Origin of the sequence: Candidatus Competibacter phosphatis, from assembly GCF_012939995.1 — a bacterium.
Lineage (GTDB): Bacteria > Pseudomonadota > Gammaproteobacteria > Competibacterales > Competibacteraceae > Competibacter > Competibacter phosphatis.
The window spans coordinates 1-57,671 of the sequence record NZ_SPMZ01000031.1; the positions used below are offsets into that span (position 1 = coordinate 1).

Sequence of the window (57,671 nt, forward strand, 5' to 3'; positions counted from 1 at the left end):
TGTCCTGGATGCACAACACCACCGGTTGGCCATGCATCCGTTCGACGCTGCAGTCCCAATGAGGGGTCAGTACGCGCTCCCAAGTGACCGCCTCATGGGCTAACAAACGATAGGCGGCCTGGGTTTCCGCCCAGCCATTGCAGGCGACCGGAATGCTGGCATTCGGTTGCGCCCCTAACCGTTCCGCCATCCGCACCAGTCGTCGATTCAACCGGGCATCACCCAAATCCGCTCCCCCCCAGTTCCGCCGCCGCCCAACCCACCTCCACCGTCTCCATGATTCTTCACCTTGTGCCGCTTGTTCGCTCCCTCAAAATGGAGGCCGCTACCCTCGCTATCAAGATCTGTGTAATGGATAGGTTGGTGGACACCCACTTTACCAAGTTAGCTATCACGGTGATCGATATGCAGCTATAACTACAAATATTCTTCGCAACACCTATAGACGGGCTCAAACCTCAATGCGGAGCTATCACACAATTAAGTGCGGTGATACTTATCAAATCGAGCGGCATTGCTACCATGAAAGTGTAGTCTCTCAGCAACTCGCTACGTCCACAATAGTCTGCATGCATGAACGCTCACCAGGCGCGATAATGGTGGTCGGTTTAGATGGATATCCTGAAACGATCACCTTCACGAGGACCGAGCGATGCGCGCGCACCCTAGCAGAGCAGCTCTCTCTGTAACTGGTTCATGCGTTTGCGATACGACCCAGGCAGGAATTTTCATCGGCTTCAAATCTCCCCCTCACCAATCAATGCCGGCGACAGCGGGTCGGTATGGCCGCGATACCAATCACCCGAGCGAGCACGTTCAGGCAACGGCTGCGAGGGTCCGGCCCAAGGCACGAAGCCGCGTGCCGGGCCGAAAATCGAAAATTCCCCGCTATCGGGGTCCTTGGCGATCACATGCACCCAGTCGCCGCCAATCAGTTCGCGCAGGCTGGGCTGACGCTGGTAGATGGCGGTCAGCACTTCGGTACTCGCCTCGACCACGATCTGCAAGCGCAGCGGTTCGTGAATCTCGATCATCTGCCGGGGCAGGCCGGTGCGCAGATCGCTGCTAACCCCCTCCATCACCGCGAACAGGCCAGTGTAGTAACTCCAGGTTGATGCCCGCGCCCACTGGACCCACCGCCAGCAGGATGCCTTCCAACACGGTCCCGCTGGGGTCCTGAATCTCTCCCTGCTTCGCTTTCAGGATCTCGCGCAGCGCGTCATAGACCCCGGCGCGGCGCTCCTTGAATTCGTAGTCGCGTACCGTGTCGAGCAGCCTCAACACCTTGTCGGCGCTCACGCCGTGTTGCTGGCTGAAGTTCCTCCAGCAGCCGCTTGTCCCCACTTGTCAGATGCATGGTCCCTCCTCATCGGACTTGCCGCCGGCGGCAGTTATTCGAAGATACCGAATAACTGTATCCTCCTGCGTTCGGGGAGGCTTCGTTGGTCGATGAACGCTCATGCCGGGATATCCTTCAATTCATTTTCGATCTGCTCGATACTCGGCAGGCTGGTCTGCAAGGGCTCGGGCAGCGATTCCATCAGCTTGTATTCGGCAATGCCCATTGGCTGGCTCTTGTCGCCCAGCGCATATTCCGCCACCACCTGGTTCTTGCTCTTGCACAGCAGCAGGCCAATGGTGGGGTTGTCTTGTTCGCTCTTGACCTGCCGGTCCACGGCGGTGAGGTAGAAACCCAACTGGCCCAGGTGCTCTGGTTTGAATTTGCCTGCCTTGAGTTCGATCACCACATAGCAGCGCAGCTTGAGATGGTAGAAGAGCAGGTCGATGAAAAACTCCTCGCCGCCGACATCAAGCAGCACCTGCCGCCCCACAAAGGCGAAGCCCGCGCCCAGTTCCAGCAGGAACCGCGTGACATGTTGCACCAGGGCGGACTCGATCTCGCGCTCCTGTGCCTCATCGGTCAGGCCGAGGAAATCGAAGCGATAGGGGTCTTTGATGGATTCACGGGCCAGGTCGGATTGGGGCTTGGGCAATCGCTGCTCGAAATTGGCGACCGCCTTGCCCTGCCGCTCCCGCAAGCGGGTTTCGATCTGCATCACCAGCACATTGCGGGACCAGTTGTGCTCAACCGCCTTGGCGAGATACCAGTCGCGCTCCTCGCGGGTCGCCAGTTTGTCGATCAGGGTGCAGAGATGAAACCACGGCAATTGTGCAGCAGCCTGCTGCACAAATTCCGGCTCCGGCCAAGCCTCGGCCACGGCGCGCATGTATTTGAGATTGCGTGGCGAAAAACCCTTCATCTTGGGGAAGGCGTTGCGTAGGTCGTGAGCCAGCCGGTCGATCACCTTCGCCCCCCAACCTTGGTCGGCCTGCCGAACCAGAATGTCGCGGCCGATCTGCCAGTAGAGCAGCACCAGTTCGCGATTGACCGCCAGCGTCGCCCGTTGCTGGGCACTGTGGATGCGGCTTTTCAGCTCCGCCAGCCAATCAGCGTAGCCCTCCGGCGAGGTGGACAGTGAGATAGGCTTGTCGCTCATGTGTTCGGAATAGATCGGTTGCTTGCCGCGCTAGCAGAAGTTCAGGAACGAGCCGAGCGGCACCCACTGCATGTGCTTTGGCAATTTGGCTTTCAGATTGTCTTTACACCCTTGAAGGTCAGCAATTCCCTAGCGAAGTTCAAGCGAACAGCAACCAGGCATTTTCATCGGCTTCAAATCCCTCTCTCACCGATCAACGCCGGCGACAACGGATCGGTATGGCCGCGATACCAATCACCCGAGCGAGCACGTTCAGGCAACGGCTGCGAGGGTCCGGCCCAAGGCACGAAGCCGCGTGCCGGGCCGAAAATCGAAAATTCCCCGCTATCGGGGTCCTTGGCGATCACATGCACCCAGTCGCCGCCAATCAGTTCGCGCAGGCTGGGCTGACGCTGGTAGATGGCGGTCAGCACTTCGGTACTCGCCTCGACCACGATCTGCAAGCGCAGCGGTTCGTGAATCTCGATCATCTGCCGGGGCAGGCCGGTGCGCAGATCGCTGCTGGCCCCTTCCATCACCGCGAACAATCCGGTGACGTTATGCGGCGTCTTGGTCCCACAACCCAGTCGCTCGTTGTTGACGGTGGAAAAGTAGTACTCCAGGTTGATGCCCGCGCCCACCGGTCCCACCGCCAGAAGGATACCTTCCAACACCGTCCCACTGGGGTCCTGAGTCGGGTCGTAGGAAATCAAGAACGCCCGCCGGTCCAGGAACAGTCCCTGACTCATCGAGCGGCGACCGACCAGGGCGGCGGCGTTGGTGGCGTGCCCCAGTTCGGGCCGCGCCTGGCTGAAATCCCTGGAACGCTCCACCACATGCCGTAGCGCCTGGGTCGGCGTGGGATCACGCGGCGCGGAAGCGAAGCGGCGACAGCGTTCGTGGGCCGACCGTTCGCAAGCCTGGTCCAGAACTCGCCGCAATTCAGCTAGTGCCGGCGCCAGCGCGGCCGGCAGATCACCGGGATCGTACAGAGTGATCAGTTCATCACAGGTGTTGTGCTCGGCGCCGATGAACCAGGTGTCCTCCGGCACCTCGATGCCGCGCTCGACCAGCAGCGCCCGCACCGCCGGGCGATTGGCCATGGCGGCGAAGGCGCGGGCGTTCGGCCCGCCGTGGCGTCCGCTGCACGCCCCGCAGTCGTAGGCGGCGAGATGCGGATTGTTCTGGCTGATCGAACCGTGGCCCATCAGCACCGTCAGCGGCGCGAACCGGGTGGTCAGCCCGATATTGCGCAACAGAGCGGCCACCCGGTCGGCCTGCTCGCTGTCGGTGAACCCCAAGCGCGGCCGTTCCGGCGTGGCCGGCGTATCGTCGTCCGCCGCCGTGACCGCGACTTGCGTGGGCACCGCCGGCACCCACAGCGCGTCGATCGCCGTCACGAGGGTCGCCTGCCGGCTGGGGGCAAACAGCTTGCCGACCAGCGTCAGCAGCGCGCCCGGCGCCAAGGCGGCGATCAGCGGCGCCGAGGACAGCAGGTTGCGCCGGATCTCGTGATACAGGTCGCGCAGCCGGTCGCGCCGGTCGCGTCGCTGGTCGTGCAGCGCATGGCGTGCTTCGGCACCCGGCCGTGCGACTTCGCGCACCTCATGGGCGGGCGTGGCCACCACCGGACAGAGCGGCGTGACCTCGCGGTCGTCCAGGCCGCGCCAATTCATCACCACCCCGAAAAAGCCGGCGGCGCCCAAAGTCTCGATCCGGGGATTCAGCTCTTCCAGATGGCGACGGATACCCTCCTCCCGGTCGTCGATGCAAAACACGATCTGGGCTTGCGGTCGTTGCGCGTGCGCGGCCCAGCGACCGTGATTGTTGGCCAAGGCGTTGATCAGCTCATCGCGATAGTGGTGCTCGTAGGCGCACTGCCACAGCGCGCCGCGCAGGGTGGTCGGCAACTCGTCCAGCGGCGCCAGCAACGTCTCCAGATCCGGCAGACTCAGCGCGCGCAACTCGCCACCGGACAACCCGAGATGCTGGGCCAGCCGAAACAACCGCCAAGCGCTGCCGTGGACCGTGTGCGTGCCGGGCCGCGTCGCCACCGGGCTATGCCGCCAAGTCCAGATCATGTCGGCGAGGGTATCCCAGGGCGCGCGCCTTGCCCCCTCCTCGCTTTGCGCTCCCTGCTCTCCGCGCGGGAGAGCGGTCAGCGGCGAGAGGGCCATTCCTCCCTCCACCAGCGCCCTCGCCCGGCTGGCCAGATATTCGGGCAAACGTCCTTCGTACAGAGCCTGCCGAACCAGCGCCTCGGCCGGGCGCGCGGTGAAGTAATCGCGTAGCGCCGGCAACGAGCCTTCCAGTCCCCAATGCTCGCGGCATAGCTGTTCGATCCACAGACCGTCCAGACACAAACGCAGCGCGAGATAATCCGCCAGTGTGACCGGCGTTTCCCGATTGGCCGGGTAAGCGCCATGCTGCTGCCGCCAGTTCATCATGCCGGACCAGCCGGGCAATTCCAGGGCGAGACGGGTCAGATAAGCTTCCCAGCGCGACTCGGGAAGACCCAAACGTCGCAGCTCGGCGACGATCGCGTCCAGCGGCTGCTCCGGCCAGCGGGCCAGCGCCGCACGCCAGCCGCTCAAACCGGCGAGGCTCCAGGCCAGATCGCTTTCGGCCAGACGACGCCACGCCGCATACAGCCCCTCGCTCCGGTCGGGCAGCGACCAGGCCGCCAGTCCTTCGTCCAAATGGGCGGCGCACAGGCGAATCAGCACCGGACGGACCTGGTCGAGCAGATCCTGACCGGTCAACACCCGCAGCAACCCCCGCAAGGTGCTCTTCTCGCCCACCTCGGCGCACGACTGCTCGATCAGCGCCAAGGCGTCGGCTTGCATCCGCTTGTGAACGACGGGTCCCTGATCCTCAGTCGCGCCATCGGCCCTGAACCGCGCCAGCAGCGACTTCGCCAGGTTGATTTGCAAATCTTCCAGTTCTTCCGGGTGCAGGTCGAAATCGGGCAATTGCAAGCCTTGCAGGCAGGCGTGCCACAGACTTTCCAACGCACGGGCTTCCCCGACGATGCCCTCGCGTTCGGCCGCCGCCAGCAGTCGCTGACGCACGGTCGCCGACACATCGGACTGAAAGCATCGGGTAACGTCGAATTCCTCGATCCGCCAAATCAGTTGGCTCAGGGGCAGGGCTTCCACCCCGTGAACCAGCGCCACACGCAGCACCTCGCCCCGACGGATGCCCCGATCGCCGGCACGGACTAGCACGGCTTCGGTCTCAAGTGCTTCCCGCCGGGCGAATGCCGCGTCCAGATCCGCGTCGCCAATTCGGTCGGCCCGATACAGCGCGCGAAAGTTCTCCTCGGGCAGATAGGCGCGAATGCCGGTGAGTTGTTCGGCCGCCGCCAGCGCCTGTTCGAACGGCAGGTGCTGATAACCGTGCAGGGTGTTGTGATGGACGAAATTCAGGATCGGCGCCTGGCCGGGCAGCACATGGTCGAGATGGGCGATGGCCTGCTCGACGATCTGGCGTGGCCCAAGTGCGGGCCGATCGGGCGCGACGGTCGCGGACATGGCCGGCTCCTTCGTTAGTTCGGGGGTAAAGATCGCGCTCAGCTGCGCGATCGTGACGTTCATGAGGGCGATGACGGAGGCCGGCTGTAACCCCAGGATCAGCAGGCCCGTCGCCAGCGGGGCCGCCGCCAGCCACTCGCTCGGCCGTAAATCCTGGAGGTCCGCCAATTCCGGGCGCGGCGGGCCGGCGAACAACTGGCCGAGGGTTCGAATCGCGTAGGCCGCGCTCACCAGCACACCGAGACTGGCCAGCAGCATCAGCCAACCCCAGCGTTCGAAACCACCGATCAGCACATGCAGCTCGGCCACGAAACCGATCAGGCCCGGCATGCCCATGCCCGCCAGCAACGCCAAAGTGATGAATAGGGTGAAGCCGGGCGTCACTCGCACCAGCGCGCCATAGTCGGCGATCCGGCGGGTGTGGGTGCGCTCGTACAACAGGCCGATCAGCAGGAACAGCGCACCGGCGATCAGACCGTGAGCGACCATCTGCAAGCCCGCTCCCAACAAACCGGTTTCGTTCAGGGCCGAAATGCCGAGCACCACCACGCCCATGTGGCTCACCGAGGAATAGGCGATCATCGCCTTCAAATCGGTCTGCCGCCACGCCAACAGGCCGCCATAGAGAATGCTGGCCAGAGCAATACCGGCCAACAGCGGTTGCAGCGCCATCGCCCCTTCCGGCAGCATCGGCGCCACCCGCAGCAGGCCGTAGGCGCCCATCTTGAGCAAGACACCAGACAACAGGATGCTGACCGGACTCGGCGCTTCCACATGAGCGAGCGGCAGCCAGCCGTGCAGCGGAAAAATGGGAATTTTCACCCCAAACCCGACTAGAAACGCCAGCAGCAACCACATCTGATTCTCGCGAGGCAGCGTCGTCGCCGCTTGGGCGATGGCCGCCATCGCGAACGACTGGGTCGGGGTAAGCCGATAGACTACGATGATACCGATCAGAATGAAGATCGCCCCACCCATGGTGTACAGCACGAAGTTGAGGCTGGCGGCGTGACGCTTCTCGCCGCCCCACAGATCGATCAGGAAAAACAGCGGGATCAGCGTGAGTTCCCAGAACATGAAGAACAGCGTCCAGTCCTGAGCCAGGAACACGCCGAGCATGGCGAACTCCAGCACCAGCATCCAGGAGTAATAACCCTTCACGCCGGTCTTGATCCGGTCCGAGGCCAGCAGTGCCACGGCGACCAGCAGGGTGGTCAGCAGCACCATCGGCAGCGACAGCCCGTCGACGCCCAGCGCGTAGGACACGCCGATGGTGGAACTCCAGACCACCTGCTCCACCAACTGGATGGCCGCCGTGCTCCGATCGAACTGGGCCAGCAGGCTCCACGACAGGGCCAGCGCCAGACCGGCATGGAACAGCGCTAGGCCGCGGATGAATTTCCCCTGGGCCGCCGGCAACAGGGCGACCAGCACCGCCCCGAAAAAGGGCACCCACAGAATCAGGCTCAACATGCGCATGAGCGTCAGTCCCTTGCAGAGCGGCGGCGGCGTTCGACGGCACTCCGATACATGGCGACATCCTCCCCGGTAATACGGCTCTATTGTTTGTATTTTGTCGGCATTATACCTTGTTGTCCTCAACTCTGATTTTCGGAACCCCCCCGATGCAATGCACGATCTACAAAAGCCGTAAGAAACAGGACACCTATCTGTATCTCGCCGTCAAGGACGACTTTTCCAGCATTCCCGACGCCCTGTTGAAACTGCTCGGCGAACCGATCCACGTCATGGACCTGGAACTCGACCCGGCGCGCAAGCTGGCTCAGGAAGACGTAGCGGAAGTGCTACGCAACCTCCAGGAACGCGGCTGGCATTTGCAGGTGCCGCGTCAGGACGAATGGCTGACGACAACCCGGCATTGATCTTCCAGGAACTTCACTCATGTTCTCCGAACGCGTCGACCGTCTGACCAGTTCCCTGATCCGGGAACTGCTCGCCCTCACCCAGAAACCCGACATCATTTCCTTCGCCGGTGGTCTGCCGGCACGCGAGGCCATGCCGCCGCTCGATCTGAGCGATCCGCCGCCCGACCTGAGTCAGTACGGCACCACCGACGGCGAACCGGAACTGCGCGCCGCCATCGCCGGGCAGTTGGCCGATCTCGGCTTGCGTTGCCGGCCGGAACAGATCCTGATCACCACCGGCTCGCAGCAGGGCATCGATCTGGTTTCCAAGCTCTATATCGATCCCGGCACTTCGGTGGCGGTGGAAGCACCGAGCTATCTGGCGGCGCTGCAATCGTTCCGATTGTTCGGCGCCCGCTTCGAGGAACTGGCGCTGACGGCCAGCGGCATTGACCCGGAACAGTTGCGACAGGCGATCCAGCGCCAGCGGCCGGCGTTCGTTTACCTGATTCCCACCTTCCAGAACCCGGCCGGAGTCTGTTACGACGAAGCCACTCGCGCGGCGGTCGCGGCGGTGCTGCGTGAGACCGGCACGCCGCTGCTGGAGGACGAACCGTATCGGGAACTGGTCTACGAGCCGGTGGATCGTGGCCCACTGTGCGCCCGGCTGGATGAAGGCAATACCTGGATGTACATGGGCACGTTCTCCAAGACCGGCATCCCCGGCCTGCGGGTCGGCTACTTGGCGGCCTCCGTGGATGTCCATCCTTATCTGGTGCGGCTCAAGCAATCCACCGACCTGCACACCAATCGGATTGGCCAATGGTGGTGCGCCCGTTTCCTGAACTCGCGTGACTATCCGGCGCACCTGGAACGGTTGCGGACCTTCTACCGCGAACGGCGCGATGCCATGCAGACGGCGCTGACCCGGCATCTTGGCGATCTGGCCGAGTGGACGACACCCAACGGCGGGCTGTTCTTCTGGGTGCGGCTGAAGGCGGGCGGCGACACCCGCGCCCTGCTGGTGCGGGCGCTGGAGCGCAAGGTGGCATTCATGCCGGGCGAGGCGTTCTTCACCAGCCCCAGCGCGGCGCACGGCGCGTTCATGCGCCTGAATTTCAGCCACGCCACGCCCGAGCAACTGGAGCGCGGCCTAGCGGTGCTGGCGGAGGTGATTCGGGAGCAGCGAGGAATGACGAAGACGGAAGCGACGGCTGGAGTAGTGGAGATTTAAATAACGTCATGGGATATGGGATGGCCCGCCGAACGGCCCGCCGGACCTAGCCGCCGTCATGCTATTCTCAACAGAGTTTTTGTGCCTTTCGGAGACTGGCCGCCGTCATGAGCGAACGCCCTATTCCCCCCGAACTCATCGATCGTCTGCGCCGTGCCCATCGAGTGGCCGTGTTGACCGGCGCCGGCATTTCCGCCGAGAGCGGCGTACCAACCTTTCGCGAAGCGCAAACCGGGCTGTGGGCGCGCTACAACCCGGAAGAGCTGGCTACCCCCGACGCCTTCCAGCGCAACCCCAAGCTGGTCTGGGAATGGTATACCTGGCGACAACAACGGGTACGCCAAGCCGAACCGAATGCCGGGCATCGCGCCTTGGTCGAAATGGAGCAGCGGATCGCCGAATTCACCCTGATTACCCAGAACGTGGACGGCCTGCACCGCCGCGCCGGCAGCCACCAAATTTTGGAACTGCACGGCAACCTGTTTCGCGCCAAATGCTTCAGCGAGGATCGGCCGGTGGAAAGCTGGCCGGACAGCGAGGAAATCCCGCCGCGCTGCCCACGTTGCGGCGGATTGCTGCGACCGGACGTGGTCTGGTTCGGAGAGATGCTGCCGGCGGCGACGCTGCGAGCCGCCGAACACGCCGCCGCGACCGCCGAACTCTTCTTCAGCATCGGCACCTCGGCGCTGGTCTATCCGGCCGCCGATCTGCCGTTCGCCGCCCTCAACGCCGGGGCGACCGTGGTGGAGATCAACCCCCAACCGACCCCGCTTAGTCCGCATGTCACCTTCAGTCTGAACGGGGCCGCCGGCCAGATTCTGCCCGCCCTGATCGCGGCGGCTTGGGAACCGACCACATGAGCCTGTTTGCCGCCAAACCCGAGCGTTTGCCCTTGGCCGACGGCGGCTTCCTGGCCTATCACCGCAGTCCGGGCAGCGGACCTGGCGTGGTTTTCCTGGGCGGTTTCACCTCCGACATGAGCGGCGTCAAGGCGACTACCCTGGAGCGCTGGTGCCGGGGGCGCGGCCAGAGTTTCGTGCGCTTCGACTATTCCGGGCACGGCGCCTCCAGCGGCCGGTTCGCGGACGGCACCATCGGTGCTTGGGCGGCGGAAGCACTTGAGGTGCTGGACCGACTGACTGAAGGTCCGCAGATTCTGGTGGGATCGTCGATGGGCGCGTGGCTGATGCTGCTGACGGCGCTGGCGCGGCCGGAGCGGATCGCCGGCCTGCTCGGACTCGCCTGCGCGGCGGATTTCACCGAGTATCTCTTGTGGGAACGACTCGACCCGCCGCTGCGGGAGCGTCTGCGCCGTGAACGGGTGATCAGCCTGCCATCGCCCTACGGCGAACCGTACATCATCGCGCTGAACCTGATCGAGGAAGCGACCCGGCACCGCTTGCTGGACCGGCCGGAACTACCCATCCATTGCCCGGTGCGACTGATCCACGGCATGCGCGACACCGATGTCCCGTGGCGTATCAGTGTGCAGGTGGCGGAACGGCTGGCCAGCTCCGACGTACGGGTGATGCTGCTCAAGGACGGGGAACATACCTTGTCGCGGGAACAGGATTTGATCCTGCTCACCCGGACCCTAGGCGATATGCTGGAGGGGCGGTAAGAGTCCTATATGTCGCCCATGCGATCCGCCACGATATCGCCAACCAAGGAAGATATAGACAACAATCTGTTAGGCGACTCAGCGCAAAGAGCAGTTCTCAGAATTTCATATCCTCGAAGAACTTCTTGACGCCATCCAGCCAACTCCCCTGCTGCGGCGTGTGGCGCTCGCCGCTGGCTTCCATGGTAGCCGCGAATTTCTCCAGCAGTTCCTTCTGTTCCCGGGTCAGGTTGACCGGAGTTTCGACCACGATCCGGCACAGCAGATCGCCAGTCGGCCCGCCGCGCACCGGCTTGACGCCCTTGCCGCGCAAGCGGAATACCTTGCTGGTCTGGGTCTCCGGCGGAATCTTCAGGCTCAGTCGCCCGTCCAGGGTCGGCACCTCCAACTCGCCACCGAGCGCGGCGGTATGAAAACCGATCGGCACCTCGCAGTACAGATTGTTATCCTCGCGGGTAAAGATCGGGTGTGGTTTCACCTGGATTTGCACATACAGATCGCCCGGCGAGCCGCCGTGCTCGCCCACCTCGCCCTCGCCCGTCAGCCGGATACGGTCGCCGTTGTCCACTCCGGCCGGTACCTTGACCGACAGCGTCTTCTGCTCCTCGATCCGACCGCTGCCACGGCAGGCCTCGCAGGGGTCGGGAATGATCGTCCCTCGTCCCTGGCAGCGCGGGCAGGCCTGCTGGATCGAGAAAAAACCCTGCTGCATCCGCACCTGACCGGCCCCACGGCAAGTGGGACAAGTAGTGGGCTTGGTGCCCGGCTTGGCGCCGCTGCCAGCGCAGGTCGCGCAGGAGACCAGCGTCGGCACGCGAATCTTGGCGGTGGTGCCGAATACCGCTTCTTCCAGCGTCAAATCCAGGGTGTAGCGCAGGTCGGCCCCACGATAGTTCTGGCCACCGCCACCGCCACCCCGCATCCCGCCGAAAATGTCGCGAAACACGCCACCGAAAATGTCGCCCAGGTCGGCGGCCTCGCCGAAGCCGCCGAAGCCACCGCCCGCCGTGCCGTCCACCCCCGCGTGGCCGAACTGGTCGTAAGCCGTCCGCTTACGTGAGTCGCTCAGCACCTCGTAAGCCTCCTTGGCTTCCTTGAACCGCTCCTCGGCCACCTGATCGCCGGGGTTTCGGTCGGGGTGCAACTTCATCGCCAGCCGCCGGTAGGCTTGCTTGACTTCGGCTTCGCTGGCGTTGCGAGCCACGTTGAGAACTTCGTAATAATCGCGCTTGGACATGGGGTTGCGTTGCGAGTGCCTGCCAGGTTATGTCATCCAGAACCGAAAATCCGGGAACGCTCACGCGTTCCCGGATTCGCAGTTTACCGCAAGTACGGCGCTTACTTCTTCACTTCCTCGAACTCGGCGTCCACCACACCGTCATCGGCCGGCTTGTGACCACTACCCGCGCCGCCGTGCGGCCCGTCCGAACCGCCGCCGTGCGGCCCGTCACCCGACTGGCCGTAGACCCGCTCGGCCATCTTGCCGGACAGTTCGGCCAGCATCCGGGTCTTGGCCTCGATGGCGCTCATGTTGTCGGTCTTGACGGTGGTGCGCAGATCGCTGATCGCCGACTCGATCGCCGCGCGCTCGCCGCCTTCGATCTTATCGCCCAGATCCCGCAGAGTCTTCTCGGTGGCGTGGATCAGATTCTCGGCCTGATTGCGCGCGTTGACCAGTTCGTGGAACTTCTTGTCCTCTTCCGCGTGCGCCTCGGCATCGCCGACCATCCGCTTGATCTCATCCTCGGACAGACCGGAGGATGCCTTGATCACGATCCGGTTCTCCTTGCCGGTCGCCTTGTCCTTGGCGGACACATGCAGAATGCCATTGGCATCGATGTCGAAGATCACCTCGATCTGCGGCACGCCGCGCGGGGCCGGCGGAATGTCCTGCAAATCGAACTTGCCCAGCGACTTGTTGGCCGAGGCCATCTCGCGCTCGCCCTGCAACACATGCACGGTCACCGCGGTCTGGTTGTCGTCGGCGGTCGAGAATACCTGCTGCGCCTTGGTCGGGATGGTGGTGTTCTTCTCGATCAGCTTGGTCATCACGCCGCCCAGGGTTTCGATACCCAGGCTCAGCGGGGTCACGTCGAGCAGCAGCACGTCCTTGACCGAACCGCCCAGCACGCCGCCCTGAATCGCGGCGCCGACCGCAACGGCTTCATCGGGGTTCACGTCCTTGCGCGGTTCCTTGCCGAAAAACTCGCGCACCTTGTCCTGCACCTTGGGCATCCGGGTCTGACCGCCGACCAGCAGCACGTCGTCGATCTGGCCGACGCCCAGTCCGGCGTCCTTCAACGCCGTCCGGCAGGGACCGATGGTTTTCTCGACCAGATCTTCCACCAGCGACTCCAGTTTGGCGCGGGTCAGTTTCAGATTCAGATGCTTGGGTCCGCTGGCATCGGCGGTGATATACGGCAGATTGATCTCGCTCTGCTGGCTGGAAGACAGCTCGATCTTGGCCTTCTCGGCCGCTTCCTTCAGCCGCTGCAGCGCCAGCGGATCGTTGGCCAGGTTGATGCCGGACTCTTTCTGGAACTGTTCGATCAGGTAATCGATGATGCGCTTGTCGAAATCCTCGCCACCCAGGAAGGTGTCGCCGTTGGTCGAAAGCACCTCGAACTGCTTTTCGCCGTCCACCTCAGCGATCTCAATGATTGAAACGTCGAAGGTGCCGCCACCCAGATCGTAGACCGCGATCTTGCGATCCTTGGAGCTGGACTTGTCCATGCCGAAAGCCAGCGCCGCCGCCGTCGGCTCGTTGATGATGCGCTTGACTTCCAGACCGGCGATGCGGCCGGCGTCCTTGGTGGCCTGACGCTGACTGTCGTTGAAGTAGGCCGGTACCGTGATCACCGCTTCGGTAACCGGATGGCCAAGATAATCCTCGGCGGTCTTCTTCATCTTCATCAGCACCCGCGCCGAAATCTCCGGCGGCGCCATTTTCTTGTCGCGCGCCTCGACCCAGGCATCGCCATTGTCGTTCTTGACGATTTTGTAGGGCACGAGGTTAATGTCTTTTTGCACTTCCGGTTCGTTGAATCGACGGCCGATCAATCGCTTGACTGCGAACAGGGTATTGTGCGGGTTAGTGACCGCCTGGCGCTTGGCCGGCTGGCCGACGGTGATTTCACCGTCTTCCATGAAGGCGACGACGGACGGCGTGGTCCGGTCACCCTCGCTGTTTTCGATCACCCGGGGCTTACCGCCTTCCATGATCGCCACGCAGGAATTGGTGGTGCCCAGGTCGATGCCGATAATATTGCTCATGATTGTGCTCTCTTAATTCAGGGAATTCGGTTGGTTGAGCCTTGCTTGCCGTTGAATGTGGGGCCATCCGGTCGGATTTTCAATGGCACGACGCAGAGGAAGAGGACAAAGGCGCTTAACCCGCCGGCCGGGGCACGGCCTGGGCAACGATCACCTTGGCGGGGCGGATCAGCCGCTCGTTGAGCAGATATCCTTTTTGCACGACCTGCACCACGGTGTTGGGCTCGGCCTGATCGGTCGGCAGCATGGCCATGGCTTCCTGCTGGCCCGGATCGAACTTGGCGCCAAGCGGATTCACCTCGCGAGCGCCGAATTTCTCCATCGCCGTCGTCAATTGCCGCAGCGTCAGTTCGACCCCCTCCCGCAGCTTGGCGATATCCACGGCGTCGCTGGCCGCCGCCAACCCCAGCTCCAGGCTGTCGCGCACCGGCAGCAACTCGCCGAAAAACCGCTCCAGGGCGAACTTATGGGCGTTCTGCACCTCGCGCTCGGCACGCTTGCGCAGGTTCTCCATTTCGGCGTGCGCGCCCAGATACAGCTTCCAATGCTCGTCGGCCTTGGCCAGTGCCTGGTCCAACTCGCGCTGCAACCCTTCGAATTCCTCGTGGCTGATCGACAGTTCAGCCCCTTCCTCCTCGACGGCCAGCGTGGTTTCCACGGGCGGCTGGGCATCGGCTCCGGCGACATCCGGGCGAGTGGGGGGGGGATTGCTTGGGTTCAGTTGAGCTCATCGAACGGGTTCTCCATCACTAGGTGGCAAGCGGTCGGGCGTGGCAGTCGCCCCTGATGGCGGAGAATCTGGGGTTGGATGCGGAAAATTCAAGAGCACCAATCACTGAAACAACCGTTTTCCCGCGTTCAGTCGCGTTGTCCGTCCAGCACCTCGGCCAGCAAACGAGCGGTGACGTCCACCACCGGAATGACCCGATCGTAGGCCATGCGAGTCGGACCGATGATGCCGAGCACGCCCAACACCTGGTCGCCCGAACCGTAGGGCGCCGTCACCACGCTGCATCCTTCCAGCACGCCGCAGCCGGATTCCTCGCCGACGAATATCTGCACGCCACCGGCATGCAGGCATTGATCGAACAGATGCAGCAGATCGCTTTTCTGATTGAAGGCTTCGAACAATTGCCGCAGCTTGTCGAGATCCGACAGGTCAGCGTACTGCATCAGGTGGGTTTGACCGGCCACCACATAATCGTCACTTTCGGGCGCGGTCTCGAAAGTCTGCTCCGCCATCTCCATCACGGTCTGCATCAGCCGATCGAGATGGTCGCGGGTCTCGCGCAGTTCGTCGAGCAGGGTTTTCCGTACCTGCTGGATGTCCCGGCCGCCAAACTGCGCGTTGAGATAATTGGCGGCCCGCTGCAATTCCGCGGCATCGTAGGGGCGCCGAGTCTGGATGATGCGGTTCTGCACTTCCTGACCGTTCAACACCAGGATCGCCAGCACCCGGTGCTCGGACAGTGGCAGGAACTCCACTTGGCGCAGGGTCATGGTTTGACGGCGCGGCAGCATGACGATACCGGCCAGCCGGGTGACGCCGGACAGCAAGTCCGACACCGAGCGCGCCAGTTCGGTGCCGCTTTGCGTCGGCTGGTCGATCCGCCGGCGCAGCACCTCGATTTCCCGCGAGTCCAGCGGCTTGACCCGCAACAGGGTGTCGATGAAGAAGCGATAACCGCGCGCGGTCGGCACCCGACCGGCCGAGGTGTGCGGCGCGCGCAGATAGCCCAGCTCTTCCAGGTCGGCCATAACGTTGCGCACGGTGGCGGAACTCAGATCCAAGCCGGCGTCGCGCGACAGCGTGCGCGAACCGACCGGCTGGCCGTCGCGGATGTAGCGCTCGACCAGAAACTTCAGCAGGTGCTGGGTGCGCTCGTTTAGGGCGGGATGGCCCGCTGGCGTGGGGTCCGAAATCTGCATGCCGACACCTGGTTGTTTTTATTAGCACTCCTCACCTCAGAGTGCCAACGGAACCTAGCAATTCCCTGTCGAGGTGTCAAGCTGTCATGCTTGGCGTGCATTCTTCTACAATGATAATTTGCTCTCTTTAGATCACTCAGTACGGAACGATGCCCATCCCTGTCTTCCACACCATTGGTCTCATCGGCAAGTTCGGCGACCCCAACGTCGCGGGTGCACTGAATCAGATTGCCGCCCACCTGCTTCAACGTCAATTACGGGTGCTGCTCGACGAAAGCTCGGCCCAATTGATCCCGGATAGCGGCCTGGAAGTCGCCAGCCGCGCCGCTATCGGCGAGCAATGCGATCTGGTGGTGGTCATGGGCGGCGATGGCACCATGCTCAACGCCGCCCGTTCGCTGGTGGACTACGATATGCCGATCCTAGGGGTCAACCTGGGACGACTGGGGTTTCTGGCCGATGTTTCCCCCAGTGAAATCCCACACCGGCTGGACGGCGTGCTGAACGGCCAGTTCCGCGAAGCCCGCCGCCTGCTGTTGTACGCCCAGGTCATGCGCGACGGCTGCATGGTCGGCGAGGCGGACGCCTTGAACGACGTAGTGATCCATAAGCGCGATGTCGCGCGAATGATCGATGTGGAGACCTTTCTGGATGGACGGTTTCTGAACACCTATCGCGCCGACGGCCTGATCATCTCAACCCCGACCGGCTCCACCGCCTACGCGCTGGCTGGCGGCGGACCGATCATCTATCCGGGCCTGGAAGCCGTGGTGCTGGTGCCGATCTGCCCGCATACCCTCACCCACCGACCGATCGTGGTCGGCGCCGACAATGTCATCGAAGTGGTGCTGAACGCGGCCAACACCATCAACACGCAGGTGACCTGCGATGGCCAGGTCAGCTTGCCGCTGGAGCGGGGCGATCAGATCGTGATCCGCAAGAAGGAACGCAAGGTGCGGCTGATCCACCCCATCAACCACGATTATTTCAAGCTGCTGCGCGCCAAGCTGCGCTGGGGCCTGAGCCCGGAAGCCTCGCCTTTCGTCTGAGGGTCCTTCCACCATGCTGATCCAGTTGTGCATCCGCGACTTCGCCATCGTCGAGCAATTGGAACTGGAACTGGCGGGAGGCATGACCGCGGTCACCGGTGAGACCGGCGCCGGCAAATCCATCCTGGTGGACGCCATCGGCCTGCTGCTGGGTGATCGGGCCGATAGCGGCGTCATCCGCCACGGCGCCGGGCGGGCCGACCTCAGCGCGGTGTTCGACCTGAGCCAACTACCGGCGGCGAGCGCCTGGCTGAACGAACACGATCTAGCCGGCGAGGGCGACTGCCATCTGCGACGGGTGATCGCCGGCAGCGGCCGTTCGCGCAACTACATCAACGGCGTGCCGCAACCGACCCAGGCGCTACGGGAGCTAGGCGAGCTGCTGGTGGACATCCACGGCCAGCATGAGCACCAATCACTGCTGCGGCGCGAGGCCCAACGGCAATTGCTGGACGACTACGCCGGCAATCAAAGCTTCGTGGCGGAACTGACGGAACGTTACCGCAATTGGAGCCAGTTGCGGCAGGACTTGCGCGCGCTGCGGCAAGCCAGCGGCGAGCGCGACGCCCGGCTGGACATCCTGCGCTATCACCTGCGGGAACTGGTGGCGCTGGATCTGGCGGAGGGCGAAGTAGCGGAACTGGAACGCGAACAGCGACGGCTGGCCAACGCCAGCCAGTTGCTGGAAACCGGCCAACGCTTGCTGGGCTGGTTGACCGAGGGTGACGGCGATGCCATGGCCGACCGGCTCGGCCAGAGCCTGCGCGAGTTGGACACCCTGAGCCGACTGGACCCCCGGCTCGCCCCGGTGAGCGAACTACTCAACGCCGCGCTGATTCAGGTTCAGGAAGCCGGCGGCGAACTGCGCGGCTATGTGAGCGATCTCGATCTCGACCCCGACAATCTGGCTCGGATCGAACAGCGGTTGGCCGCCGCCCTGCAACTGGCGCGCAAGCATCGAACCGCGCCCGAGGAACTGCCGGCGCTGCGGGCGCGGTTCGAGACCGAGCTGGATCGCCTCGAACACAGCGAAACCCGGCTGGATGAGCTCCAGCAGGCCGTGACAGCGGCTCGGGCCGTCTATCAGGAGCAAGCCGACCGCTTGAGCGAGCGGCGCACGGCGGCGGCGCGGGAGCTGGGCGAACGGGTCTCCGGGGCGCTGGCTGAACTGGGCATGCCGGGTGGACGCTTTCACATCGCTCTGGAACGGCAGGATCAACCCGCGCCCGGCGGACTGGAAACGGTGGAGTTCCAGGTCAGCGCCAATCCTGGCCAACCATTGCGACCGTTGGCCAAGGTCGCTTCAGGCGGCGAGCTATCGCGCATCAGCCTGGCAATCCAGGTCATCACCGCCCGCGCCGCCCGCATCCCGACCCTGATTTTCGACGAGGTCGACAGCGGCATCGGCGGCGGGGTAGCGGAAGTGGTCGGCCGGCAATTGCGGGCGCTGGGCGGCAACCGGCAGGTACTGTGCGTGACCCATCTGCCGCAGGTGGCGGCACAGGCACATCAGCACTTCAAGGTGGACAAGCAGACCGACGGCGCCAGTACCCACACTCAGGTGCTGCCGTTGGATGCCAGCGCGCGGGTTACGGAAATCGCCCGGATGCTGGGCGGGCTGGAGCTGACCGCCAGTACGCTGGCGCACGCGCGGGAGATGGTGGAGAACGGTACCTCATCGCGCTGACCGTCCTCGCCTTATCGCGCCCCGTCTCTCCACGGCGGCAAATCAATGCTCCCCCCGCTCTGTCGTCGGCTCGCTGTCTTCGCCATCCGGGGCGGGGACGTGCTGGCAATCAGCGCGGGTACAGTGCCCGTAGAGAATCAGGCAATGCTCGGCCAGTTCGAACCCGAGCCGCCGGGCGATGGCGTGCTGCCGCCGCTCGATTTCCTCGTCGCAAAATTCCTCGATCCGCCCGCATTCCAGGCACACGATGTGATCGTGATGATCGCCCTGGTTGACCTCGAAAACCGACTGACCGCCCTCGAAATGATGGCGCTTGACCAGACCGGCCGATTCGAACTGCGTCAGCACCCGATACACCGTCGCCAGGCCGATCTCCTCACCGGAATCGATCAGCGCGCGATAGATCGTCTCGGCGCTCAGATGAGCGTTTTCCTGCTGCTGCAAGATGTCGAGAATCTTCATGCGCGGCAGCGTGACCTTCAAACCGGCCTGTTTGAGTTCTTTCGATCCCATGTGGAACGATCTCCAGGATTGCGCTTGCCTACAGGTTGCCGATGTACGCTATGATGTCTTCAGTTCCAAGCAACCCGGATCCTGCCTTCCATGCTTCACAAGTCCTTGCGCGCCACCGGCATCCTGCTGCTCGTCCTGACCGCCGGTTGCGGATCTTATCTACCTAGTTTCTATAACGTTCCGGTTCGTCAAGGCAATTACCTCGACTCGGAGATGGTCGGTCACCTGCACCCCGGCATGACCAAGACGCAGGTGCAGCGAATCCTGGGCACGCCGCTGATTACCGATCCATTCCACCAGAACCGCTGGGATTACTATTACTACTACAAGCAAGGCCGCCAGATCGACGATCAGCGCCACATCACGCTGTACTTCAGCGGCGACACGCTCGACCGTATCGACGGCACGGTGGACTAACCGGCTTTCGGCTCCAGATCGCCGCCGCCCTTGCCCATGCGCTTGCCCTCGGCGGCGCGCCGCTTGCGGACCTCCTTGGGATCGGCCAGCAACGGCCGGTAGATCTCCACCCGGTCGCCGGCGCGCACGGTGGCCGCAAGTTTGCCGAGCTTGCCGAACACCCCGACCTTGGCGGTATTGAGCTGGATTTCCGGGAATCGTTCCTGGATTCGCGACTGAACGATAGCTTGTTCCAGTGTAGCGCCTTCCGGCACCTCGACCGAGACAATGGCCTGTTCGTCGGGGCGAGCGTAGGCGACCTCGACCCGAATCAGCTTCGGCTCAGCGTTTGCCATACAGTTCCATTGCGCGCCGGCAGAATGCGTCGACCAAGGAGTTGGCGATTTGCTTGAACACCGGCTCGACCGCGATCCGCAACAGATGACTGGAGAATTCGAATTCCATGTCCAGGGAAATCTTGCAGGCGTCGGCCCGCAGCGGTTCGAAACGCCAGTAGCCTTCCAGCCGCTTGAACGGACCTTCCAGCAGGCGGATGTCGATCATCTTGTGCTTCTGCGCGCGGTTGATGGTGGTAAAGGACTTGTGCACGCCACCCTTGACGATCTCGATGGTGGCCCGCACTTCATCCTCGGTACGGCTGGCGACGCGGGTGGAGCGGCACCAGGGCAAAAATTGGGGGTAGGACTCAATATCGTTGACCAAGGCATACATGTCGGCCGCCGAGTAGAGGACCAGGGCGCTTTTTTTTGACAGTCGCCACGACTCGATCTCCATTGCGGCATGATCTAATTGTTGTTGGACTCCAGCCGCGCAAGTTTGGTTGAATCCGCGCGTATCCTCAAGCATCGCGTGCCGGGCCACGGGCGCCGGCGCGGTCACATGGTCCCGTCATGAGCAAAAAACCCACTCCAGGCAGCAAGCAAATCGCCGGCAACAAAAAGGCGTATCACGAGTATTTCGTCGAGGAACACCTCGAGGCCGGGCTGTCCCTGCAAGGCTGGGAGGTGAAAAGCCTGCGCGCCGGCCGCGCCCACCTTAAGGAAAGTTACGTCCTGCTGCGCGAGGGCGAGGCCTTCCTGTTCGGCTGCCATATTTCGCCGCTGACTTCGGCCTCCACTCACGTCCAGGCCGATCCGACCCGCACCCGCAAGCTGCTGCTGCACAAGGAGGAGATCAGCCGGCTGATCGGCTCGGTCGAGCGCAAGGGCTACGCGCTGATTCCGCTGGCGATGTACTGGAAGCACAACCGCGCCAAGCTGGACATCGGCTTGGCGCGCGGCAAAAAAGAATACGACAAGCGGGCGACGGAGAAAGATCGCGACTGGGAGCGGGACAAACAGCGGCTCATGCGGGAACGCTAGGAACTTATCGCCGCCCGCGCTATTCTATTGGACTGTATAGGGGGCGATCCGGTTTCGACGTGGATTGCAAAACCCAAGGCGCATGTCGAGGATGCAGCTCGCCTCGTTAATCAGGCTGCAAATCATAGTTGCCAACGACGACAGCTACGCTCTGGCGGCCTAAAGCCCGCTAGCCTCTGACCGGAACTTGCTTGTGAGGTCCGGAGCCTTTCGGGGCGCTCAGGGGTCGACCAACACAAGCTCGCGCCCAACCTGTCCGGGGGAAAAGACGCTAAAACCTAACCGGAACCGCCGTTCGCCACCCTGCCGGTCGGGAGGCGAAAGGTTAAAACAAAGACCAGGCTAAACATGTAGGGCCAAGGGCGGAGGATTTGCGGACGGGGGTTCGATTCCCCCCGCCTCCACCATTTCAACATCCAGCAGCATCCAGAAACCCAAAGCCCGCGTAACTGCGGGCTTTTTGCTTGGTTTTATGTCCAACAAGGGGTAACACTGTCCATTGACATCTGGGGGCAAGTGGGGGCAAGTGGGGGCAACATTGGGGGCAAGTCAGTTGCCACTACAAGGAGTTGCCCCCATGCCCCTGACCGATGTCACGATCCGTAACGCCAAGCCCGGCGAGAAAACCGTCAAACTGTTCGACGAACGCGGGCTGTATTTGGAAATCTCCCCTACCGGTGGACAGTGGTGGCGCTTCAAGTACCGGTTCGACGGTAAGGAAAAACGGCTAGCCTTGGGCGTCTATCCCGACGTGACTCTGAAAGACGCACGCGACCGGCGGGACGCGGGACGCAAGCTGCTGGCCGACGGCATTGACCCCAGCGAGAACCGCAAGGCGCAGAAGTCGGCGCGGGCCGACCGGGCGGCGAACAGTTTCGAGGTGGTGGCGCGGGAGTGGTTCGCCAAATATTCCGCAACCTGGGCAGCGAATCATGGCGACCGCATCATCCGGCGATTCGAGCGCGACATCTTCCCCTGGATCGGCGGGCGACCGATTGCCGAAATCACCACGCCAGAGTTGTTGACCGCCATTCGCCGAATTGAAATATGATAAATATTTCATATAGCTGATTTTGCAAGAGTTTTTCGACTTATGGATAAAGGCCAAGGTATATGCCGGAACGCCATGCGGGGTTGCCGATTTTCGGATGGGAGGCCCCACCGCCCGTACTATTGCTATTCAGCCTGGATACTCGAAAATAGGGACACCGGCGGGACACTGAAAAGCAACAAACGGCCAAAATGGCCGTTCTCTAGCGCAATACAATAATCTGGATTTCTGTAACCCGCTGATTTTATGGTGCTGGTGGTGGGACTCGAACCCACAAGGCCGCAAAGCCGCAGGATTTTAAGTCCTGTGTGTATACCATTCCACCACACCAGCGAGGGTAGGTTTGGAGGCTAGGGTCGGAATCGAACCGGCGTCCACGGCTTTGCAGGCCGCTGCATGACCACTCTGCCACCTAGCCCGGTGACGAAGACTTATACGCCGGCATCAATGACCGGGCGCATAAAAAAAGCCTCGATATTTATTTCGAGGCCAGGGAATCTTGGAGCGGGAAACGAGACTCGAACTCGCGACCCCAACCTTGGCAAGGTTGTGCTCTACCAACTGAGCTATTCCCGCTGCGTAGAAACGTCATATTAACGCAAAAATCGGGCTCGTCAAGCCTTCAGCGCTGGCCAGGCCGCTAGCAGATAATGCAGCATGGACCAAAGCGTCAGTACCGCGGCAACCAGCAACAAACCCTGCCCCACCGCCAGGGTCGGAAAAACCCCGCCGAACGGCTCTCGATAGAGCAACAGCAGCACGGCAACCATCTGGGCGGTGGTTTTGATCTTGCCGATCATGGACACCGCTACCCGTCCATGCCCCCCCGATCTGCGCCATCCACTCCCGCAACGCGGAGATGGCGATTTCGCGGCCGATGATGATCATCGCCGTTACCGCCATCAATGGGGTGGGAATGGCCTGCACCAGCAAAACCAGTGCCGCCGCCACCATCAGCTTGTCGGCGACCGGATCGAGAAACGCGCCAAAGGCAGAGGTCTGGCCGAGCCGCCGAGCCAGGTAGCCATCCAACCAATCGGTCAGTGCCGCCAGCCCGAACAATGCGGTGCACAGCAGGTTGGCGCCATGAAACGGCAGAAAGAACACGCCCACGAAAACTGGTATCAACGCGATCCGCAGCAGGGTCAGCCAGGTAGGCAGGTTCAGTTGCATGGTTCGACGGGCGGTCAACTTTCATCGTGGAAAACATCGTAGATGCGTCGTGCCAGTTCGGCGCTGATACCATCCACTCGGGCAATATCCTCGACGCCGGCCCGGGCCAGTTGTTTCAAACCACCGAACTGCCCGAGCAACGCCTGTCGGCGTTTGGTTCCGATACCGGGGATACTTTCGAGCGCGGAGGTGGTACGCCCTCTGATCCGACGCTGGCGGTGGCCGGTAATCGCGAAGCGGTGTGCCTCGTCGCGGATCTGCTGCACTAAATGCAGCGCGGCTGAATCATCCGGCAGTATAATCGGGCGACTTTCCTCGAACAAGTAAAGCGTCTCCAGCCCCGGTTTGCGTCCCGGCCCCTTGGCGATGCCAACCACCACGAGCCCGGTGATTCCCAACTCATCCAGTACCTTGCGGGCCTGGGTCAACTGGCCTTTGCCGCCATCGACGAACAAGATATCCGGCAATCGTTCCTGTCCATCACGCAGGCGAATGTAGCGCCGGGTCAGCGCTTGGTGCAGGGCGGCGTAATCATCGCCCGGAGTAACTCCTTCGATATTGTAGCGGCGATAGTCAGACTTGACCGGCCCTTCCGAGCCGAACACCACACACGACGCAACCGTCGCCTCACCGTAAGTGTGGCTGACGTCGAAACATTCCAATCGCGCCAGTTCGAATTCGCAACCCAGTGCTTCCCGTAGCGCCTCCAATCGGCGATGCATCCCGGTCTGACTAGACAGGTGGGCGACCAGTGCATGCTCGGCGTTTTGGAGTGCCATGGCCAGCCAGCGGGCGCGCTCGCCGCGCGGGCGGTGGGCGATTCGCACCCGATGCCCGACTCGCTCCTGAAAGGCTTGGATCAGCAGTGCCATCTCCATTGGTTCGTGGCTGATCAACAGATCGGCCGGAACGGTCTTGTCGAGATAGTACTGCGCCAGAAACGCGCTCAATACGGCACCAGCCTCCTCTTCCTCGGGCAGACGGGGGAAAAACGCCTGGTTGCCGAGCAAGCGGCCGCCACGAAACATGAAAACCTGCACGCAGGCCACGCCGCACCGCACCGCGCAGGCCACCACATCAAGATCGCCGCTCTCGCCCTCGACATGCTGGCGTTGCTGAACCTGCCGTAAATCGGCAATCTGGTCGCGGCAGAGCGCCGCCTGCTCGAAATCCAGCATGGCGACGGCCCTTTCCATCCGCAACACCAGCTCGTCGATCACCTGTCCGCTCTTGCCTTCCAAAAACAGGATGGCATCGCGCAGATGGCGTTGATAACCCACTTCGTCGATCAGGCCGACGCAAGGTCCAGTGCAACGCTTGATCTGATATTGCAGGCAGGGACGGCTTCGACCCTGGAAAAAACTGTCCTCGCACGACCGCAGTCGAAAAGCTTTCTGCAGCAGGTTCAAGGTATCGTGGACGGCATTGGCGTTGGGATACGGGCCGAAATAGCGCCCCGCCGCGCGCTTGGCGCCCCGATACAACACCATGCGGGGAAACGCACCGGCGGACACATGAATATAGGGATAGCCTTTGTCGTCGCGCAACAAAATGTTGTAGCGCGGCTTGAACTGCTTGATCAGCGTACTTTCCAGAATCAGCGCCTCGACCTCGGTATGAGTCACCGTGACTTCGACGGCGCGGATACGAGCCACCAAGCTGCGCACCTTGGCGGCCGTTTGGTTTTCTCGGAAGTAGCTGGAAACGCGCTGCTTGAGATTGCGCGCCTTACCGACATAAAGCACCGTGCCGCGCTCGTCCAGCATCCGATAGACGCCGGGCAACGCGGTGAGATGCTTGAGAAAAATCCTGGGGTCGAACGGCGGTGGTGGAGGTACGGTCATCTTGGCGATATCGCGGCCCGCAGCTTGGGCCACCTCACTCAAAACGACCGCGCCAGATCAGGAATTATCCCGCCGAATATCGTATTTCTCCATCAGACGGTACAGCGTCATGCGCGAAACTCCCAGTTCCTGGGCGGCACGGGCGATGTTGAAGCGGGTTCGCAGCAAGGTCGACTGGATCGTTTCGCGATCGGCCGCCATCCGGGCTTCGTCCAGGGTCACAAAGCCACGCCCCAGCGAGCGCCGTTCCAGCTCCAGATCGTCGGGGGTGACATACGGCCCCTCACTCAACAACACTGCTCGGCGTACCCGGTTCATCAACTCCCGCACGTTACCGGGCCAGTCATAACGATTGATAACCTCCAAGGCATCGCGGCTCAATCCCTTGGCGGAAGTCCTGGTTTCCGCGGCAAATTTGGTAAAAAAGTGTTTGGCCAGCAATTCGACATCGTTCTTGCGCTCGCGCAGCGCCGGTGCCCGCAGGTGCAGCACGTTGAGCCGGTAGTACAAGTCCTCGCGGAACCGACCGTCTCGCACCACCTGTTCCAGATGGGTGTTGGTGGCGGCGATCACTCGGACATTGACCGGAATCGGCTTGGTGCTGCCCAGGCGGCGGATCTTCTTTTCCTCCAGAAACCGCAACAGATTGGCTTGCAGTTCGGGGGCAAGATCGCCGATCTCGTCCAGAAACAGCGTACCGCCGTTGGCGGATTCGAGATGGCCGATCCGGCGCTCGCTGGCACCGGTGAACGCGCCCTTCTCATGCCCGAACAGTTCCGATTGAATCAGATTGGCGGGCAGGGCGGCACAGTTCATGGCGACGAACGGCGACACCACGCGGGCGGAATACTCATGAATGGCACGGGCCGTCTGCTCCTTGCCGGTACCGCTTTCCCCGGTAATCAGCACCGGCACATCCACTTCCGCCGCTTTCTGAATGCCCCGAAACAGGGTTTGCATGACGGCGCTGTTACCGATCAACCCGTACTGGGATTCCGTCTCGCGTTGCTGACGCAGAGCGGTTTCGGTCAGATTGACCATGCCGTAGGCGTGCCCAAGCGTCACCACCAGGCGCGCGGGATCAATGGGCAGGGTATGATAATCACAGCAGCGCTCGGCGATGATGCTGGACAACAACTTACGATCAAGGCACTGGCGAGACAGCGCCATGACCCACTGCATCTTGCGGCGGGCCAGCATCAGGTCGACCACCCACTGGACCGATCGCTCGGGCTCACAACTGAAAAGGATAACCAAGCCCACCTCAAACGAATGCTCGGTGAGCAACGTTCTGGCCATAACGGATTCCTGGGCCCAATACACTTCCCAGTCCGCCGCCGCGATTTTCTGGAGCAACGCCTCATCAACCGCTCCCGTGCTCAAGATCAGAAGCTTGCGCATCGAATTTCACCTACCGTCGATTGGATGGAACACCGAGCTCCGCCATGCCGGAACAGGACACTCGGAATCATTTAGTCGTCATACTCAAAGATACTCACGCCATACCGTGTCATCTTCAAACATCCAATTCGACCAAAACGCCCAAAATATCCAAAATACGCTTCATGTATGTTTTATCTGTAACTAGCAACCCGCGATAAGCCAGATCGTATCAGTTCGAGGAATACATCTCACAATTCCGACAACACTCTACCCCGCATACGAAATTATGGCGCTAGACTTTGGTTGGCCTGTCATCCCTGATACTTGAAAAAGACACAGTAGTGTAAATATTATCCATTGAACCGTAGACATTGTCTACTACAACAACCTTGGCTTTTCGAGAAATCTGTATTATGAATCTGCAGTATTGATGCCCTTCTGTCAGACAGGCAACACATCTGCCCTTTTCCGAACGGTCCAAGCCGACGTTTCATGTGACGACAGTCGCCCTATCTTCACGCTGGCGACCTTCTACCTCATCATTGAGTCCGAGAATAGCGATGTTCTATTTCCCATTACGTACCTTACTGTTTCAGCTCGACCCGGAAACAGCTCACAATTGGACGCTTGGCTTACTACGTGCGACACCCCCCTTGGCACTGAGCGCGCTATTTGGAAGATGCGTACCGTCCCAGCCACGCCGGGTCATGGGACTGGATTTCCCTCATCCGATTGGACTGGCGGCCGGTCTGGACAAAAATGGTGAATGTATCAGGGCTTGGGAAGCCTTGGGGTTCGGCTTCATCGAAATCGGCACGGTCACTCCGCGCGCCCAGCCGGGCAACCCCAAGCCTCGGATGTTCCGGCTGCCGTTGGCACAGGCGCTGATCAACCGACTGGGCTTCAACAACAAGGGCGTGGATTATCTGATCGAACAAGTGCGGCGATCCGGCTTCAAGGGCGTGTTGGGCATCAACATCGGCAAGAACGCCGATACCCCGGCGGAACGGGCGATCGACGACTACCTGATCGGCCTGCGCAAGGTCTACCCCTGGGCCAGCTATGTCACCGTAAACATCTCCTCGCCCAACACGCCGGGTCTGCGCGACCTGCAATACGGCGCGGCGCTGGAGCAATTATTGGCGACACTGCAAGCGGAACGACAACGCTTGTGCGACACTCATGGTCGTTACGTACCACTGGCGATCAAGATCGCGCCGGACCTGGCCGACGCCGATTTGCCCATGGTGGGACAGGCGCTGCGCCGGCATGGCATGGATGCGGTCATCGCCACCAACACCACCTTCTCGCGAGCCGGCGTGGAAGGCATGCCTCACGCCGGGGAAACCGGCGGCCTGAGCGGCGCACCGCTGCGGGAACGCTCAACCGCGGTGGTGCGCCGCTTGGCCGACATTCTGGCCGGCGAAATTCCGATCATTGCCGCAGGCGGCATCCTGAGCGGGGCCGACGCCGCCGCCAAGATCGAGGCCGGCGCCAGCTTGGTGCAGCTTTACACCGGCTTTATCTATCGCGGCCCGGATCTGATCCGGGAAGCGGTGCTGGCATTGCGTTAACCTCTCCCCGACTCGCTCTCAAGCCATGCTCGATCGTTTGATCGCCGTCGCACCGATGCTGGACTGGACCGACCGGCACTACCGATATTTCATCCGCCTATTGAGTCGCCACACCCTGCTTTACACCGAGATGGTCACGACTGGGGCGATACTGCGCGGCGATCGGCAACGGCTGCTGGCCCACGATCCGACCGAACATCCGCTGGCTCTGCAACTGGGCGGCAGCGACCCCGCCGAACTGGCCCGCTGCGCCCGCATCGCCGCCGACTGGGGTTACGACGAGATCAATCTCAACGTCGGCTGCCCCAGCGACCGGGTTCAGTCGGGTCGGTTCGGCGCCTGTCTGATGGCGGAACCGGATCTGGTGGCGGCGTGCGTGGCGGCGATGCGGGCGGCAACAGACCTGCCGGTAACGGTCAAAACCCGCATCGGGATCGACGAACGGGATTCCTACCAGGAACTGGCGGATTTCGTGCGCCGGGTCGCGGCGGGCGGATGCACGGTCTTCATCGTTCACGCCCGCAAAGCCTGGCTGAGCGGCTTGAGCCCGAAGGAAAACCGGGAAATTCCGCCGTTGCGTCATGAGGTCGTGCATCGACTCAAGCGGGATTTCCCCGAATTGACCATCGTGCTGAACGGTGGCTTGACCACACTGGAGCAGGTCACGGAACAATTGCGACAGGTGGACGGGGTGATGATCGGCCGCGCGGCTTACGAGAACCCTTACCTGCTGGCCGAGGTGGATCGACGGTTCTTCGGTTCGAGCGCGCCACCGCCGAACCGCCATCAGGTGGTTCGGGCGTTGCTGCCCTATCTGGAGGAGCGACTACGGGCGGGAACGCCGCTGCAATGCATGACCCGACCTATCCTCGGACTGTTTCAGGGCATACCGGGGGCACGGGCCTGGCGGCGCGTCCTGAGCGAACGGGCCTGGCGGCACGGAGCGGGGGTGGAAGTGGTGGAGGCAGCGGCTGGAACGGGTGGTGGAAACCGACCGAGCGCCCCAAATCGCGGGCGCGACNCCTGGCCACGATGCAGGATCGACGACAAGGGCGTAAAGTGGCATCCGCCCGCATTAATCGCGGTTTCCCCACGCTCTGTCCGCCGTGACAAAATTTTCGGGCGCGAACCGCCACGACTTTGTAAAGGACCGCCACCGATGTACGAATTTCTGCAATATCAAATTCGCGACGTGATGACCGTCGATCCCATCGCCATCAGTCCAAAAGCCAAATTGCGCGAGGCCGAGGAATTGTTCGAAACCCACGACTTCAACGGCGTGCCGGTGGTGGACAACCAACGCTGCCTGCTCGGCATGCTGACCAAGTTCGACTTGCTGAATGCGTTTCGTTTCGACGCTCACACCCTGGTCCCGCATTACGACGACATCATGGAACAAACCGTCGAAACGGTGATGACTCGCGAACCGGTCACCGTCGCGCCACAACTACCGCTCAGCCGACTGCTGCAAAAACTGGTGGAAATACGCGCCAAGAGTCTGCCGGTGGTCGAGGAAGGCCATCGACTGGTCGGCATTATCTCCCGCCAGGATGTTCTGAAAGCGCTGCGCCGCGCCACCACCAAACGCGAGGTCCCCGCTCAAGAGGATTCAGCGCCATGACCACTCTGCTCTACACCCATTCGGCTTGCCAGGAACACGACACCGGTTTCGGCCACCCGGAATGCGCGGCTCGACTGACCGCCATCCTCAACGCGCTCGGCACCGTCCCGTTCGCGGCGCTGGAGTGGCGCGACCCGCCCGAGGCCACGCGCGAGCAACTCACCCGTATCCACAGCCAAAGCCACGTCGAGCGTGTTCTCGGCCGGATTCCCAAACAGAAACATTACGCCATCGACGGAGACACCGTCGTTTCGCCGCGCTCGGGGGAGGCCGCCCTGCGGGCGGCGGGCGCGGTCTGCGCGGCGGTGGATGCGGTGCTGCGACAGGAAGCCGACAACGCCTTCTGCGCCATCCGTCCGCCCGGCCACCACGCCGAACCGGCACAGGCCATGGGTTTTTGCCTGTTCAACAATGCCGCCATCGGCGCCGCCCACGCCCGCGCCGTTTACGATCTGGAACGGGTGGCGGTGATCGATTTCGACGTGCACCACGGCAACGGCACCCAAGCGGCGTTCGAGCATGACCCCAGCTACCTGTACGTCTCCACTCATCAGGCTTACATCTACCCCGGCACCGGCCGCCGCGAAGAACGCGGGGTCGGCAACATCGTCAACGTCCCGCTGCTGGCTGAGAGTGGTTCGGCCGACCTGCGCCACGCTTGGCATCAGGACATCGAGCCCGCGCTACGACGCTTCCAACCAAAATTGATCCTGATTTCGGCTGGCTTCGACGCCCATTACCTGGACCCGCTGGCCGAACTCAATTTCAACGAGGACGACTACGAGTGGCTGACCCGAGAGATTCTGGCGGTCGCGGCCGATTGCTGCGAAGGCCGCGTGGTATCGGTGCTGGAGGGTGGATACAACCTGTCGGCGCTGGCCGCCAGCGTGGCGGTTCACGTCAAGGCGCTGATGGAAGCACCGCGCGCGGCCCAACGCGCCTTGGTCAAGGAGATCCTGGAACGGCGGAAGGCCAAACGGAACGAAAACGGCTCATGAACGTTCGACCACCGCCAAGGACGGCGGCTCCATGCCATCGACCGTGACATCGGCGGTTTCCGCCAGCCCGCCGCGCAGCCACCCCTCATATCCATCTTGCAGTAGCGACAATCGTCCCTGCAGTGTCCCCTTCAGCAGATGATACGCGCGCACGGCCCGCTCGCCTCGCTGGCAGTAGAGCAATAGAGCGTCGTCCGGCCCCACCTGCGCGGGCAGGCTTTCGATCCGATCCAGCGGCATGTGCTCGGCGCCTGGAATATGCCCGGCGGCAAACTCGGCTTCGGTGCGAACATCGATCCAGCGTAATGTGGGACACCGCCGACCAGCCTCCAAGCTGAGCCAGGGCAGCTCGTCGGTGGATGTGGCTTGCTCCGTCGCGGACCTGCCATCCGCCTGGAGTTCCGAAGTATTGGCGCAAACCCATTCGGTCTCGGCCAACGCGCGGATCGTGGGCGCATCGCCGCAAACCGGGCAGTTTGGATCGCGCGGTAGCCGTGGCTTTTGAAAGCGCATCACCAACAGATCGACCGTGAGCAGCGCGCCGATCAACGGTTCTCCGATTCCCAGGATCAGCTTGAGCGCCTCGTGGGCCTGCAAGGTTCCGAACAGGCCGGGCACCGTCCCCAACACACCCGCTTGGGCACAGGACGGCACCGTCTCAGGGTCCGGCATTTCCGGAAAAAGACAGCGATAACAAGGTCCATCCGGCGCGGCATAGACCGAAAGCATCCCCGAGAACGCGCGGATGCTGGCGCCGACATACGGCTTACCCGCCAACACGCAGGCATCGTTCACCAGATATTTAGTGGCGAATCGATCGGAGCCTTCGATCAGCAGGTCATACGCTTCGACCAAGCACGCGGCATTGGCCAGAGTGAAAGCCTCGGGGTAAACGTCGATCTGGAGATGCGGGTTGAGCGCAAGCAGGCGATCGCGGGCTTGCTCAGTCTTGGCCGCGCCGCAACCCGCCGTGTCATACAAAACCTGCCGCTGCAGGTTGCTCAGCTCGACCTGATCGGGATCGATGATACCCAGTCGGCCGACCCCGGCGGCGGCCAGATAGAGCAAGGCCGGCGCACCCAAGCCGCCGGCGCCGATCACCAGCACGCTCGCTTGTCGCAATTTCCGCTGACCGTCAAGCCCGATCTCGGGCAAGATCAGATGCCGGGCGTAGCGCAGTTGCTCTTCGACGCTGAGCGCGCTCGTTGCGTCTGAGGACTGATGGAGAGGGTTAGACATCCCAAAATTGCTCTGTACGGTGCGGGGTTATGCGCGCCCCGCCGCTTCGCGGAACAGATCCAGCCAGACCCGGACCCGCCCGTCCGGGTCCGGCGCACGCAGCACGTCGGAAACGACCGCGATGGAATCCGCTCCCGCCGCCAGCACCGCCGGCGCCCGTTCCAGCGTGATCCCACCGATGGCGACCAGCGGACCACCAAAACGGGTTTTCCATTCGCCGATGCGGTCGAGCCCCTGCGGGGACCAGGGCATCTTTTTCAAGGTCGTCTCGTAGATCGGCCCCAAGGCAACGTAATCGGGCTTGGCGTCCAAGGCGTTTGTCAGTTCTTCGGGACTGTGGGTGCTGATCCCCAGCTTGATCCCGGCCGCCCGGATCGCCGCGCGATCGGCGCCCGCCCAATCTTCCTGCCCCAGATGCAGCCACGCCGCGCCTTCCTGAATCGCCTCCCGCCAGTAGTCGTTGACGATCATCTGGCAGTCGTCGTAATCGGCGGTGATAGCCAGTGCTTCGCGGATTTGGCGCCGCACTTCCGATTCGGGCTGCTCCTTGATCCGCAGTTGGATGGTCCGCACGCCCAACGGCAGGAAGCGACGCACCCAACGAACATCGTCCACCACGGGATAAAATCCATGGACTCCATGGGTCTTCATCGGGTACGTCCCTAAGATTGGTGCCAGAACGGCGTGCCGGTGACGGGCGTGCTCGGTTCGGCCATTTCTTGAACCGGCATTGCGCCGGCGAGGTAAGCCAGACGACCGGACTCGACGGCCAGACCGAAGGCGCGTCCCATCTGGACCGGGTCGGTCGCGCGGGCGACGGCGGTGTTGACCAGCACGCCGTCGAAACCCATTTCCATCGCCGCGATGGCGTGGGACGGTTTGCCGATGCCGGCGTCCACGATCAGCGCGATATCCGGGTAACGGGCGCGCAAGGTCCGCAGCGCATAGGGATTGTTCAAACCTTGCCCCGAACCGATCGGCGCCCCCCACGGCATCAGGATCGAGCAGCCGGCCTGAATCAGCCGCTCCGCCACCACCATGTCCTCGGTGGTGTAGGGAAAGACCTCGAACCCCCGCCGGCACAGCTCTTCCGCCGCCTCGACCAGCAGGAACGGGTGCGGTTGCAAGGTGTAATCGTCGCCGATCACTTCCAGCTTCAACCACGACGTTTCGAAAATTTCCCGCCCCATCTCGGCGGTGGTCACGGCTTCCTTCACGGTCTTGCAACCGGCGGTATTCGGCAGGACCTGTACCCCCATCGCCTTGATCGTGGACCAGAAGCGGTTTCCGGCTCGCTCGGTCGCCGACTCCCGCCGCAGCGAGACGGTCACGATCTCGGCGCCCGAGGCGACGATGGCCTGTTGCAGCACCGCCAGCGACGGATAGCGGGCGGTTCCCAGCAGCAGCCGCGAACGTAACTGGCGGCCCTCAATGTCCCAGAGCGGCGGGTTCGAATCGGTCACCGCTAACCTCCCTGCATCGGCGACACGATTTCCAGACGATCCCCGTCCTGAAGCTGACGGGTGGCATAGTCGCCACGCGGCACGAATTCGTCGTTACGCGCCACCGCGATCCGTGCGCCTTCGTAGCCCAAATCGCGGATGGCGTCCGCCAGCGAACGGGGACTTTCCAAGGTTTTCTTTTCTCCGTTGACTTCGATGATCATGCACGACCTCAACAACGTATTTTCGGGTTACCGCAATGGCACGCATTCTAGCGCGGGGCGGGCGCGTCCCAAAGCTTCGCCGTCTCGGCGGGCCGGCGCTGGTCGCGAATGAAGGTTGCGACGGTCTCCGCGACCAGCGGACTGAGCAGATAGCCGTGCCGGTACAGTCCGTTGATGCGCAACAAGTTATCCTGCTGAACGATGCGCGGTAAATGATCGGGCAGGGTCGGTCGGCACTGAACCTTCAGCTCCACGATCTCCGCTTCGGCGAAAGCCGGGTGCAAAGCGTAGGCCGCCGACAGCAATTCCAGGGCGGAACGGACGGTCGCGGGCCGCAACGAGTCGCTTTCGATGCTGGTCGCCCCGACCACGAAACGATTTCCGGGACGCGGCACGATATACAGCGGATAGCGAGGATGCATCATGCGAATCGGACGACGCAGACGAACCTCGTCGGTGCGCAAGGCCAGAATCTCGCCCCGAACGCCCCGCAAATCCGTCATCTGGTCGCTGGCCGCCAGCCCCCGACAATCCAACACCCAGTCGAAGGTCTGGCGTTCGTCCCGTGCCGTGATCTCTCCCGGCGCCAAATCCTGAACCTCGGTCTCGAAACACAGCGTCGCGCCGTTTTGGCGTAGCGTTTCGACCAAGGACGGCAGCAAGGAACGCGGGTCGATCTCGCCTTCTGGAGAGAGGTACAGACCTTCGCCGAAGCGGCCTTCCAGTTCGGGTTCCAACTCGCGCAATTCGTCGCGCCGCAACCATTGCAGATGCGTGCCGAAGCCGGCGTGCTCGACTCGCTCGGCCAGATGTTGCATGCCCGCCCGGTCCCGATGATGCGCGACCACCAGCGTGCCTTCGCAGCTCATGTGCACGGGTTGGGCGAGGGTCGGCACGATGTGCCGCCACAGCGCCAAGGCGGAAACACCCCAGCGAGCGACTTCTGCTTCCGCCTCGCTCAGCTCGCAGTACGGGGCCAGCATCCCCGCCCCGACATGGCTGCAATGATGGTCCAGGCGCTCGCCACCCCGTTCGAAGAGGGTGATCCGATGCCCTTGGCGTTGCAAGCACAGGGCCTGGGTCAGACCGGTAATTCCCGCGCCGATCACGGCGATCTGGTAGGGGTGCACTTCATCCTCTGCAAGCTAGCTGGAGTGAAACGTATCGACGGCCGCCGTTTCAAGGCAGCAGCACGGTGGAACCGGTGGTCTGGCGCGCTTCCAGGTCGCGGTGCGCACGGGCGGTTTCGGCCAGCGGATAGGTCTGACGCACTTCGATCCTGACCGCCCCGCTGGAAACCACCTCGAACAGTTCGGAGGCGCTGGCCAGCAAATCGGCGCGCTGGGCCGTATACGTCATCAAGGTCGGCCGGGTGAAGAACAGCGAACCCTTGGCGGCCAAAATTCCCGGCTCGAACGGCGGCACCGGCCCCGAGGCGTTGCCGAAGCTGACCATCATCCCCAGCGGCCGCAGGCAATCCAGCGAACCCATGAAAGTATCCTTGCCGACCGAATCGTAGACCGCCGCCACGCCCTGGCCGCCGGTAATCTCGCGCACCCGCTCGGTGAAATTCTCACGGTTGTAGACGATGACGTGATGGCAACCGTGGGCGCGGGCCAATTCGGCTTTCTCGTCGTTGCCCACCGTGCCGATCACGGTCGCGCCCAGATGCCGCGCCCACTGACTGGCGATCAGCCCGACCCCACCGGCGGCGGCGTGCAGCAGGATCGCGTCACCCGCTTGCACTCGGTAGGTGCGCCGCAACAGGTATTGCGCGGTCATGCCTTGCAGCATCATCGCGGCAGCGGTTCGATCGTCGATGGCGTCGGGCAGCGCCACCACCCGGTCAGCCGGGATCAGTCGGACTTCGGCGTAGGCACCGACCGGCGGGCTAGCATAGGCGATCCGGTCGCCAGGCTTGAATTCGGTCACACCATCGCCCACCGCTTCCACCTGTCCCGCGCCTTCCATGCCCAGCGTCCAGGGCAGCGACGGCAAGGGATACAGACCGGTGCGATGATAGACATCGATGTAATTGAGACCGACGGCGCCGTGGCGCACCCGAAGCTGGCCGGGGCCGGGCTCGCCCACCTCGACCTCTTCCCAGCGCAACACTTCGGGACCGCCGTGTTCATGGATGCGGATGGCTTTGGACATGGCCTTCTCCTCAGATGGTGAGTGGGAAATTCAAGTGTACTATCCCGCCAACGGCGATTCCTCAATTCAACCGAGCCACCGGCGCGCGTTGCGGAACAGCCGCAGCCACGGCCCGTCTTCACTCCAACCATCGGGATGCCAGGAATACTGCGCCGTGCGGAACAACCGCTCCGGATGCGGCATCAGGATGGTGAAACGGCCGTCGCGGCTAGTCAGTCCGGTGATCCCGCCCGGCGAGCCGTTGGGATTGGCTGGGTAGCTCTCGGCCGGCTTGCCGTGATGATCCACGAAACGCAGCGCGACCAAACCCGCCGCCAGCGCCGCATCCGCGCCGCCCGTATCGCGGAACTCCGCCCGTCCCTCTCCGTGCGCCACCGCGACCGGCAGCCGCGAACCCTCCATGCCACGTAGGAACAACGACGGCGACGGCAGCACTTCCACCAGGCTCAAGCGCGCTTCGAACTGCTCCACCCGATTGCGCACGAAGCGCGGCCATGGTTCGGTTCCGCCGATCAACTCATGCAGATTGGACAACATCTGACAGCCGTTGCAGACACCCAGCGCGAAACTGTCGGGGCGGGCAAAGAAGGCGGCGAATTGCTCGCGAGCGCGGGCATTGAACAGAATCGACTTGGCCCAACCCTCGCCGGCACCCAGCACGTCGCCATAGGAAAATCCGCCGCAGGCTACCAAACCGTGGAAATCGGCTAGTGAGACCCGTCCGGCCATGATGTCGCTCATGTGCACGTCCACCGCCGCGAAGCCGGCCCGGTCGAAGGCCGCCGCCATTTCGATCTGACCGTTGACGCCCTGCTCGCGCAGGATGGCCATCCGCGGACGCGCGCCGTTGGCGATGAACGGCGCCGCCACATCCTCGGCGGGATCGAAGCTCAGCCGCGCGTTCAAGCCCGGATCGGCCGGATCGCAGGCGGCGTCGAACGCTTCGCGGGCACAATCGGGATGGTCGCGCAGCGCTTGTAGCCGATAACTGGTTTCCGACCACAGCCGCCGCAATTCGGCGCGACTGGTGGTAAACACGGTTTCGCCGGCGTGACGCAGAATCAACCGATCCTGGCCATTCGGCGCCCCGATCACATGGCTGCACTCGCCCAAACCGGCGGCGACCAAGCGTCCCAATACCACGCCGCGATCCCGCGCCCGTACCTGCACCACCGCGCCCAGTTCCTCGGCGAACAGTGCCGGCAGCAATCCTTCGCCCAGATCGTCCAGCAGCACCGTCACGCCGCAACCACCGGCGAACATCATCTCCGCCAGCACCGCCAACAAGCCGCCATCGGAACGGTCGTGATAGGCCAGCAATCGCCCGGTGGCGTTAAGCTCCTGAATGACGGCAAAGAAAGCCGCCAGCTCTTCTGGTTTATCCACATCGGGAACGCAGTCGCCCAACTGGTTGTAAACCTGCGCCAACGCCGAGCCGCCCAACCGATTTTTTCCGCGCCCGAGATCGATCAGGATCAGATCGGTATCGCCCCGGTCGGTGCGCAATTGCGGCGTCAGGGTGCGGCGCAGGTCCTGGACCGGGGCGAAGGCGGAGACGATCAGCGACAGCGGACCCACCACACTCTTGGATTCGCCGGCCACATCCCAGACCGTCTTCATCGACAGCGAATCCTTGCCAACCGGGATGGCGATGCCCAGCGCCGGGCACAGCTCCATGCCCACCGCCCGGACGGTATCGAACAACCGGGCATCTTCGCCGGGATGGCCGGCCGCCGCCATCCAGTTGGCCGACAGTTTGACATCGCCCAGCTTGTCGATGCGGGCGGCGGCGATGTTGGTCAGCGCCTCGCCAACCGCCATCCGGCCGGAAGCCGGCGCGTCCAGCAGCGCCAACGGCGCTCGCTCGCCCATGGCCATCGCTTCGCCGGTGTCGGCATCGAAACTGGTGGCGGTCACCGCCACATCGCTGACCGGCACCTGCCACGGTCCGACCATCTGATCGCGGCAGACCAGGCCGGTCACAGTGCGATCGCCGATGGTGATCAGAAAACTTTTGTCGGCCACCGCCGGGAAGCGCAACACCCGCGCCGCCGCTTCGTCCAGTTCGATACCCGCCAGATCGAGCGCCCCAGACGCGGCCGGGGCGTGCGTCACCTCGCGCAGCAGCTTCGGCGGCTTGCCGAACAGCACGTTCATCGGTAAATCCACCGGCCGGTTGTCGAACTGGCGATCCTCGACCGTCAGGCGCGGGGCTTCCGTGGCGGTGCCGATCACCGCATACGGACAGCGTTCGCGTTCACATAGCGTCCTGAACGTCTCCAGACCTTCGGCGGCGATGGCCAGCACATAGCGCTCCTGCGCCTCGTTGCACCAGATCTGCATCGGCGACATGCCGGGGTCGTCGTTCGGCACATCGCGCAATTCGAAGCGCCCGCCTCGTCCGGCGTCATGGATGATTTCCGGCACGGCGTTGGACAATCCGCCCGCCCCGACATCGTGAATCGAGAGGATGGGATTGGCCGTGCCCAGCGCCGTGCAACGGTCGATGACTTCCTGGGCGCGACGCTGGATTTCCGGGTTGCCGCGCTGCACCGAAGCGAAATCGAGCTCCGCGTGCGAACTGCCGGTCGCCATGCTGGAGGCCGCGCCGCCACCCAACCCGATCAGCAACGCCGGTCCGCCCAAGGCGACGATGGCGGCTCCCGGCAGCAGCTCGGCCTTGTGGACATGCGGCTCGCGGATGTTGCCCAGTCCGCCGGCGATCATGATCGGCTTGTGATAGCCGCGCCGCTGTCCGTCGGGACCATCCTCCTCAAAGGCACGAAAGTAGCCGGCCAAATTAGGACGACCGAATTCGTTGTTGAAGGCGGCCGCGCCGATGGGACCTTCCAACATGATGTCCAGCGCCGAGACGATACGGTCCGGTTTGCCGTAGTCCCGCTCCCAGGGCTGGGCGAAATCGGGAATACGCAGATGCGAGACCGAAAAGCCGCACAAACCGGCCTTGGGTTTGGCCCCGCGCCCGGTCGCGCCTTCGTCGCGGATTTCGCCGCCGGAACCGGTCGCCGCGCCTGGGAAGGGCGAAATGGCGGTCGGGTGATTGTGCGTCTCCACCTTCATCAGGATATGCACGTCTTCCGGGTGATAGCGATACTGACTGTCGGCCGGATCGGGAAAAAAGCGTCCGGCGGAAAATCCCGTCATCACCGCCGCGTTATCGTGGTAGGCCGACAACACATCGGCGGGGTGGCGCTCGTGAGTGTGGCGGATCATCGCGAACAGCGAGCGATCTTGCGCGATGCCATCGATGATCCAATCAGCATTGAAGATCTTGTGCCGGCAATGCTCCGAGTTCGCCTGTGCGAACATCATCAGTTCCACGTCGCTGGGGTTGCGTTCCAAACGGATGAAGCTGTCGAGCAGATAGTCGATTTCGTCCTCCGACAGCGCCAATCCCAGTTCGCGGTTGGCGACCACCAGGGCGTCGCGCCCACCGCTGAGCAGGTCCACGCTGGCCAGTGGCGCCGGCTCGGCCTGGGCGAACAGCAGGGCGGGATCGTCGTCCGGCTCCAACACCGCTTCGGTCATGCGGTCGTGCAGCAATGGTTTCAGGAGCGCCTGCTCCCCGGCGGTCAACGCCCGTGTCGATTCGAGGTAATACGCCACGCCGCGCTCAATGCGGCGGACGTGTTGCAAGCCGCAGTTGCGAGCGATGTCGGTGGCTTTGGACGACCAGGGCGAGAGGGTGCCGGGGCGAGGAACGACCAAGAAGGTGGGTTCGCTGGTCAGATGACGTTGCGTGGCGGTGGGACCGTACTGAAGCAATCGGTCCAGTACCTCGCGATCATGCGTGATCAGGCGGCCGTCCACGAAATGGACGAACTCGGCGTAGATCTCGGTGACGACTGGAACCCGCCGACGCAACGCGGTCAGCAGCTTCTCCAGACGGAACGGCGACAGGGCGGGGCTCCCACGGAAACGCAGCATCGCGAACACTCTCCTGGATCGGCTGGAAAGCGCGGATGATAGCAGCAATCGCCGATTCACCGGCCATGGTGGAGCGGTACGAACCCGGACAATCTCGTCATGTAGCTCTTGATGGCGGGCTCGGACAAGGCCATCCGCCGGGCCGAGCGGTATCCGCGTCCTACTTCCCCACCCGCAACAGGCTGCTCAAGCCCTGCTGGTCGAGAAACGTATTGGCGTGCTCCCGGATGGCGGCGGCGTTGTCCATCCGCATCGCCTCGGCGAGCACATCCTGAGTGGCTTCATAGCGAATACTGCGGATCATCCACTTGATCTTGAGCAAGCTGCCCAGATTCATGCTCAGGCTATCCACGCCCATCGCCATCAACAGTAGGGCGGACGCCGGGTCGCCAGCCATCTCGCCGCACACGCCGACCGGCTTGCCAGCGGCCTGGCCACCCTCGACCACTTGGCGGATCGCCAGCAGCACCGCCGGATGCAGCGGATCGTACAGCTTGGCGACCCGGTCGTTGTTGCGGTCCACCGCCAGCAGGTACTGGGTCAGGTCGTTGCTGCCGACGGAGACGAAATCGACCATCCGCACCAAGCGATCGATCTGATACACCGCCGATGGCACTTCCACCATGATGCCGACTCGCGGCGTTCGAACCGGCACCCCGTCTTCCCGCAATTCCACCTCGGAACAACGCAGCAAATCCAGCGCCTCGCTCAACTCGCCAACGCCGCCGATCATCGGAAACAGGATCGCTAGATTGGGATAGACCGCGCCAGCCCGCAGCATCGCCCGCAACTGCGTCTTGAACAGGTCAGGCTGATCCAGACTGATGCGGATACCGCGCCAGCCCAGAAATGGATTCTGCTCACTGATGGGAAAATACGGCAACGGCTTGTCGCCACCCACATCCAAGGTGCGCAGCACCACCGGATGCGGTTCCATGATCCTCAGCACCCGAGTGTAGATGGTGGCCTGCTCTTCCTCGCCGGGAAAACGATCGCGCAGAAAGAAATGCAGCTCCGAGCGATATAGCCCCACACCCTGTACCCCACTGTTGCGAGCGGCGGCGATATCGGCGAACAAACCGGAATTGGCATGCAGTTCCAGGCGATGCTCGTCCAGGGTCTCGGCCGGCAGATCGCGCAGATGCTGCAAACCACGCGACAGTTCGGCCTCCTCGGCAATCAGCTTCAGATATTCCTGGCGCAATGCCGAGCTGGGCTGGATGCAGACCCGCACCGTGTAGCCATCCACCGCCACCTCGCGGCCGTTCAAGCGACCCGGCGGCAGGTTGCTGACGCCGAACACCGCCGGAACGCCCAAGCCGCGCGCCAGCAGGGCAACGTGCGAAGTACCGGTGCCACGCACCGACACCAACCCCTTCAACTTCTCGGGCGGCACGTCCAGCAGTTGCGAAACGCTGATCTCTTCGCCCATCAGAATGGTGTGATCGGGATAATGGCGATTGACCACCTGCTCCTCCTGCAAGCGGTCCAGCAGGCGTTGGCCAAGGTCGAGGATGTCGGCGGCACGCTCGCGCAGGTAGGGGTCGTCCATTTCCGCGAAAATATTGGCGTATTCCAGGACCGTGGCCCGCAGCGCGCCGGGTGCCCAGTTGCCGGCGATGATCCGCTCCAAGGTACCGTTGACCAGGCTGTCGCTGCTCAGTAGCAATCCGTAAGCATCGAACAACGCTCGGTCGCCGGCCGCCAGCAGCAGCCGCATCCGCTCGCTCAGGCGTTGCAGCTCGGCCAACTCCGCCGCCACCGCCTGGCGGAAGCGCGAAGCCTCGGCCTCCGGATCGTCGATGTCCTTGTCAGGCACCCGATCCAGAGCGGTGGCCGGAAACACCACCACCGCCTCGCCGATCGCCAGACCGCGAGCACTGGCCACCCCCTCCAGAAACAGCGTGCCCGACAGCGCATCGTCGTCGAGTCGTTCCAGCGCCTGGCGGATTTCCGCTTGGTTGATGCAGCCAGCCAGTTGCGCCGCCAACGTCACCAGAAACGACTCCTCGTCGGCGGTGTACTTGCGCTGCTCGCGCTGCTGCGACACCAGCACGCCAAATACCTTGCGGCGACGGACGATCGGTACACCGATGAACCCACGGAACGGGGCCTCGCCGGTGGCGGCGATGTAGCGGAAAGCGGGATGGGCGGGGGCGTTATCGACGTTGACCGGCTCGGCGCGGGTGGCGGCCAGTCCGGTCAACCCTTGACCGAGTTTCAGCCGCACCTTGCCGACCGCGCCCGGTCGCAGACCATCGGTGGCCATCAGCACATGTTCGCCACGGGTATGATCGGTCATGTACACCGAGCAGACATCAGTATGAATCGCGGCCTTGACCTCGACCACGATCAGGTTGAGCGCCTCGCTCAAGTCGCGGGTGGCGTTGATGTCCTGCACGATACGCCGCAGGATGTCCAGCATGGAACCGTCCTCAACAGGCAGCGAAGCGGGAACCGTCAGCGCCGGAACATGCGGTGCGGACGCAATGCGGTCGGGTGCGGCGAGCAAACCTCGTCCGGGGATGACATGACAACCGGCGACGGCTCCAGCGCCGGCATGGTGGGCGTTGCCTCCAGCCCGCCCAGGCGCCGCGCCGAAACCACCATGCGGGTGATGACGGGATGCTGGCCGATCTCCACCCGCCGCAGCGGCAGTACCACCACATGCTTGACCACGGTGGCGGGTTGCCGGGCAGGCTCGGGCAACCGGGACCGGGCCGACGGCGATGGCGACGGGCGGGATACGACGGTCTCGGGCAACTTGGAATCGCGTGGCGCCCGCCGCAATGGTGGGCGATCGGAAAACAGCAGCGGAGCCAGTTCGTACAGCGCTCGCCAGTAGACATGACGTTTGAAAGGCACCACGGCACGCAGCGGGTACCAGTAGTCCACCCATCGCCAGTGGTCGAACTCGGGGCGTTCGGATAAATCCAGCCGCACCGCTTCCTCGCCGCCCAGCATCCGCAACAAGAACCAGATCTGTTTCTGGCCGATGCAGGTCGACTTGCCGCCGCGCCGGATCAAACGCTTGGGCAAGCGGTAACGCAGCCAGCCCTTGGTGCAGCCGATCACTTGAACGTGCTCCGGCCGCAGGCCAACTTCTTCGGCCAGCTCGCGAAACATGGCCTGCTCGGGCGATTCATCCCGCTGGATGCCACCCTGGGGAAACTGCCAGGACCGCTGCCCGATCCGCTTCGCCCAGAAAAGGCGCCCTTCTTCGTTACACAGAATGATGCCAACGTTAGGCCGATAACCCTCCGAATCGATCACGGTTGGAAACCGATAGGCTGCAATGAATAATTCATCGTATTTTTTCATAAGTATCAATCCTTGTTCCACTGGAATATCCATCGCAGTCACAAATTTCTCGTAAACCTCGCCGTCCGGGCCGGGGCGCGAGTCGCATTCGCGCCCAGCCAGCCGCTCAGGAACCCGCTATCATCAATACGATCAAGCATAGCCCGCGATTTGGGCAAGCGTCGGGGCACGCCCGCTCCAATCGCCCTCGTCGTCATGATTTCAAGGAGTCCGCGATGCGCCGTTTCTCGTTGCCGTTCTTCCTGCTGGCGCTACTGCTGTCGGTCGGCGCCCACGCCTTCGACGATCCGACACTGGCGGTGACCGCCGCCCAGTACCTGCAATCCATTCGCGACAACCGCAACCCTGCGGGTCAGCCAGCCGCCACACTGACGCAACAGGCTGAGCAACTGGCCCGGCAACACAATCTGACCGCCGCCATCGAGCGCTACGAAACCGCCCTGGCCGCCAGCGCGCCAGCGGCGGTCTGGCTGGATCTAAGTCAGGCATGGCGCACTTTGGCGCAAAGCGCCAAAGACTCGCAAACCCAGCAGCAGGCACGGGAACGCACCCAACAGGCAGCCTGGAACGCCCTTCAGGCGGCGCGCGCGCCGTTCGAACGCGCCCGCGCCCTGTTCTGGTTGGGTGAACTGTACGACCAGAGCCAGTCGTCCAAACAAGCCATGGCCGCCTTCCGCGAGGGATTGGAACTGGAAGACAATCCGCGCATCGCCAAGCGTTATCAGGAACTGGCCGACGCCAACGCCTTCCAGATCAAGGGCGTTTCGGTCGAATCCGACAGCGCCGCACCAAAAATCTGTCTGAACTTCTCCGACGACCTGGCCAAGGATCGGCGGATTCATTACGAGGATTACCTGCTCGTCCAACCCGCTATCCAGGCGATCGCCAGCGCCAAGGAACAGCAACTCTGCGTGGAAGGGGTCAGCCACGGCCAAAGCTACACCATCACCGCCCGGGCCGGCATCCCCTCCGCCACCGGCGAGAAAACTCGCGCCAGTCAGGAGTTCACCGCCAAGGTCGAGGATCGCGAACCGACCCTGGGTTTCCGCGGCGCGACCTATGTGCTACCCAAGGCCGATGGCCAACATCTACCCTTGACCAGCGTCAACCTGGACGCGGCACGGCTGCGAGTGCTGCGGATCAACGACCGCAACCTGCTACGGGAGATCGAAAACCGTCGCATCACCAACCTACTGGACGGCTACGATCTCAACGCCATCGCCAAGCAATCCGGCGAGCAGGTGTGGGAAGGAACCCTAACCCTGGCCACCGGCGAGCGCAACCAGGAAATCACCACCGCCATCCCGATTGGCGAGATTCTGCGCGACCCGCAACCGGGCATTTACATTGTCTCCGCCGAACCGGTCAGTCAGGACCCGGACAGCTACGAGAACCGGGCCACGCAATGGTTGGTGGTCTCCGATATCGGGCTGTTCACTCTGCGCGGCGACGATGGCCTGCATGTGTTCGTTCGCTCGCTAGCCGGCGCCAAGCCGCTACCGGGCATCGAACTGCGGCTGTACGCCCGCAACAATGGCGAACTGGGCAAGGCGGTCACCGACCGCCAAGGTTATGCCCGACTCGATCCGGGTCTGCTACGTGGCGCCGGCGGTCGCGAACCAGCGGCGCTGATGGCCTTCGGCAAGGGCGACTACAACTTTCTCGACCTGACCAAACCCGCCTTCGATCTCAGCGACCGAGGCGTTGGAGGCCGCGCCGCGCCGGGATCAGTGGATACCTTCTTATATACGGAGCGCGGGGTCTACCGGCCCGGCGAGACGGTGGAGTTGATGGCGCTGGCGCGCGATAGCCGCGGTTACGCGCTCCCCGAAACGCCGCTGACCCTGAAGGTGTTCCGCCCGGATACGGTGGAAATCGCCCAGTTGCGGCCGAGCAACCCGGCATTGGGGGGCTACCACGTTCAGTTGCCGCTACCGCTGAACGCCCGCACCGGCGAGTGGACGGTCAAGGCCTATACCGACCCCAAGGGCGAACCGGTCGGGCAACTGAAATTTCAGGTCGAGGATTTCGTGCCGCAGCAGTTGAAATTGGAACTGAACTCGACGGCAACGATGCTGAAACCGGGCGAGCCGGCGGTGGTGGACATCGACGGCCGCTTCCTGTACGGCGCGCCGGCCGCCAATCTCAAGGCGGAAGCCGAACTGGTGCTGGACGAGGACGCCAACCCCTATCCGGCTTTCCCCGGCTACCGTTTCGGATTGGCGCAGGACAGTTGGACCGCGCAACGTTTCCCAGTGGCGCTGGCCGGCACCGACGCCCAGGGCAAGGCACAGGCGTCGATCGAGCTGGAGCAGACACCCGACACCAGCCGACCGTTACTGGCCAAGGTGCGGGTATCGCTGTTCGAGCCGGGCGGGCGACCGGTGAACCGCAGCCTGGATCTGCCCTATCGAGCCCAACCTTTCGCCATCGGCATCAAGCCGCGCTTCGGCGATGGCGGCGTCCAGACCGGCCAAGACGCGGTATTCGAGGTGATCGCACTCGACCCGATGGGCCAGCCGCTGGCCAAAAACGGGCTGCGCGCCGAACTGGTACGTGAGGACTATCAGTATTATTGGTATCACGATGAAGGCCGCTGGAACTACAAGATGATCATCCGCGACAGCACGCCGGCCGGTGGTCAGACCCTGAACCTCGCTGCTGGCCAGCCGACCGTGGTGACCCAACGAGGGTTGGACTGGGGCCATTACCGACTGGACGTGCTCGATCCGGCCACCGGCGTCGCCTCCAGCGTGCGCTTCACCGCCGGCTGGTTCGAAACCCCCAACGAAGGCGACACCCCCGATCAGATGAAGGTCACGCTGGATAAACCGCGTTACCAGCCGGCGAAACCGCCAAGATCTTCGTACGCGCGCCCTTCGCCGGCGAGGTGCTGCTGAACGTGGTCGGCGACCGGCTGTGGCTGAGCAAAACCGTCAGCGCGAGCGCCGATGGCGCGACGGTGGAACTACCGATTCCCGCCGAGTGGGGTCCGGGCGTGTACATCGCCGCCACCGCGTTCCGCCCGGCGGACAGCGCCAAGCAACGCGGACCGGGGCGGGCCATCGGCGTGGCCTGGGTGGGACTGGACCCCGCGCCGCGCACCCTGACTATCACCCTCGACGCGCCAGCCGAATGGAAGCCGCGCCAGACCGTGGAACTGCCGGTTGCGGTTACCGGACTCGACGCCGGCCAGCCGGCCTGGCTGACGGTGGCGGCGGTGGACGAAGGCATCCTGCAACTGACCGACTTCGCCACGCCGGACCCGGTGCAATACTTCCTCGGCAAGCGCCGGCTGAGCATGCAGGTGTTGGATCTATACGGAAAACTGATCGAAGCCGGCGGGCGACCGGGCCAGCTCCGGGTCGGCGGCGACGCCGGCAGCCGGCAACTGGACGCCTCCGGCATCCGCACGGTGAAAACCCTGGCCCTGTTCTCGGGACCGGTCGCGCTGGACGGCGACGGGCGGGCGCGCGTGCCGCTGGCGCTGCCCGACTTCAACGGCCAATTGCGGTTGATGGCGGTGGTCTGGAACCACGACCGAGTTGGCCAAGCCGAAGCCAAACCGCTGGTACGCGACCCGCTGGTGGCGCAAGTCTACCTGCCGCGGTTCCTGGCGCCGGAGGACGACAGCCGGATCACCGTGACCGTGCGGAACCTGAGCGCCCCGCCGGGCGATTATCAACTACGCCTGAGCGCCGATGGCGCGGTGGCGGTGGAAGAGCCGGCGACCTTCACCTTCACGGTGACCGATTCCGCCACTCAAAACCAGGACAGTCGGACCTTCACCTTGCGTGGTTTGCAACCGGGTAAGGGCCAGGTTCACTTACAGATCACGGGACCGAACAACTTCCAACTGGTGCGGGAAGCGGACATCGGAGTGCGACCGGCCCAGACCATCGTCAGCAACCGTGTCGCGCAACGCCTGAACCCTGGCGAAACGCTGCGACTCGGCGGCGAGGCGTTGAACGACTATCTGCCCGGCACCGGACAGGCGCAATTGAGCGTCGCCAGCCGGCCCAACCTCAATGTGCCCGAACTGCTGGCCGAACTGGATCGCTATCCCTACGGGTGTCTGGAGCAGACCACCAGCCGCGCCCTACCACTGCTGTATTTCAACCAGGTCGCCCAAGCCTGGGTCGGCCAAAACGCCACCGAAGCCGGTTTGCGGGCACGGGTGCAAGGAGCGATCCAACGCATCCTGAACTTGCAGGATGCCGGCGGCGGTTTCGGGCTATGGAGTCCCAGTAACGAGATTGAGGATTGGCTGTCGGCCTACGCCATGGATTTCCTGGTTCGCGCCCGGCAGGAACAGTATCTGGTACCGGAAGCGGCTTATCAAAGCGGCTTGAAACGCTTGCAGGAGCGGGTGAACGAAGGCGACTTCGATACCGAACATCTCGGCTGGCGGGCCTACAACCTGTACGTGCTGGCGCGGGTGCAGAAGGCGGCCATCGGCGATCTGCGCTATCTACACGATAACTACTTGCAGAAACTGCCAAACGCGCTGGCGCAAGCTCAACTGGGCGCGGCGCTGGCCCGCTACGGCGAACTGGGCCGGGCGCGGGAAGCCTTCACCGCCGCGCTGAACCGGACCGAACGGACGTGGACGCGCGATTACGGTAGTCCGCTACGCGACCGGGCGGCGGTGCTGGCGCTGCTGGCCGAAGTGAAACTGCTGCCGGAGCGGGTGCCGGATTTGGCCGATCAGGTGGCCGCCAACTTCAACACCCGTCGCTACAGCAGTACCCAGGAACAGGCCTGGTTACTACTGGCGGCGCGGGCACTGTTGCAACAGCCGGGGCAACTGCAACTAGGCGTGGACGGACAATCTACCACCGCCGATCCGTTCTACCGGTCGCTGACGAGCGAGGCGCTGGCCAAGGGGTTGACCGTGACCAACCAGGGCGGACAGCCGGCCTGGTATACCCTGAACCGGAGCGGGGTGCCGGTCGCACCGCAACCACCAGCTCAGGAGGGTTTCACCATCAGCCGCCGCTATTACACTCGGACCGGCAAGGCGCTGGACCCGACTCAGATCCGCCAAAACGACCTGTTGGTGGCGGTGATCACCGGCGAGGCGATGAGCAGTGAACAGCAGCAAGCGCTGGTGGTGGATCTACTGCCGGCGGGGCTGGAAATCGAGAATGCTCGGCTGGCGCACAACGCTTCGACCGCTGAACTAGCCTGGTTGCCGGAATTGACTGAAACACTGCACACCGAGATTCGAGACGACCGCTTCGTAGCGGCACTGGATCTCGATCCGGGCGACAAGCGGCGGTTCACCCTAGCCTATCTGGCGCGGGCGGTGACGCCCGGTGTCTACCAACAACCGGCGGTGTACGTGGAGGATATGTACAAACCGTGGCAGTTCGGGCGCGGGTCGATGGGGACGGTGAAGGTGGAGTAAGCCGAAGGATAGGCCAGGTTAGCGGGCCAGGGATCGGCCCGCGCTCGGCAGTCGCGCCGTCAATGTATCCGAACAACCCCGCTTAGGCGCTTCCGGCAATTCCCGAGCATGTTTTTCTGGCAACTTTAATTCCACTTTGTCAGAACATCCGTCACTACTCAGCAAGCTCCCCGACATGACAAAGCCGGGACTACCTTATTTATTCAATAAAATTCAAATAGATAAATCTGCCAAAAATTAAAATAATATTGTAGCCCAATATTTACCAAGGGAGTTCGTCCTGCATGACCGCGCCACCGGAAGAAACCCGCGCCCAGCCGGTCGAGGTCACCTGTCCGGGCTGTTTTCACCCGCGCGAATGGGACGCGGCCGGCATCTGTCCGATCTGCCATTACCGGGCCAATGCCGAGGGGCGATCCGCCGCGCTACTGCCGGTTGGGACGCAACTCAAGGGTTATGTGATCGGAGAAAAGCTGGGCCAGGGCGGCTTCGGGATCACCTATCGCGGCTTCGACGTGACCCTGAAGATGAAGGTCGCGATCAAGGAATACTACCCCAGCGAATTTGTCGGGCGCTCGACCGACCGCAAGACGGTGGTGCTCAACAGCCGCGACCACGAAGAGCTATTCCACTACGGGCTACGCACCTTCCTGCAAGAAGCGCAAACCATCGCGCAATTGCGTCATCCGCATCTGGTGCGGGTGGTGAACTTCTTCGAGTTGAACGACACTGCCTATCTGGTGATGGACTACTACGAAGGCGAGGACCTGGCGCGGCATCTGAAACCGCCCCGAACAGGACAACCGGGAATCCAGTTGCCGTGGCGGCGGGCAATCAAGTTAATGCTGCCGGTGCTGGACGGCTTGCAGAAAGTGCATCAAGCCGGCTTCATGCACCGGGACATCAAGCCGGGCAATCTCTATCTGACTCGTGACGACGAATTGATTCTGCTGGATTTCGGTTCGGCCCGCCAGGTGACCGGCACCCACACCCGCAGCCTGCTGATCTACTCCGAAGGCTTCGCACCCTACGAACAATATCTGCAAGGTCATCTGAACCGACAGGGACCGTGGACCGACGTTTATGCCGTGGCGGCGACGCTGTACTTCATGCTAACCGCGCGGCGATTGCCGGCGGCGCTGGACCGGAAACAGGCGACGCTGCTGCAACAACCGGATGTGCTCAAACCGACCCGCCATTTTCTCCCAGATCTCCCACCCGCACTGGACACCGCCCTGCTCCGGGCGCTGGCGGTGGAACCGGAACAGCGGCTGCAATCGGTCGCCGCGTTCAAGCAGCATCTGGAAACCGCGCTGACGGAAGACGACAAGCCACGCCCAAAACCGCCGCCCGAGCCGCCACCCGAGCCCCAACCAGAAGCGCCGACCTTGGCCATGACAGCCCCGGAACGGCTGGCCGAGCCCCAACCAGAAGCGCCGACCTTGGCCATGACAGCCCCGGAACGGCCGGCCAAACCGAACTGGCGGGTCGCGGCAGTGGTCCTCCCGGTGATCGGGCTAGTGGCGTGGGGTGGGTGGTGGCTCGGGTTGAGAACTGCGTCGGAATCACCAGAACCCCCAGCGATCATGACGCCGCCGGCCGCCGAACCACAACCGGATACAGCGACGCCGCCGGTTGTCGAACCACAGCCGGTCGAGGCAACGCCCGCCGGCCGTCGAACCACAACCGGTCGAGGCAACGCCGCCGGTCGCCGAATCGCCGCCGGTCGCGACCTTGCCCCTTGTGGAGCCGCGCACTTATCTGACGGTCAAGACCGAGCCGCCTAGCGCTCAAGTTCGCATCATGAACATCGGTCCGGTGTATCGGGACGGCATTGAATTGCCACCGGGCAATTACGACCTTGAGGTGAGCGCCCCCCGGCTATCAACCCTATCGAAAGTGGCATACTTTGGCTGTGGGCGCGCAAGAACTGAAGATCGCCTTGCCAGCGGAACTGCCTACCCCTGCCACACCGCCTCCGGACCCAGAAGATGTGGCCCGCCAGCAGCAACTCGATCTCCAATTGACGGTGGCCAAAAAAACTGCTGGAAGCGCGGGAGATTCCAGCGGCGCGGCGGGCGCTGGAAGACGCGAAAGCATTGGATCGAAAAGGGCGGGTCGAGGCGTTCCGGCGGGAACAGACCATGATCATGCAGGCTGCGGCGCTGGCCTTTCTGGATCAGGGCCAAGAGATGCTGGCCAAGCGGGTGACGGACGATCTGGGCCAGTGGGACCCGCAAAGTCCCGAATACCAGGCATTACAAGCGCGTTTGAGCGGCGGACGGTAAGACAGCACTAACGAATACAAAGGAGATCACGATGCAAAGCAGGTGGCCTTGGATCGGATTGGGCATTGTATTGGGGCTGATGGTTTTGCCGGTGTGGGGCACGGATCCGGACCCGGAGGCGGTGCGGCGGCTGATGGAAAAATACCGACGGGAAACCACGAAGAAATCACCACCGACCTCCAAGCCGGTGACAAAGCCGGCACCTGAACCAGCACCCAAGAAACCGGCGCGCAAATCAGCGCCCAAAAAGTCGGCAGTGAACTACGACCGTGAAGCCTGGAAGTCGGCCGAGAAATGTGGAACGGCGGCGTGTTTCGAGGCGTATCTGGCAGATTATCCGAAGGGGCGATATGCGCGAATGGCACGGGCGCGGCTGAAATCGGTGTCGGCACCCCGGACGCCAGAGCCAAAAACCCCAGTAGGTGCGCTTGCCGTGCCACCCCGTCCGACTCAAACCTTGTTGGCGGATCGCTATCAGGATAATGGTGACGGTACGGTCACGGATGTGCGAACCGGCTTGCAATGGATGCGCTGTTCGCTGGGACAGACATGGCAGGGTGGGACGTGTGTTGGCTGGGCTGAGGAGTACACATGGCAAGAGGCGCTGGATACCGCCGCCACGCTGAATCGCCAAGGGGGGTACGCTAGCTACAGCGACTGGCGGGTGCCGACCAAAAAAGAATTGCTAACTTTGATTTACTGCTCCAGCGGCCAGCCTAATATCTGGAACGATACAGGGCAAGCATGCCAAGGAGGATATGAACGCCCGACAATTTATCAACCGGTTTTTCCAAATACACCGGATTCGCGGTACTGGTCCTTAGGCAAAACGAGCTACTACACCCCGTGGATCGTTAGCTTCGGTTCTGGCTTCGCAGGTGCTGGCAAGGAGATTAACCTGGATTATCCGGAGGCCAATAAATCTGCGGCCGTGGGCATCGCAAAATTTAAGAATAAATTCCATGTGCGACTCGTGAGTAGCAAACGGTGATTCATCTAGCTCCCACGCTCCAGCATCGGAGCAAGCCCAGACGCTTCAGCGTCTTCCGTCATACCTTCGGACTCTTACCGCTGGAGCGGCCAGACGGCATTCCCACGCCTGAGCCTGGGAATCAGAGCCATCGCTTTGCGAGGTAATGCCCATGCGTTTTCCCTACGGCATCGCCGACTTCCGCAAGATCCGGGAAGAAGGCTATTTCTATGTGGATCGCAGCGACCGCATCGCGTTGCTGGAAGAAGCCGGTAGTCAACTGCTGTTCCTGCGCCCGCGCCGCTTCGGTAAAAGCCTGTGGCTATCCACGCTGGAAAACTATTACGACCTGGCACGGACGGATGATTTCGAACGGCTGTTCGGCGGGCTGAAAATTGGCCGGAATCCGACACCGCTACGCAATCGATACTTTGTCCTGAAGTTGAACTTCTCGGTGGTCGATCCCAGCGGCGATCATGCCGCGATTCGCCGGGCGTTGTTCGATCATGTCAACACTCAGATTGAAAACCTTGTCGCCGGGTACGCCCCCTGGCTTCGGCAACCGGTGCGCATCCAGTCGGACAATGCCATGACGAGCTTGCAATCGTTGCTGGGCGCGGTCTCCCAAACGCCCCACCGGCTGTATCTGCTGATCGACGAATACGACAATTTCGCCAACGAAGTCATGATCAGCCCATTGCAGGGCACGGATCGCTACCAGGAACTGGTGGAAAGCGAGGGCACGATCAAGACTTTCTTCAAGGCAGTCAAAGCCGGGGCGGAAGGGCGAGGGATCGATCGGGTGTTCCTGACCGGTGTATCGCCGGTGGTGTTGAGTGACATAACCAGCGGCTACAACGTCGCCAAGGACTTGACGCACCTGGACGAGTATCACGATCTCTGCGGGTTTACCGCTAGGGAGTTGGCGGACGCCCTGAGCGGGGTGCTGACCGAGCGGGGGATTCCCGCCGAGCAAGCTCCCGACATCCTGGAACTGCTGCAGCGCTTCTACAACGGCTATCGGTTCGGCGAAGGGGACAACCCGCTGCTCTACAATCCGACGCTGGCGTTGTATTTCCTGGACTACTTTGGCCGCTACGGCCGCTATCCGCGCCAGATGCTCGACGACAACCTGGCGATGGACCGAAACCGGATTCAGTACGTGGCCCGATTGCCGCACGGCGAAACGCTGGTGAATCAGGCACTGAACGACGCCAAACCGCTCGCCGTCGCGCAATTGGTCAATCGCTTCGGGGTGCGGGACATGCTCACCGCCCCGAAGAACCCCGATTTTCTCGCTACCCTGTTGTATTACTTCGGCGTTCTCACCCTGGCCGGACGGAACGAATGGGGTGAACTGAGCTTGACCATTCCCAATCAGGTGATCCGCAAGCTTTATGTCGAGCGCTTGCAAGAACAGTTACTACCGGACTATGACGACCAAGCGCAACGGCAAGAGCTGTGCCGAAGGTTCTACGCCACCGGCGACCTTGGCCCCCTCTGCGACCTGCTCGAACGGACCTATTTCAAGGTCTTCGACAACCGGGATTTGCGTTGGAGCAACGAGCTGGTGGTGAAAACGGCGTTTCTGGTGGTGCTGTTCAATGATGTGTTCTACGTCATGGACTCGGAACCGGCGCTGGGTCGGGGCTACGGCGATCTGCTGCTGCGGGTGCGATCCGACATGCGCCAATACGCCCTGCTCGATCACCTGTTGGAATTCAAGACGGTCAGTCTAAAGGAAGCCGGACTCAGCGGCGCCGATTTGGCGGCGAAGACATGGGAGGAGTTGCGCGCCCTGCCCGTGGTGGCGGAGCAGTTGCGGGAAGCCGAAATGCAGTTGACCGCCTATCGGGAAACGCTGAAGCGCACCGACGGCGAGAGTCTCAAGCTGCGTACCCACGCGGTGGTGAGTATCGGGCTGGAACGGCTGGTGTGGTGAATGTTAACTGCTGGAATTGCGGGGCCCGGTTTTGACTTTTGCGGCCCTACTCCCATGGCGGCAACTTCCCGAGTCAGGTTGACGACTTCGGAAAAGGAAAAGATCGAGACCAGACCCCGGCTGGATTCGATTTCTCAGAAAGGAGCGCTACGCAGTTTCGATAAAAAAGAACGCTCTGGCGATGAAATAGTGAATGTCGTCCTGCTCCACGAAGATGAAGTTCGCCATTAGATTATCCGCCGCCTGCTCGACAAAGGATTTCGCGGGCTTGGTGGAAGGCTTGGCTTTGGGAGAGGGCCGGGTCATGAGGTCATCGACGACGGAATCGATGTAGCTACCGACGTTGACCGTCTGTCCATGCGTCGAATAGGTCTCGTAGTGCCCGATGGTCACATGCAGGTTGTTGAGGGGTGCCCTGGGCAGATCGGCCTTATTACCCTGTGATGTCGCTTTGCCGCGTCCCATCAAGTAGAGCTTCACCGATTGCGGGAGGGTGCTCGGACCGTAGATGATATAAAGGGGACGGCCGCCCTGACCTGATACCCACTGGTACCAAAAAGTGGCGTCGTCGGGAACGATCTTCTTGCCATACAAGCAATCGAATCCCCAACACTCCTTCAGTCGCGACTGGTATTTTCCCAGAGTCCCAACCAGTTTGCGCATGCCCCCTCCGCCCCCCGAATGACACGCAATCACCAGGTTCTTGATATCGAGGGCAGGTGGGGTTGACGGATTCTGAAATCGGGCCAGGGCCGCCAGCACTTCGTCCAGGTAGCGCTCGCCCCATTTCTCGCCTTCCAGAGCGGCAACACTGTAATCCCCCTCAAATTCTTTTTTGGCATTGAGATACTCGTAACCCAGAAAGGGGGCGATGAGCACGACATCCTTGCCGGACCCAAGCACCTGTTCCCGCACCCGCGCCGCATCGCTGTGAAACAAGTATCGATGGTCTTTTACATAAAACCCGTGCAGCCACAGAACGACATTCAAGGCATGATTGGTAGCCAAATGTTTTGGCGGCAGGTAAACGGCCGTGGGCTTCCGGCAGGCGCTACCCCGTTTCGAAAACAAGGTCAGACCCGGAAAGGTCTTGACGGAATCCTGCTCAAGTTCACAAGGCATGAGAACTCCCTCCGGCACTTCAGGTTAAGAAGAGGGCCACACACGGGACGGCCAATATCCAGCGGGCTCGACAACAAAAGCCGTTGAAGGTTGAAGGATTTGGCCGGTCAATTCGCCAATGGCGATGTATTACACGCCGAATTTCGGAATATCGGAAGCAGATCCAATCTCTTGCCCCTCCGATGTCACCATCCTAATTCAGGACATTGTTGCCATGAGAGAAAATCCACAATAGACCGGACTTGCCCTCGACAGCTTCCTTGTCTCCCGAAATCGGCCGGTCATCAAAAACAGGCATCTTTCTTGCTAAGTCCGTGCATGGATTTTCCTTCCGAGCTCCATGCAACTTTCCGCGTGACTGGCACCAAGCCGGTTACGCTCAATGCCCTCCCAATCCACCACTTGTGAAACCGTATGCACGACTTCATTCCTCTGACGATCGCCGCCATCCTGCTGGTCGGGGTCGGCGCGCAATGGCTAGCCTGGTGGTTGGGCTTGCCCGCCATTCTGCCGCTGCTGGCCGTCGGTATCATCGCCGGCCCGATCACCGGCTGGCTCAACCCCGACCGTCTGCTTGGCGAGCTGCTGTTCCCCATGGTCTCGCTCGGCGTCGCCGTCATCCTGTTCGAAGGCGCGCTAACCCTGCGCTTCGCGGAAATTCGTGGCCAAGCTCGGGTGGTCCGCAACCTGGTCTCGTTCGGCGCGCTGATCAACTGGCTGCTCATCGCGCTCGCCACTCGCGTGTGCATGGACCTGCCCTGGTCCATGGCGCTGCTGTTCGGCGCGCTGGTCACCGTCACCGGCCCCACCGTGGTGGCCCCGCTGCTGCGCAGCGTTCGCCCTCAGCGCGAAATCGCCAGCATCCTGCGCTGGGAAGGCATCCTGATCGACCCCATCGGCGCCTTGCTGGCGGTGCTGGTGTTCGAGTTCACCGTTGCCGAACAGGATCAGGTCCAAAACACCCTGCTGCTGTTCGGCACCACCGTCGTCGCCGGCACTCTGCTCGGCCTGGCCGGCGCCTGGTTGCTCGCCAATTTGATGCGCCGGCAACTGCTACCCGAATACCTGCATCGCATCGGCAGTCTGGCGCTGGTGCTGGGCGTGTTCGCCTTTGCCAACGCCTTCGCCGCCGAATCCGGCCTGCTGGCGGTGACGGTCATGGGCATGCGGCTGGCCAACACCGAAAATCTGATCGTCGAGGACATTCTCAACTTCAAGGAAACCCTCACCCTGCTGTTGATCTCGATCCTGTTCATCGTGCTGGCGGCACGACTCGATCCTCACGCTTTTGCCGGCATGGGCTGGGGCGCGTTCGGCGTGATGCTAGCGATTCTCTTCGTTGCTCGCCCCGTCACGGTATGGCTATCCGCCATCGGTTCCAAACTCGATTGGCGACAAAAAACGGTACTGGCCTGGATCGCCCCGCGCGGCATCGTCGCGGCGGCGGTCTCCGCATTGTTCGCCCTGCAACTGGAGCGGCTGGGCCATGCCGAGGCCCGCACTCTGGTGGCACTGACCTTCTTGGTCATCCTGGTCACCGTGATCCTGCAAAGTCTCACCGCCAAGGCCGTGGTGAAAAAGCTGGGACTGGCGGCACCGCCGCCGCGCGGGGTGCTGATGACGGGCGCCACCCGGGTCGGACATGCGATAGCCAAGGCACTGCACGAGCGGGATATTCCGGTGATCCTGGCCGATCCGGTCTGGCAGAATCTCCGCCCGACCCGTATGGCTGGGATACCGGTCTACCACGGCAATGTCCTATCCGAACATGCCGATACCTATTTGGATCTCACCGGCATCGGCAAGTTGCTGGCCATGTCGCTGTGGATGGAGCGCAACACGCTCGCCGGCCTGTACTTCCGGCCGCTATTTGGAGCCGAGCATGTCTACACCCTGCGCCTAGACGAGGAGCGGGACAGCATCAACCGCAACCGAGTGACCCCGTCCTATCGCACCGCCCGACTGTTCGGCGAGCAAGTCACCTTCGCCCGGCTGCAAGATCGCTTGGATCAAGGCCACACCATCCGCGCCACGCCGCTGACCGCCAATTTCGACTTTGCCGCCTTCCGCGAAAAATGGGGCGAACAGACCATTCCCTTGTTCGCGCTCGATCCCAAGGGCAAGCTGCGGGTATTCTCGACTCGGGAAACGCTGCAACCCTCGGCCGGCTGGACCGTGCTCAGCCTGTTGCCGCCCACGGAACCGAACCGCGGCGGCAAGGACAAGAACCAAGGACAAGGCAAGGCCGCTTAACCACGCGACGGGCGATCGGTCTTCCCTCGAATCAATCGGCGGCCGGCGGCTCCGAACGAGAAACTTCTTTTCGTAGCCGCAACCGATCCAAGCGCTGCCAAGCCTCCAGTACGCAGGCCACCGACCAGGCTTGGGCCGGCGCACCGCGTGGATGGTGCGGCGGTGCACCGTCGAAGATTTCGCTGACCGTGCCGAGGCCGGCATCGAACAGGTGATCGCGAACTGGCTCCAGCCAGGCTTGCGCCACCGCCGCGTCGCCGTGTACCCGGTATTCGGCCAAGGCATAGTGCCCCAACAACCAGCCCCAAACCGGCCCCTGATGGTAGCCGCCATCCCGCTCCAGCGGATCGCCCAGGTAATGGGGCCGAAATTCGGCATGGCTCGGTGCCAGGGAACGCAGGCCATGGGAAGTCAATAGTTCCCGGCCGCAGACCCGCACCACCCGCTGCCGTACCGCCGGATCGAGCGGGCTGTGGGGCAGGCTCACCGCTAGCAACTGATTGGGGCGAATACTGGAATCGTTGCCGTCGGGTCCGTCCAGCACGTCGAACAAGCCTTCGCCGTCGGGCCGGATGAAGCGACGGAATCCCATCCGTGCCTGTGCCGCCAGATCGTCGTAAAGTGTCGGTGACTGCCGCAAGCGCCGGGCGAAACCGGCCAGACACAGCAAGGCGTTATACCAAAGCGCATTGATCTCCACCGGCTTGCCGATACGCGGCGTCACCACCCAGTCACCGACCTTGGCATCCATC

The 57,671-nt window shown here is 62.7% G+C and carries 43 protein-coding genes, 3 tRNA genes, 1 other RNA gene and 3 pseudogenes (1 of these 50 running past the window's edge); 21 read left to right on the forward strand and 29 right to left on the reverse strand.

The window, feature by feature from the left end; all coding sequences use genetic code 11:
* The 5 genes from E4P82_RS11395 to E4P82_RS11410 all read right to left on the reverse strand — a co-directional run.
* Nucleotides 1-226: IS4/Tn5 family transposase DNA-binding protein (locus E4P82_RS11395; protein WP_169249003.1), on the reverse strand; the 226-nt coding region annotated here is incomplete at its 3' end.
* A gap of 511 nt (nucleotides 227-737) precedes the next feature.
* Nucleotides 738-1,079 (reverse strand): putative inorganic carbon transporter subunit DabA, encoded by a 342-nt coding sequence (locus tag E4P82_RS11400; protein ID WP_420887099.1) that lies wholly within the window; start codon nucleotides 1,077-1,079, stop codon nucleotides 738-740.
* Nucleotides 1,066-1,299 (reverse strand): hypothetical protein, encoded by a 234-nt coding sequence (locus E4P82_RS23690; RefSeq protein WP_420887100.1) that lies wholly within the window; start codon nucleotides 1,297-1,299, stop codon nucleotides 1,066-1,068. The genes E4P82_RS11400 and E4P82_RS23690 overlap by 14 nt, the downstream gene beginning before the upstream one ends.
* A gap of 158 nt (nucleotides 1,300-1,457) precedes the next feature.
* Nucleotides 1,458-2,498, reverse strand: coding sequence for a PDDEXK nuclease domain-containing protein (locus E4P82_RS11405; RefSeq protein ID WP_169249004.1), 1,041 nt, complete (start codon nucleotides 2,496-2,498; stop codon nucleotides 1,458-1,460).
* A gap of 173 nt (nucleotides 2,499-2,671) precedes the next feature.
* Nucleotides 2,672-7,489 (reverse strand): NADH-quinone oxidoreductase subunit M, encoded by a 4,818-nt coding sequence (locus E4P82_RS11410; RefSeq protein ID WP_312914807.1) that lies wholly within the window; start codon nucleotides 7,487-7,489, stop codon nucleotides 2,672-2,674.
* A gap of 146 nt (nucleotides 7,490-7,635) precedes the next feature.
* Between E4P82_RS11410 and E4P82_RS11420 the strand changes: the two genes are divergently transcribed.
* The 4 genes from E4P82_RS11420 to E4P82_RS11435 all read left to right on the forward strand — a co-directional run bounded on the left by E4P82_RS11420 (nucleotide 7,636) and on the right by E4P82_RS11435 (nucleotide 10,730).
* On the forward strand, nucleotides 7,636-7,893 hold the full coding sequence (locus E4P82_RS11420; RefSeq protein ID WP_169249005.1) for a YcgL domain-containing protein: 258 nt from the start codon (nucleotides 7,636-7,638) through the stop codon (nucleotides 7,891-7,893).
* 19 nt (nucleotides 7,894-7,912) lie between these two features.
* Nucleotides 7,913-9,109: an aminotransferase-like domain-containing protein gene (locus tag E4P82_RS11425; RefSeq protein ID WP_169249006.1), complete on the forward strand. Its 1,197-nt coding sequence runs from the start codon at nucleotides 7,913-7,915 to the stop codon at nucleotides 9,107-9,109.
* A 107-nt stretch (nucleotides 9,110-9,216) separates the two neighbouring features.
* The gene (locus E4P82_RS11430; protein ID WP_169249008.1) at nucleotides 9,217-9,969 is read left to right on the forward strand and encodes an SIR2 family NAD-dependent protein deacylase; all 753 of its coding nucleotides are present in this window, start codon (nucleotides 9,217-9,219) and stop codon (nucleotides 9,967-9,969) included.
* A complete protein-coding gene (locus E4P82_RS11435; RefSeq protein WP_169249009.1) occupies nucleotides 9,966-10,730 on the forward strand; it encodes an alpha/beta fold hydrolase in 765 nt (254 codons plus the stop codon). The genes E4P82_RS11430 and E4P82_RS11435 overlap by 4 nt, the downstream gene beginning before the upstream one ends.
* Before the next feature lie 97 nt (nucleotides 10,731-10,827).
* Here the strand turns inward: E4P82_RS11435 and dnaJ are convergent, their stop codons facing one another.
* The 4 genes from dnaJ to hrcA all read right to left on the reverse strand — a co-directional run bounded on the left by dnaJ (nucleotide 10,828) and on the right by hrcA (nucleotide 15,932).
* Nucleotides 10,828-11,967, reverse strand: a complete 1,140-nt coding sequence (gene dnaJ / locus E4P82_RS11440; protein ID WP_169249010.1) for a molecular chaperone DnaJ — start codon at nucleotides 11,965-11,967, stop codon at nucleotides 10,828-10,830.
* Between the two features lie 101 nt (nucleotides 11,968-12,068).
* The gene (gene dnaK / locus E4P82_RS11445; protein WP_169249011.1) at nucleotides 12,069-14,003 is read right to left on the reverse strand and encodes a molecular chaperone DnaK; all 1,935 of its coding nucleotides are present in this window, start codon (nucleotides 14,001-14,003) and stop codon (nucleotides 12,069-12,071) included.
* Nucleotides 14,004-14,118: 115 nt separating this feature from the next.
* Entirely contained in the window at nucleotides 14,119-14,661 is a 543-nt protein-coding gene (gene grpE, locus E4P82_RS11450; RefSeq protein ID WP_169249013.1) for a nucleotide exchange factor GrpE, read from the reverse strand.
* Between the two features lie 200 nt (nucleotides 14,662-14,861).
* Nucleotides 14,862-15,932, reverse strand: coding sequence for a heat-inducible transcriptional repressor HrcA (hrcA, locus tag E4P82_RS11455; protein ID WP_169249015.1), 1,071 nt, complete (start codon nucleotides 15,930-15,932; stop codon nucleotides 14,862-14,864).
* A 149-nt stretch (nucleotides 15,933-16,081) separates the two neighbouring features.
* Between hrcA and E4P82_RS11460 the strand changes: the two genes are divergently transcribed.
* Both E4P82_RS11460 and recN read left to right on the forward strand, forming a co-directional pair.
* A complete protein-coding gene (locus E4P82_RS11460) occupies nucleotides 16,082-16,981 on the forward strand; it encodes an NAD(+) kinase (RefSeq protein ID WP_169249016.1) in 900 nt (299 codons plus the stop codon).
* 13 nt (nucleotides 16,982-16,994) lie between these two features.
* Nucleotides 16,995-18,668 carry a DNA repair protein RecN gene (gene recN, locus E4P82_RS11465; RefSeq protein ID WP_169249017.1) on the forward strand — a complete coding sequence of 558 codons (1,674 nt, stop codon included), beginning with the start codon at nucleotides 16,995-16,997 and terminating at the stop codon, nucleotides 18,666-18,668.
* A gap of 42 nt (nucleotides 18,669-18,710) precedes the next feature.
* On the opposite strand, the gene fur is transcribed toward recN, so the two are convergent.
* Entirely contained in the window at nucleotides 18,711-19,181 is a 471-nt protein-coding gene (gene fur, locus E4P82_RS11470; protein ID WP_169249018.1) for a ferric iron uptake transcriptional regulator, read from the reverse strand.
* A 90-nt stretch (nucleotides 19,182-19,271) separates the two neighbouring features.
* Between fur and E4P82_RS11475 the strand changes: the two genes are divergently transcribed.
* Nucleotides 19,272-19,598, forward strand: a complete 327-nt coding sequence (locus tag E4P82_RS11475; protein WP_169249019.1) for an outer membrane protein assembly factor BamE — start codon at nucleotides 19,272-19,274, stop codon at nucleotides 19,596-19,598.
* Here the strand turns inward: E4P82_RS11475 and E4P82_RS11480 are convergent.
* Together E4P82_RS11480 and E4P82_RS11485 are read right to left on the reverse strand one after the other, a co-directional pair.
* A complete protein-coding gene (locus tag E4P82_RS11480) occupies nucleotides 19,595-19,933 on the reverse strand; it encodes an RnfH family protein (protein WP_169249020.1) in 339 nt (112 codons plus the stop codon). The two genes, E4P82_RS11475 and E4P82_RS11480, sit on opposite strands and share 4 nt — an antisense overlap.
* Nucleotides 19,920-20,372 carry a type II toxin-antitoxin system RatA family toxin gene (locus E4P82_RS11485; protein ID WP_169249021.1) on the reverse strand — a complete coding sequence of 151 codons (453 nt, stop codon included), beginning with the start codon at nucleotides 20,370-20,372 and terminating at the stop codon, nucleotides 19,920-19,922. Before E4P82_RS11485 ends, E4P82_RS11480 begins: the two co-directional genes overlap by 14 nt.
* A 116-nt stretch (nucleotides 20,373-20,488) precedes the next feature.
* On the opposite strand from E4P82_RS11485, the gene smpB reads away from it, so the two are divergent.
* From smpB to E4P82_RS11500, 3 genes are all read left to right on the forward strand, one after another.
* Nucleotides 20,489-20,959, forward strand: coding sequence for an SsrA-binding protein SmpB (gene smpB, locus E4P82_RS11490; protein ID WP_169249023.1), 471 nt, complete (start codon nucleotides 20,489-20,491; stop codon nucleotides 20,957-20,959).
* Nucleotides 20,960-20,998: 39 nt separating this feature from the next.
* Nucleotides 20,999-21,366: a transfer-messenger RNA gene (gene ssrA / locus E4P82_RS11495) on the forward strand.
* A 170-nt stretch (nucleotides 21,367-21,536) separates the two neighbouring features.
* Nucleotides 21,537-22,010 carry a tyrosine-type recombinase/integrase gene (locus E4P82_RS11500; RefSeq protein ID WP_169249024.1) on the forward strand — a complete coding sequence of 158 codons (474 nt, stop codon included), beginning with the start codon at nucleotides 21,537-21,539 and terminating at the stop codon, nucleotides 22,008-22,010.
* Between the two features lie 247 nt (nucleotides 22,011-22,257).
* Here the strand turns inward: E4P82_RS11500 and E4P82_RS11505 are convergent.
* The 6 genes and pseudogenes from E4P82_RS11505 to E4P82_RS11530 form a co-directional block, all read right to left on the reverse strand.
* Nucleotides 22,258-22,343, reverse strand: a tRNA-Leu gene (locus E4P82_RS11505).
* An 11-nt stretch (nucleotides 22,344-22,354) separates the two neighbouring features.
* A tRNA-Cys gene (locus tag E4P82_RS11510) sits at nucleotides 22,355-22,428 on the reverse strand.
* Nucleotides 22,429-22,510: 82 nt separating this feature from the next.
* A tRNA-Gly gene (locus E4P82_RS11515) sits at nucleotides 22,511-22,586 on the reverse strand.
* 38 nt (nucleotides 22,587-22,624) lie between these two features.
* Nucleotides 22,625-23,183: pseudogene (pgsA, locus tag E4P82_RS11520) on the reverse strand (CDP-diacylglycerol--glycerol-3-phosphate 3-phosphatidyltransferase).
* 14 nt (nucleotides 23,184-23,197) lie between these two features.
* On the reverse strand, nucleotides 23,198-25,027 hold the full coding sequence (uvrC, locus tag E4P82_RS11525; protein ID WP_169249079.1) for an excinuclease ABC subunit UvrC: 1,830 nt from the start codon (nucleotides 25,025-25,027) through the stop codon (nucleotides 23,198-23,200).
* 57 nt (nucleotides 25,028-25,084) lie between these two features.
* Nucleotides 25,085-26,428, reverse strand: a complete 1,344-nt coding sequence (locus E4P82_RS11530; protein ID WP_169249026.1) for a sigma-54 dependent transcriptional regulator — start codon at nucleotides 26,426-26,428, stop codon at nucleotides 25,085-25,087.
* A gap of 542 nt (nucleotides 26,429-26,970) precedes the next feature.
* On the opposite strand from E4P82_RS11530, the gene E4P82_RS11535 reads away from it, so the two are divergent.
* From E4P82_RS11535 to E4P82_RS11550, 4 genes and pseudogenes are all read left to right on the forward strand, one after another.
* Nucleotides 26,971-27,984 (forward strand): quinone-dependent dihydroorotate dehydrogenase, encoded by a 1,014-nt coding sequence (locus E4P82_RS11535; RefSeq protein ID WP_169249027.1) that lies wholly within the window; start codon nucleotides 26,971-26,973, stop codon nucleotides 27,982-27,984.
* Nucleotides 27,985-28,009: 25 nt separating this feature from the next.
* Nucleotides 28,010-28,954: pseudogene (gene dusA, locus E4P82_RS22120) on the forward strand (tRNA dihydrouridine(20/20a) synthase DusA); the annotation flags it as partial.
* A gap of 225 nt (nucleotides 28,955-29,179) precedes the next feature.
* Complete coding sequence (locus E4P82_RS22125) at nucleotides 29,180-29,605, forward strand: CBS domain-containing protein (RefSeq protein ID WP_246327547.1); 426 nt, start codon at nucleotides 29,180-29,182, stop codon at nucleotides 29,603-29,605.
* Complete coding sequence (locus E4P82_RS11550; protein ID WP_169249028.1) at nucleotides 29,602-30,603, forward strand: histone deacetylase family protein; 1,002 nt, start codon at nucleotides 29,602-29,604, stop codon at nucleotides 30,601-30,603. Before E4P82_RS22125 ends, E4P82_RS11550 begins: the two co-directional genes overlap by 4 nt.
* Here the strand turns inward: E4P82_RS11550 and moeB are convergent.
* The 9 genes and pseudogenes from moeB to E4P82_RS22130 all read right to left on the reverse strand — a co-directional run.
* Nucleotides 30,598-31,842 (reverse strand): molybdopterin-synthase adenylyltransferase MoeB, encoded by a 1,245-nt coding sequence (gene moeB / locus E4P82_RS11555; protein ID WP_169249030.1) that lies wholly within the window; start codon nucleotides 31,840-31,842, stop codon nucleotides 30,598-30,600. The two genes, E4P82_RS11550 and moeB, sit on opposite strands and share 6 nt — an antisense overlap.
* A gap of 27 nt (nucleotides 31,843-31,869) precedes the next feature.
* Nucleotides 31,870-32,493 carry a thiamine phosphate synthase gene (locus E4P82_RS11560; protein WP_169249032.1) on the reverse strand — a complete coding sequence of 208 codons (624 nt, stop codon included), beginning with the start codon at nucleotides 32,491-32,493 and terminating at the stop codon, nucleotides 31,870-31,872.
* 11 nt (nucleotides 32,494-32,504) lie between these two features.
* Nucleotides 32,505-33,275 carry a thiazole synthase gene (locus tag E4P82_RS11565; protein ID WP_420887101.1) on the reverse strand — a complete coding sequence of 257 codons (771 nt, stop codon included), beginning with the start codon at nucleotides 33,273-33,275 and terminating at the stop codon, nucleotides 32,505-32,507.
* A 32-nt stretch (nucleotides 33,276-33,307) separates the two neighbouring features.
* Nucleotides 33,308-33,508, reverse strand: a complete 201-nt coding sequence (gene thiS / locus E4P82_RS11570; RefSeq protein WP_169249034.1) for a sulfur carrier protein ThiS — start codon at nucleotides 33,506-33,508, stop codon at nucleotides 33,308-33,310.
* A gap of 47 nt (nucleotides 33,509-33,555) precedes the next feature.
* Entirely contained in the window at nucleotides 33,556-34,638 is a 1,083-nt protein-coding gene (gene thiO / locus E4P82_RS11575; protein WP_169249035.1) for a glycine oxidase ThiO, read from the reverse strand.
* 49 nt (nucleotides 34,639-34,687) lie between these two features.
* Complete coding sequence (locus E4P82_RS11580; RefSeq protein WP_169249036.1) at nucleotides 34,688-35,665, reverse strand: quinone oxidoreductase family protein; 978 nt, start codon at nucleotides 35,663-35,665, stop codon at nucleotides 34,688-34,690.
* A gap of 66 nt (nucleotides 35,666-35,731) precedes the next feature.
* Nucleotides 35,732-39,613 carry a phosphoribosylformylglycinamidine synthase gene (purL, locus tag E4P82_RS11585; RefSeq protein ID WP_169249037.1) on the reverse strand — a complete coding sequence of 1,294 codons (3,882 nt, stop codon included), beginning with the start codon at nucleotides 39,611-39,613 and terminating at the stop codon, nucleotides 35,732-35,734.
* A 160-nt stretch (nucleotides 39,614-39,773) separates the two neighbouring features.
* Nucleotides 39,774-42,038: a phosphoenolpyruvate--protein phosphotransferase gene (ptsP, locus tag E4P82_RS11590; RefSeq protein ID WP_169249038.1), complete on the reverse strand. Its 2,265-nt coding sequence runs from the start codon at nucleotides 42,036-42,038 to the stop codon at nucleotides 39,774-39,776.
* Between the two features lie 347 nt (nucleotides 42,039-42,385).
* Nucleotides 42,386-42,886, reverse strand: a pseudogene (locus E4P82_RS22130) (RNA pyrophosphohydrolase); the annotation flags it as partial.
* Nucleotides 42,887-43,149: 263 nt separating this feature from the next.
* Here E4P82_RS22130 and E4P82_RS11600 point away from each other — a divergent pair.
* The 6 genes from E4P82_RS11600 to E4P82_RS11625 all read left to right on the forward strand — a co-directional run bounded on the left by E4P82_RS11600 (nucleotide 43,150) and on the right by E4P82_RS11625 (nucleotide 53,544).
* Nucleotides 43,150-45,834, forward strand: a complete 2,685-nt coding sequence (locus tag E4P82_RS11600; protein ID WP_169249039.1) for an alpha-2-macroglobulin family protein — start codon at nucleotides 43,150-43,152, stop codon at nucleotides 45,832-45,834.
* A complete protein-coding gene (locus tag E4P82_RS11605; protein ID WP_169249040.1) occupies nucleotides 45,825-48,344 on the forward strand; it encodes an alpha-2-macroglobulin family protein in 2,520 nt (839 codons plus the stop codon). The genes E4P82_RS11600 and E4P82_RS11605 overlap by 10 nt, the downstream gene beginning before the upstream one ends.
* 284 nt (nucleotides 48,345-48,628) lie before the next feature.
* Nucleotides 48,629-50,131 carry a serine/threonine protein kinase gene (locus E4P82_RS11610; protein ID WP_169249041.1) on the forward strand — a complete coding sequence of 501 codons (1,503 nt, stop codon included), beginning with the start codon at nucleotides 48,629-48,631 and terminating at the stop codon, nucleotides 50,129-50,131.
* Between the two features lie 312 nt (nucleotides 50,132-50,443).
* Nucleotides 50,444-50,632, forward strand: coding sequence for a hypothetical protein (locus tag E4P82_RS11615; RefSeq protein WP_169249042.1), 189 nt, complete (start codon nucleotides 50,444-50,446; stop codon nucleotides 50,630-50,632).
* 31 nt (nucleotides 50,633-50,663) lie between these two features.
* Nucleotides 50,664-51,623 (forward strand): Lcl C-terminal domain-containing protein, encoded by a 960-nt coding sequence (locus tag E4P82_RS11620; protein ID WP_246327540.1) that lies wholly within the window; start codon nucleotides 50,664-50,666, stop codon nucleotides 51,621-51,623.
* Nucleotides 51,624-51,774: 151 nt separating this feature from the next.
* On the forward strand, nucleotides 51,775-53,544 hold the full coding sequence (locus E4P82_RS11625) for an AAA family ATPase (RefSeq protein WP_169249043.1): 1,770 nt from the start codon (nucleotides 51,775-51,777) through the stop codon (nucleotides 53,542-53,544).
* 147 nt (nucleotides 53,545-53,691) lie between these two features.
* On the opposite strand, the gene E4P82_RS11630 is transcribed toward E4P82_RS11625, so the two are convergent.
* The gene (locus E4P82_RS11630; protein WP_169249044.1) at nucleotides 53,692-54,666 is read right to left on the reverse strand and encodes a hypothetical protein; all 975 of its coding nucleotides are present in this window, start codon (nucleotides 54,664-54,666) and stop codon (nucleotides 53,692-53,694) included.
* A 414-nt stretch (nucleotides 54,667-55,080) separates the two neighbouring features.
* On the opposite strand from E4P82_RS11630, the gene E4P82_RS11635 reads away from it, so the two are divergent.
* Nucleotides 55,081-56,919 carry a cation:proton antiporter gene (locus tag E4P82_RS11635; protein WP_169249045.1) on the forward strand — a complete coding sequence of 613 codons (1,839 nt, stop codon included), beginning with the start codon at nucleotides 55,081-55,083 and terminating at the stop codon, nucleotides 56,917-56,919.
* Nucleotides 56,920-56,950: 31 nt separating this feature from the next.
* Here the strand turns inward: E4P82_RS11635 and E4P82_RS11640 are convergent, their stop codons facing one another.
* Nucleotides 56,951-57,671: the end of an amylo-alpha-1,6-glucosidase gene (locus tag E4P82_RS11640; protein ID WP_169249046.1), read on the reverse strand. 1,331 nt of this gene lie beyond the right edge of the window; the window shows 721 of its 2,052 coding nt (coding positions 1,332-2,052); its start codon lies off the right edge, out of view; its stop codon occupies nucleotides 56,951-56,953.

Bases quoted from the DNA above. Each gene is read 5' to 3' on its own strand.
- E4P82_RS11580 (WP_169249036.1), bottom strand. From the start codon at position 35,665: ATGTCCAAAGCCATCCGCATCCATGAACACGGCGGTCCCGAAGTGTTG.
- E4P82_RS11420 (WP_169249005.1), top strand. From the start codon at position 7,636: ATGCAATGCACGATCTACAAAAGCCGTAAGAAACAGGACACCTATCTG.
- E4P82_RS11475 (WP_169249019.1), top strand. From the start codon at position 19,272: ATGCTTCACAAGTCCTTGCGCGCCACCGGCATCCTGCTGCTCGTCCTG.
- recN (WP_169249017.1), top strand. From the start codon at position 16,995: ATGCTGATCCAGTTGTGCATCCGCGACTTCGCCATCGTCGAGCAATTG.
- E4P82_RS11530 (WP_169249026.1), bottom strand. From the start codon at position 26,428: ATGCGCAAGCTTCTGATCTTGAGCACGGGAGCGGTTGATGAGGCGTTG.
- E4P82_RS11625 (WP_169249043.1), top strand. From the start codon at position 51,775: ATGCGTTTTCCCTACGGCATCGCCGACTTCCGCAAGATCCGGGAAGAA.
- E4P82_RS11435 (WP_169249009.1), top strand. From the start codon at position 9,966: ATGAGCCTGTTTGCCGCCAAACCCGAGCGTTTGCCCTTGGCCGACGGC.
- moeB (WP_169249030.1), bottom strand. From the start codon at position 31,842: ATGTCTAACCCTCTCCATCAGTCCTCAGACGCAACGAGCGCGCTCAGC.
- purL (WP_169249037.1), bottom strand. From the start codon at position 39,613: ATGCTGCGTTTCCGTGGGAGCCCCGCCCTGTCGCCGTTCCGTCTGGAG.
- E4P82_RS11635 (WP_169249045.1), top strand. From the start codon at position 55,081: ATGCACGACTTCATTCCTCTGACGATCGCCGCCATCCTGCTGGTCGGG.
- E4P82_RS11620 (WP_246327540.1), top strand. From the start codon at position 50,664: ATGCAAAGCAGGTGGCCTTGGATCGGATTGGGCATTGTATTGGGGCTG.
- fur (WP_169249018.1), bottom strand. From the start codon at position 19,181: ATGGGATCGAAAGAACTCAAACAGGCCGGTTTGAAGGTCACGCTGCCG.
- E4P82_RS11480 (WP_169249020.1), bottom strand. From the start codon at position 19,933: ATGGCAAACGCTGAGCCGAAGCTGATTCGGGTCGAGGTCGCCTACGCT.
- E4P82_RS11610 (WP_169249041.1), top strand. From the start codon at position 48,629: ATGACCGCGCCACCGGAAGAAACCCGCGCCCAGCCGGTCGAGGTCACC.
- dnaK (WP_169249011.1), bottom strand. From the start codon at position 14,003: ATGAGCAATATTATCGGCATCGACCTGGGCACCACCAATTCCTGCGTG.
- E4P82_RS11460 (WP_169249016.1), top strand. From the start codon at position 16,082: ATGCCCATCCCTGTCTTCCACACCATTGGTCTCATCGGCAAGTTCGGC.
- E4P82_RS11630 (WP_169249044.1), bottom strand. From the start codon at position 54,666: ATGCCTTGTGAACTTGAGCAGGATTCCGTCAAGACCTTTCCGGGTCTG.
- E4P82_RS11400 (WP_420887099.1), bottom strand. From the start codon at position 1,079: ATGGAGGGGGTTAGCAGCGATCTGCGCACCGGCCTGCCCCGGCAGATG.
- ptsP (WP_169249038.1), bottom strand. From the start codon at position 42,038: ATGCTGGACATCCTGCGGCGTATCGTGCAGGACATCAACGCCACCCGC.
- hrcA (WP_169249015.1), bottom strand. From the start codon at position 15,932: ATGCAGATTTCGGACCCCACGCCAGCGGGCCATCCCGCCCTAAACGAG.
- E4P82_RS11500 (WP_169249024.1), top strand. From the start codon at position 21,537: ATGCCCCTGACCGATGTCACGATCCGTAACGCCAAGCCCGGCGAGAAA.
- smpB (WP_169249023.1), top strand. From the start codon at position 20,489: ATGAGCAAAAAACCCACTCCAGGCAGCAAGCAAATCGCCGGCAACAAA.
- E4P82_RS11405 (WP_169249004.1), bottom strand. From the start codon at position 2,498: ATGAGCGACAAGCCTATCTCACTGTCCACCTCGCCGGAGGGCTACGCT.
- E4P82_RS11430 (WP_169249008.1), top strand. From the start codon at position 9,217: ATGAGCGAACGCCCTATTCCCCCCGAACTCATCGATCGTCTGCGCCGT.
- E4P82_RS11535 (WP_169249027.1), top strand. From the start codon at position 26,971: ATGTTCTATTTCCCATTACGTACCTTACTGTTTCAGCTCGACCCGGAA.
- thiS (WP_169249034.1), bottom strand. From the start codon at position 33,508: ATGATCATCGAAGTCAACGGAGAAAAGAAAACCTTGGAAAGTCCCCGT.
- uvrC (WP_169249079.1), bottom strand. From the start codon at position 25,027: ATGACCGTACCTCCACCACCGCCGTTCGACCCCAGGATTTTTCTCAAG.
- E4P82_RS11560 (WP_169249032.1), bottom strand. From the start codon at position 32,493: ATGAAGACCCATGGAGTCCATGGATTTTATCCCGTGGTGGACGATGTT.
- E4P82_RS11600 (WP_169249039.1), top strand. From the start codon at position 43,150: ATGCGCCGTTTCTCGTTGCCGTTCTTCCTGCTGGCGCTACTGCTGTCG.
- E4P82_RS22125 (WP_246327547.1), top strand. From the start codon at position 29,180: ATGACCGTCGATCCCATCGCCATCAGTCCAAAAGCCAAATTGCGCGAG.
- dnaJ (WP_169249010.1), bottom strand. From the start codon at position 11,967: ATGTCCAAGCGCGATTATTACGAAGTTCTCAACGTGGCTCGCAACGCC.
- E4P82_RS11550 (WP_169249028.1), top strand. From the start codon at position 29,602: ATGACCACTCTGCTCTACACCCATTCGGCTTGCCAGGAACACGACACC.
- E4P82_RS11485 (WP_169249021.1), bottom strand. From the start codon at position 20,372: ATGGAGATCGAGTCGTGGCGACTGTCAAAAAAAAGCGCCCTGGTCCTC.
- E4P82_RS11425 (WP_169249006.1), top strand. From the start codon at position 7,913: ATGTTCTCCGAACGCGTCGACCGTCTGACCAGTTCCCTGATCCGGGAA.
- E4P82_RS11410 (WP_312914807.1), bottom strand. From the start codon at position 7,489: ATGCGCATGTTGAGCCTGATTCTGTGGGTGCCCTTTTTCGGGGCGGTG.